Here is a 57,671-nt window from a genome sequence, read left to right on the forward strand (position 1 = left end):
GCACCACCACAGCGGTTTTCAACGTCTGACATAAGAAAAACCAATTCGCGTACAGCTTGTTGTGCCTTTCTAACAATTGCGTCTTTCTTATGACGCGGTAGTCGACGGTCAGATTCAACTTCTAAGATGTGGCGGTTGATTTCACCGATGTCAGCTGTAACGCTCATTGCGCTCAGCGTTAACGGTTTTGAGTCACCAGCCTTTGGCAGGCGAACAGCAACGAGTCCAATTTCTAAAATCGCACTGTTGATAATGTCGTGGTTGTCAGTGGCCTTGGTTATCTTGATTAACTCATTAACCGTTAATTGGTGGGGTTGATTCGGGTTCAATTTATTACGCAGCATCTGGCCACGCATACCACAGTCGTTTGCTATTGACTCTACGTTCTCAATATCAGCAAAACGGATACAAGCCGCGTCATTTACGTTTTGTTTACTATCATTAATTTCAAACATTGAACAAATTTCCCTATTTGAGATGATGGAGTTACGCAGTGGCGACCACGATAAAAAGATAACCGAGAAGAACCAGATGAATGACACTGGGCACAAGTAAATATAATTCTTGTCGGTATTTGTGAATAAAATTGATGAACGGCATGCTTAATGTTCCTGTTCATCAGCTTGTTTAAATAGTGCGACCATGTTGATTAACACTGTCGCGTTTTTAGAACGCTTTGGCATGATTGGGATCTCGCCGCGTGCGATGAAGGTATCGATCACGCGCACTGACATGCCAGTGATATCCGAATAGACTTTTCGTGTGACATACGGTGAGTCTATTTGTAGAACTGTATTAGCCATGTAATTCCCCTTATAAATAGATAAATGTTTAAATAATTACAGTACCTCGATGATTTCACTCATCATTACTGATATTCTTATCGGTTAACTAAATGCGGTTAAATGCAACCATTTAACCGATATCAGCATTATTGATCCGAAATCAGTTTAACACAACCGTTTTCAGTTGGATTAATTAGATGTATACGCCAAACGGTTGATTTAAAAGGCATAGTATGAGTAAATTAAATATTGGTAAGTACACTGATTTCGGGGAACGTCTAAAAGAAGTCATAGGGGCGACTTCGATTAAATCTTTTTCAACAGAGTCAGGATTAGGAACAACAACTCTTCAGAGTTATATGAAGGGAGCTAGTTATCCAACTCTAGATCGATTAAATTTAATTGCTGAAACTGCAAAGGTAAGTATTAATTGGTTACTCACAGGCCAAGACGGTGCAAATACCACGCATCCCAATACGTTGAAGTACACAAGAATCCCACACTTTGATGTTCACGCCTCAGCGGGCACAGGCTCTGAACTGGTCGAAAGCGGCATAAGCAAAAATACAGTTGACATACATCCACAAACCTTATTAGACCAGGGCTTGAATCCAGAAGGCTTATTGTCCATGTATGTTAAGGGCGACTCGATGGAACCGTCTTTGTTTGATGGCGATATGATTTTAGTAAAAAAAATGCTTTCTCCATTTAGCATTCTTGAAGGCGTGTATATTTTTCGCGTGCTTAACGAGATATTCATTAAGCGTATACAATTCAATAAATACAGTGCGAAGCTAAAAGTTGATAGTGACAATCCCTTTTATGATTCATACACCATCACAGGTAATGACCTTAACGATGTTGAAATTATCGGTGAAGTGATCTGTACCATTTTCAGTAAAGTGAGACGAATTACTCGACCAACCGATGAGTCAGTAGCAATAAATTAGGTAAATGTGGGATTTAGTAAGGTTTAATTAGCCACTGAATATTTTAATAATCATGAACTTATAATTCAAATATTGTAAACTCTTAGTTTTACCACCTAGGAGTTATATTATGAAAAAATCTTTAAGTCCCATCTTTAAAATCGTACTTGGTTTTGCGATTTTTACCTTCCCGATCTTATTTGCTTGGGTAACCCTCAAAAAAGGGTTTACGAAAGCTTATAAAACAGTATCTTTTCTTTGGTTGGCAACCTATGTGATTTTTATCGCCTATTCAGCAAATTCAGATCTAAATAACAATCATGCCCCAGAGCAACTAAAAATCCTAAGTGTTAGCAATTATGATTTTACAATGAATGAACAACCTGCTGTATCTATTAGCATCGGCAATGATAATGACAACTATTGTTCGATAACAATCAATAGAAGTGACGTATCAACGAATGGCGCATCATTCAGCTCAGAACAAAAAAATAACAAAAGTGTGTCTGTAGACTGCAACTGGGATAAGTCTCACTATGTTCAATCATCTAAACATCCAACACAGGTGATGGTGACTTTATCGGATACTAATACAAAACTTGGGGCAGGTTCTATAGAGGTTTCATTGAAATTGGTGAATGCCAAAGGGTATGGTGAATACTTTGAGTTAAATGATACTGCTCATTTTTATAATAATGAAATGTTTGATAATTTATATTTTTCAGGTTAGCTATTAACTCCTCTAAGTTAACCTAATCTAGCTCTTTTAGATCAGCACCTATAGTGTTTTAAATCGACTTGAATTAGCCTGTATTAATGACAGGCTTTTTTTGTATCTATCCATGTTTATTCACTCGAAATCAAACATAGCTTACTTCTGTAATAAGCATTATAACTGTATATAAAAACAGTGTTTATGACTTATAATCTCAAACACACCTTTTTACACGTTATAGGAACCCCACCATGTCTGTCCGCAATCTCAAAGACGGCAACAAGAAACCTTGGCTATGCGAATGCTACCCCAACGGGACTGCTGGTCGCCGTATTAGAAAACGCTTTGCAACAAAAAGCGAAGCCACTGCTTTTGAGAATCACACAATAAGAGAAGCCGAAAAGAAACCATGGTTGGGAATAAAAAAAGATAAACGGCACCTACTTGACTTAATAGACCTGTGGTACTCGCTGCACGGTAAGAACTTAAAAAGCGGGGACCAGTCATATAACAGACTGCAAGTCATTTGTGAGCAATTAAATAATCCCGTTGCAGCTGAGTTAACTGCCAATGATTATGTCCATTATCGTGCGACGCGCTTATCGGTCCGTAACAGTGAAGACTCATTAGCAAAATCAACTCATAATTATGAGATCACAATATTGAATACCGTTTTCAATGAGCTGATTAAAATGGATGAGTGGAAACTACCAAACCCATTTATCAAACTAAAGAAGTTTAAACTTGAAGAAAAGCCACCTTCCTTTTTAAATGACAAGCAAATAGATTTCTTGTTAGAAGATATCAATCCAACCACACTTGATCGAGATGTTAATCGTGTGATTAAAATTTGCTTATCAACAGGCAGCCGAGTTATGGAGGCTGTGAATTTAAATGTGACTCAATTATCAAAATACAAGATCACCTTTACCAACACAAAAGGCAAGCGCAACAGAACGGTACCTATATCAAAAGACCTGTACGACGAAATACACACAGATACTGCAGGTCCGTTATTTTCCTGCACTTATAATGACATTAGAGATAGGATAAAAAGTAGTATAGATGAATTGCCAAAAGGACAAGCAACCCACATATTGCGGCATACATTTGCAAGTCATTTTATGATGAATGGGGGTAATATCTTAGTATTACAACAGATTTTAGGCCATACTAATATTAAGCAGACAATGGCATATTCTCATTTTGCACCGTCACATTTAAATGACGCTATATTGCTTAACCCTCTTGATATGAGGAGAAAAAGTGGCGGTCAGCAAATTCAATCGCCACTTAATCGCCACAAAGAAAACAGTTAAATGTAAGTGATTGATTTAAAAGGCATTGATTCGCTAGTAATTCATGGGTAAGATATTACCTATACTTTAGCGGATTAATGGCAATGCATTTAGAAACAAGTAAGTCATTGTTTTTCAATGCTTACTGAATCCATTTTTCTATTCATATAGTTACATTTAATTGCACAATGTCACCTGTCGACCGCTATTTAATCGCCGTGATCCAAGTTAAAACGCATGCAGTCATACTTGAGTGCAGGTGTAGGAAATATTTGATTATAAAGGTGTCTAACGATTAATCATAACATGCGCTATGCGCAGCTTGTTTAGATTGTCATCTAACAATATCTGTAAATTTTTGAATCAGTGATGTTGTATTCTCACTATTCTATATCAAGCCTATTTTCCAACAAGCCTCATTGGAATTAAGTTTAATTATCGAGCTGTGCAATGTTGATTATGATGAATGAAAAAGAACTTCATCGTTTAGGTGTAATTAAAGATATTTGTCATAAACGGATCACTCAAGTAGCGGCTACTACACAGCTAAATTTAACGCGTAGACATATTCATAAGCTAAGGCAAGTTCATCTCAGGATTAAGGAGATGAACAATATGGTACTTTAAATTTGCCTTAACAACTGTAAGTGCATGTAACAGCAGTAAATCAAGTGAGGTTTAGTATTACAACAAAGCCATTGTAGGTAGACCGTTTTTCTGCTATTAATTTATTACGCCACACAAAACCCTAGAGCCACCTCCACCTAATTTTTTAGGGTGGTCAGAGTGATTATCACCACCGAGGTGCACCATTAGCGCTCTGCCTTTTACGTCAGAGAGTTTCACTCGTGGTGCTAATACAGGCTGATTAGCGACTCCATCAATTCCAACGTATAAGGCTGGTAAGTCACCTAGGTGGTTATCACTGGTCCAAGGAAAGCCGTGTTTACCTGTTTCTTTCGGATCATAGTGACCACCTGCCGCCCCTCCCTGTATGGTTTTCCCATTTTTAACACTGCTTTCACATGAAGCATTTGAATGTATGTGAAAGCCGTGTATTCCAGCAGGTAAGTCTTTTAATTTTGGAGTGAAAACAGTGCCATAATCACTTTCAGAAATGGTTACGATACCTCTAGACTTCCCTGAGTCAAGGTTGATAATATCTACCGATATTATTTCAGCCACTACAGAGGTCGAGAGGAACGTTAGTGCTGTAAGTAAAGTGTAATTTTTCATACCGTAAATATCCTGTTCTTAATATATTATGATTGTTGTTCGCGCAAAATTAGTCATAAAATTAATATTCCACCTTAAATTAAAGATAGAACTTAAAATGCTTTAAATATTAAAGAACTTTAACGGTTCTATAATTTTTAGAGAATGTAACAAATATTAATGGAGATTAATATTTGTTACATTCTATTGGTTTAATCGGCTAAGCATATTGGTATGGTGTACTTCACTGAAGTGTTTCCTCTAGAATTCTATTTTCTCAACGCTTTCAAGAATAGTAAGTCGAAAGACACCTAAGTGTTTGATGAACTAAATTTAGTTTGCTGACTTCGAACTAAAGCAAGTTCATCTCGGGATAAGGATATGAACAATCTGACATTTAAACTTGCCTTAATAGCCCTTCACATAAACTCTAATTGAAATGCTTATTTCTAATGTTTTAGTAATATTGGATACAAGTCACGAATAGGGGGGAGAGCGCCTTTATATTGGATTAGCGTGTACTGTTGTGATATGAAAGAATCTAGCGATTATCTCCACTTTCATTAACCACAGCATACGCTAAATTAGCTATACCACTATAATCGTAATTCACATTATATTTTTAGGGTAGTAAAAGTTATCGACCATCATAGGCACGTTTTAACATACTAGGATTAAATACCTTATAACTGGTTTCCTGGTCACGTTTAGCCACGTACATAGCAATGTCCGCAAACTTAATAACTTCATTGCTACTCTTTGAATCATCAGGTGATAGCGCCGCACCAATACTAATTGTGATATCCATCGGTTTTCCTTCGATAATAGCTGGCTTTGCAAAGGCAGAGAGTATTTTCTCTGCAACACAATCGACATCCCTATTATCTTTGATGTCCCTTAAAATAATTAGGAATTCATCACCACCAATACGGAATACCGTATCACTAGAACGCACTGCATTATTAAGGCGATTTGCTGTTTCTTGTAGGATCAAATCGCCAATATCGTGGCCAAACGTATCATTTACTTGTTTGAATAAGTTTAAGTCTAAAAATAGCACCGCAATCTTATCGTTTGTGCTTTCGAGGGCATTTATAGAGGCTTCAACCTCTTTCGAGAGCGTTATTCTATTCTTTAACCCTGTGAGTTCATCATGATGCGCTTTGTAATCTAATGCTTGCTCTCTTTGAAGTACGTTTTCACTCATTACGAAAAATGTTGCAAGTAAGTGTCCCATCTCATCTTTTTCAACAACATCTATGACTTCTAGCTTTTCGCTTGATTCTACCTTTTTCGCACTCTTAAGTAATAATTTTAGCGGGTGGAAAAAGTTGCGTTGTAAAAAGGTAAACGTAATGATAGCCAAACCAATAAAAAATATAATTTCAACTGCGATAAGTGTCATTAATTGTGTTCTACTTTCCCTAAAATCTCCCTTTCTCTGTTCGAGAAGTACAAGCTCTGCATTGATAAACGTACTTAAATTGGTTCGAATATTATCCATATATTTCTTACCTGAGTTCTGCTTTACGATACTAAGAGCTTTATCCGCATTACCACTTTGAACAAGCTCAATTGTTAGCATCAATTCATCAAACTTCAATAGCATGTCCTGTTTAACACTAACCAAAATGGCCTGTTGACTCGGGTTATCAGAAGTCAGTATATTTAATTTCGTTAGATAATCTTTAGCAGCAACGATACCTCTATGATAAGGCTCTAAATATGATGTATCACTGGTAAGTAAATAACCGCGCTGCCCAGTTTCAGAATCTGTTATAGCACTTAGAAATTCTTGCGTTCGATGCAGTACTTCATGTGTATGACTTACCCACCCTAGTTTTTTTTTACTATAAGTTTCTAACTGAAAAGTAAAAATGGTGTTAAAAATAGCAACTAAAAATAATGTAAAAATCAAAATCGATAATTTTAGACGAATGCTCAATGAGAATCTTCCTTCTTCTTTTATGAGACGTAAGCTAGCTTATTAACCCTAAATTTATTAAACAACATTTCACTAATTATCTGTACGATAGCATCGCAATTTCAACAATTAAGTACTCCATGTTCAATATCTTTATTATTGACCTAGTGTAATCATTAAATAGTTACAAAACGTGATTTTTTAACGACTTATCTATGAGATAAGATTTAAATCACACTTTAAATTACCATAACTAATTGTACACACCATAATATGATTAATCGTAATTGAAAAATATCGACATGGATGATAAAAATATCCCTACTTACCACTCTATTTAGCCTCCAAGTTCAATCCTCAGAGTAATAAAATGAATATGTTAATGATGATGTACTAAGAGCTATTTAAATATGAACTTGAATCAAGACACATTTTTCAGACATTATCATTTAAGGTACATATGAAGTTCGTACTTATTATTACCATGTTAATATTACCGACAATAACGGAAAATCAGATATTTTGACTCACGTAAGTAAATTTTAGGATCACTGAGAATGGGGCGAAGCAATTACAAGCAAGCACCGGGGTTGCCTTTATATTGGGTGGTTCTAATGATTATAAATATCAGATAACTGAAGCGTTTCTTGAAAGTGGCCTAAACGTTAATGGTATTAATTATGCTAGTGATAATAAGCTCAGTGCTTTACACTCAGCGGTCTTATTAACTGATAAAGAGAGCGTCTTATTTTTGCTAGAGCATAGCATTTATATCAGCATCAAATCAGAAAACGGTTTAACAGCATTAGACTGGGCGATCAAAATGCAAGAAGCAAATCCGGCCAAAAGTAGAGATGAAATAGTTCAGATATTAGAAGCCGCAATTAACTCATAACAAGAAACCTCAACTTAGTATTTTTAATCGTACTTAACTTTTATTGAATTTATCAACCCCACGCTCCACCTATGGCGCTAATTTTTAATGATTGAGTAATATAGCCTATACTTTAAATGAGGTATCCGGTACTTTAGTTAATGAGTATAATAAATCAGTAAATAAACTAAAGTACATTATTTCAAGATTATAGTACTTCATTTCAACTTAATGAGTTGCAAGGACGCGTATGGATATTAATTCTTTAACTTCACGTTTTGTACTGTCGCCTAGCAGTAAATCGGTGAGTAAATTATCCAAAATGTTTACGCCTGCGGCCGTGCTATTTCCTATTGTCGAACGAGAGCAAGAACTGAATCTAATTCTAACTCGTCGCGCGTCACATCTACGCCACCATAGTGGTCAAATAGCGCTGCCAGGCGGTAAAACAGAAAAAACAGATAGTTCATCCATCGCCACCGCATTACGTGAAACCCATGAAGAAATAGGTATTCCAGCCGATAAAATAACTGTATTAGGAACACTACCCAGTCGAGCAACGATTAGCCGTTATTATGTCACCCCTGTCGTGGCTTTGATCGACAGTGATTACCAATCCAAGATTGATCCCAATGAAGTCGATGAAATCTTTGAAGTACCGTTATCTTTCCTGCTCGATAATGACAATCACATTATAGAAAAAAGTTTATTTAAAGGTAAGTATCGTGAAGTGACCTTTATGCCTTGGGGGAAATATCCAATATGGGGAACAACAGCGGCAATAATTAAAGATTTTTCGAAACACATTCGTTCGAATTAAACGTTAAAACCACGCCATTAAGCGTGGTCCAAAATAAAACTATAGCCAAGTCCGAGGTTCTGAAACAACATCAACTAACGCTTGTTGCGCTTCATTCTGCGGCTCTAGATCATCATAGTGCCAACTGGCAAGCGGAGGCATAGACATCAAAATAGATTTCGTTCTCCCCTTGCTTTGCAGACCAAAAATAGTGCCACGGTCAACAATCAAATTAAATTCCGCATAACGGGTGCGACGGAACAATTGGAACTCGCGTTCTTGTTCTGTATACGGCTGATTTTTGCGTTTAGCAATAATTGGCGTATAAGCTTGCGTATAACCATTAGCAACAGATTCAATAAAGCTTAAACTTTTCTCAATATCCCACTGATTCAGGTCATCATAAATGATGCCGCCAATACCACGATATTCTTCACGGTGTGGCATATAGAAATATTCATCTGCATCTTGTTTGAACAGTGGGTACAGCTCATCACCAAATGGAGCGACAGCATCACGCGCCACTGTATGAAAATGACGAGCGTCATCTGCGTACAAATGAATAGGCGTTAGATCAAAACCACCTCCCAACCACCAGTGCTGTTGACCATCATTATCAGTCACCATAAACATGCGTACATTGGCGTGACTTGTCGGTGCATGCGGGTTACGTGGATGAACCACTACTGACACACCCATCGCTTGATATGACATCCCCGTAAATTGTGGACGTTTAGCCGATGCAGCCGCCGGTAATTTATCGCCACTTACCATCGAAAAGTTTACACCCGCGCTTTCATATACTTCACCGTCACGTAATACACAACTTGTGCCCTGACCGAGATGACTAGTCCAATGATCAGCGATAAACTCGCCGTTGGTTTCTTCAGCCTGAAAAGCCGTGATAATTGATTGTTGGATATTACGAAAAAATGATTCTAGGTCATTAATACTAACTGACATAACTACCTTGCTTATCACTTAAACAGCAAACATTGAGGCCGAATGCTATCTAAAAGATGATTAATAAAAATACACTCACACAGATGAGTGTGAAAAGAAATCAAACCGCTTTAGCCTAAGGTTCATCCCTCAGCTAAAGCAATTGGAAATATTATGCAGAGATCTCAGCGTAGAGATCGCAAAATTGCAGTGTCACTTTATGCTTAGGCGCACAATTGATCAAGGGCTGGGAAATATTATGTGATTCTTTTACTTTCACTGAGCTGTGGATCAGGGTATTTAAAATCGGTAAATTTTCCGACCTTAATTCTGCAACCAGTTTTTTTGGTAAACTAGCTTGCCCTTGGTACTGGTTAACCACAATCCCTTCTACCCGTAATTTATCATTATGATCTTGTCGTGTTTCTTCAATATTGGCTAATAAACTATATAAACCACGACGTGAGAAATCATCACAATCGAAGGGAATCAAACAAGTATCCGCAGCAATCAAGGCCGACAAACTATAAAAGTTAAATGCAGGCGGTGTATCGATATAAATTTCATCGTAATCACGCCTTAATTTCACCATAGCATCACGCAATTTATAGATCTTATGGCGTTGTTCTAATTTAACAATCAATTCACCAAGCAATTCTGACGCTGGCATAATGGCAAGATTAGGAAATGCCGTCTGCGCGATAAAGTCATTATAAGGTCGCCCTTTCATAATAATATTTAATGTCTGCTCAAAAAATTCAGCAGCACTAAAATCAACCTTATAATCATTTCCTAATAAATAGGCACTGCTATTACATTGACTATCTAAATCGATAATAAGCGTACGCTTGCCTTCTGATGCAGCGATAGCAGCCAAATTACTACAGATCGTAGATTTACCTACGCCACCTTTTTGATTAAAAACAACACGGATCACGAGACACTCCCTTATCTAATAATTATTTAATAGTTTAACTCTCTAACGTTGATTTACAGACAATCGACTCAACCTGATGTAACAGCAATAACTTCACAAGTTCTTCTGGCGGTTCGATATCAGTAAATAGTTTATTAACTTGATTCACATTACCAATGTTAACCATAGCATTACGACCGAATTTTGTGTGGTCAACAGGTAAAAATACCTCTTGTGAACATTCAATGATAGCTTGTGTCACACGTACTTCCTGATAATCGAAGTCGAGTAATGAACCATCCATATCTAAACCACTGATAGTCACGATACCGAAATCCATTCTAAATTGCTTAATAAAGTCGACAGTTGCTTCACCAACAACACCAGCGTCTTTATTACGCACTTCACCACCAGCCACAATCACCCTAAAATCAGGTTTCTGCATCAAAATCGTCGCCACATTCAGGTTGTTGGTAACAATTCGTAAATTAGTATGAGTAAGCAATGCGTGCGCTAAGGCTTCCGATGTAGTGCCTATATCAATAAATAACGATGAGCCATCGGGAATTCGCTCCGCCATCGCTTGTGCTATTTTCATTTTACCTTTAGCTGTTTTTTGTTTGCGGTTAACGTATGAATCATTAACCACACTGCTTTCTAATAATGAAGCACCACCATGATGACGGCGAACCAAGTTTTTTTCAGCTAATTCATTTAAATCTCGGCGGATTGTTTGCGGACTGACTGAAAAATGTTCAACTAAGACTTCAGTACTGACAAACCCTTCTTCTTTAACCAGCGAAATTATTTTTTGATGACGTGTATTTTGTCTCACATCTTTCTCCCTGCTACCCCTAATGTAATTATCGAAAGGGAGTTAAAATTTACACTTAGTTTATATCATATTTACACCCGTAAACCTGAAAAATAGCGTCAATAAACAAAGTTTAACCTCATTTTGAGATATACTAATGAAAGAACATCAATAATTTCAAGTTGCCATCAACAAGTTCAACATTGCAAGCAACGTCTATATTCAAGTAACTAAAATACAATGAGACTATAATAAATGGCTTCAGATCCCGATAAATTACTCAACAAGCATCCCGGATTAACCCATTCAGAACTTCAGAAAGTCACTTCTCATGTACAAAGAGAAAAAGACGAATGGTACCTCAATACTGTCATGATAGAAGGCCACAGCGTACCTTTCAAATTTAAACGCAAAAAGGCTTATAGGTCATTAACCGGCGTATACGTCAATCTGACTTACTACCCTGAGGTTGAAAACGTCGCAGGATTCAAGATAGAAATTATGCATGTGGTCAGAATAAAGAAAACATAAGGTGCTTATGTAGTATTGCCATGGATTTTTTATATTGTGATTAGGCTTGTTGCAACCATTTCAGCGAGTTACACTAGAGTAAATATTACTAAACTTAATGTATGATTCGAGGGAACGACCAGATGAGTAAATCTAAAATCATTGCAGGTATTGCTGCTGTCAGTATTATATTTTATGCAACGGCCATTTATTGGAGTTGTGAGCCAGATAACTTCAGTCCAACACAAGTCACGGAAGAGTTAACTAAAAATAATACTGATATTGCAGTAGGTTCTTACACCACTGCCACGCTGATTAAAACACTTCAAACATTAGATGACAAGAATGGTGGTTACCTAAGCAATTCAATATTTCCACCTGCAATTTTGATGGATAACATGCCATCATGGGAATATGGATTATTAGAGCAATCACGTGATCTGATGTTAGTATTACGTCGTGACTTAAGCCGCTCACAAACGCAATCAACTGAAAATAAAGATCTACAAAAAGCCCACGGTTCGTTAAATGTTGAACACACACGTTTGTTCCCAACTAACGCCAATTCTGAATATAAAAAGACAATATCTGAACTTCAAAAATACCTAGATAAATTAAACGATTCACAATCAAAAAATGCACAATTTTATGCCCGTGCAGATAATCTTGCAGAATGGTTTAAACAAGTGGAAAAACGTCTTGGTTCATTATCACAACGTTTAAGTGCGTCTGTTGGTCAATACCGTATCAATACTGATTTATCGGGTGATCTTGGCGCTGAGCAATCCACATTTACAGAGTCTGGTTCTACCGTTAAAACATCATGGTTAGATATCGATAATGTATTCTGGGAAGCACGTGGTTCTTCTTGGGCACTTTATCACTATTTAAAAGCAGCTCGAGTTGACTTTAAAGGTGTATTAGAGAAGAAAAATGCCCTCGCAAGTGTTGACCAAATAATCCTTGAATTGGAAGCATCACTTCAACCGGTAAGCAGCCCTATGATTCTAAACGGTTCTGGTTTTGGTATGTTTGCTAACCACTCACTGGTAATGGCAAACTACCTGTCTCGTGCTAATGCAGCCGTAATTGACCTACGCAGATTACTAGAACAAGGTTAATAACGAACTTTTGAGTATCATTAAGCCAGTAACTAAGCCTGTAACAGTGTTACGGGCTTTTTTGTGTCTGAAATTCATGACAAACTACAGATTCATAAACCATTTATTATGCGTTAAGCACAAAGCAATGTAGAGATATCAACAATGCAAACAGTATTAATTACCGGTGCTTCAACTGGGATAGGTTATCACGCGGCAGTAAGCCTGAAAGCGGCAGGTTATCGCGTTTTTGCCACGGCTAGAAAAACGCAAGACGTGACAAGGTTAATTGATCAAGGTTTTGAAAGTGTGCAACTGGACTTAAGTTCTACAGCCTCTATTACTGCTGCTGTCGCACATATAACCCAACTCACCGATGGCAAGATTGATGTGCTTTTTAATAACGGCGCTTATGGTCAACCGGGTGCAGTCGAAGATTTACCGACAAATGCGTTACGAGCGCAATTTGAGACCAATGTATTTGGCTGGCACGAGCTAACCACACAAATTATTCCATTAATGCACGCCAATGGCCGCGGCCGAATTATTCAAAACAGTTCGGTTCTGGGGTTAGTAACGATGAAATATCGTGGGGCGTACAATGCCAGCAAATTTGCGCTAGAAGGACTAACAGACACATTAAGACTGGAGTTATTAGATTCACCAATCAAGGTATCGCTTATTGAACCAGGCCCTATTGTTAGTCAATTTAGAGCCAATGCACTGTCAGCCCTTAAAGCCAATATTGATATAAAAAACAGTATCCATAATGCCGATTACCAACAGCAAATTAGTCGGTTAGGTAAAAAAGACGTCAGTAGTCAGTTTACGCTTGGCCCAGAGGCAGTAACTAAAGCACTTATTCATGCGATCGAAAGCAAAAATCCGAAAGTCCGTTATTACGTAACCTTTCCAACCTATTTATTTGCCTTGTTAAAACGTATTTTACCCTTTAGAGTATTAGATAAAATATTAGCTAAATCAGGCTGATATTCCCCTATTAACAGTCTCAAACTTGGAGTTAACATGACCACTAGTTCAGCATATGAAGAGTTATCTAAGCACTTTAAAAAAATCCATAACCTAAGCCACCTGTCTTCTATTTGTGGTTGGGATCAAGCAGCTATGATGCCTGCTGGCGGTAATGAAGCACGCTCTGAAGCAATGGCCGAACTAGCTGTCATGATCCACCAGCAAAGTACCGCGCCACAACTTGCCGGCTTAATTAACCAAGCGCAAGCTGAAAACCTGTCAAGTGAGCAACAAGCCAGCTTGGCAGAGATCGACCGTAGCTGGCAGCAAGCCAACGTGGTACCGGAAGAACTTGTCTCGGCAAAATCGTTAGCAGGTTCTAAATGTGAACACGCTTGGCGCACCCAGCGTAAAGAAAATGATTGGGCAGGTTTTGCTAAAAATTTAAAAACAGTCGTTGAACTGTCACGTGAAGAAGCCAGTATTCGCGGCCAAGCAAACAACTGTAGTAACTACGATGCCTTGATGGATTTGTACGAACCGGGCATGACCAGCGCCCAACTAGACCCTATTTTTGATGATGTGAAGTCATGGTTACCAGAATTAACGCTCGCAGCCCAGGAAAAACAACGCAGTGACAATGTCATTATGCCAACAGGACATTTCCCGATTGCATCTCAGCAACAGCTGGGATTAAAAACCATGCAGATCCTCGGCTTTGATTTTAACCATGGCCGCCTTGACGTATCAACGCATCCATTCTGTGGTGGTGTATCTTCAGATGTACGCATAACAACACGATATGAAGAAGATGACTTTACCCAAAGTTTGATGGGCGTTGTCCATGAAACTGGCCACGCTCGTTATGAGCAAGGTCTACCAAAAGCATTAAACCACCTACCTGTAGGTCAAGCGCGTTCGATGGGTATTCATGAAAGCCAAAGCTTGTTATTTGAAATGCAACTAGGCCGTAGTCAGGAGTTTTTAACTTTACTGACACCAGAAATACAGAAGGCTTTTTCAGGTACAGATAAGGCTATTTATAACCCGCTTAATCTAAGTCAGTGCTACACACGAGTGAAGCCAGATTTTATCCGTGTTGATGCAGACGAAGTGACTTACCCTGCGCATGTAATGCTACGTTATGAAATCGAACAAGCACTGATGAATGGCGATATTGAAGTTGATGATATCCCAGAATTATGGGCGCTTAAAATGCAGCAATACCTTGGTGTAGATACCAAGGGTAATTACCGTAATGGTTGTATGCAAGATGTGCATTGGACAGATGGTAGCTTTGGTTACTTCCCATCTTACACATTGGGCGCAATGTACGCCGCACAGTTCATGACGACAATTAAGCAACAGATGGATGTTCCGGCAATCATTACCAGCGGTGATTTATCACCTATCTTTAATTGGCTCAAAACTAACATCTGGAAAAATGCATCACTGTTAAGTACCAATGATTTAGTCACTAAAGCGACAGGTGAAACATTAAACCCTGCGCACTTTAAAACCCATCTACAGGCGCGTTATTTGTAATGCCCATTTAGTTTAAATTAATAAACTATAAAAAGGCCGCAACTTCAAGTTTGTGGCCTTTTTAGTTTTATTTACCATCATCTAATCGTTTCAATGCTTTTCGGTAACTATTTGGGGTCGCGTGCTTATAGGCTTTAAACTGACGATTAAAGTTAGCTTGATTAAAATAGCCCACTTTTTCCATGATTATATTTATTGGTAATTTAGTGTTAACGAGCAGTTCACAGGCAACATTTAACCTAATTTTCATCAAGTGTTGTGAAAAATTTTCTTTATAATGTTTGAAGAAAAACCGTCTAATCGTACTCTCGCTAACATATAAATGGCGCGCTAAGTCCGCTTGATAAATAGGACGCTGAAAATTTTTAAGAAGAAACGTTTCTGCCTTTCTAAGCTTATTTTCAACGTGATTATTCGGATCACCTTGAGCGGTCTTTCCCAATAACAATGGCGTTTGCTGTTCATCATCAATTAAAAGCGAAAAAATACGCATTAAAGTTGCTAATTGCTCAACGGAATTGAGTAATAACACGTCGTCTAGCAACAAAAAAACTTGCTCTGCAGTCGTCAGTGAGAACTGTATGCCTTTTTGCGCTTCGCTTAAAACAGAACGTAATGGCTTGAGTTCACTGCAGCAATAGATTAACTGCTCAATCCATTCTTTTTTAAACCATAACACGTGCGTTTCACAACGCTGCGATATCGGCAGTTTATCAGAGCAAAATGCATGTGGGATACTTGGCGCCAATAATACCATGTGATTATGATTGATATCGCTACAATAGTTTCCAATAAGACTTAACCCATTAAAATTGCGGTGTATGGCGATTTCATATTCTTCATGTTGGTGCCAATCAAATTTTTTTACCTCTTCCAATACTTTCTTATACCGCCAAGACATTCCAATGCGTTGCGGTACCTTCTCAATATATTCTTTCATATACTCGACCTATAGAACAATAATACTGATTAGTACTAATAAGTAATGATAACGCAACTAATGAGCGAATAGTATTGCTATGTGAATGGGGAACACTCATGTGTTATCGCCAACAGAGTAAACTTGAAAGTAAGTGAAAAGACTCAACTGGAGATAATAATATGAATGGTTTGATAAACAGAATTAATCAGCTAATTATCGAAAACCGTAGTGAATGGATTGGATTAATCACCTATGGATACGGTATTGACAGTAATGATGCTATCAAGTACTACGGATACACATCAATAGAAGATTATAGCCAAGACTTGATAAAATACTTTTCTAATAAACAGCACTGATTTAATCGAACAAGCAACAGGGTGATTACTTACCGCCTGTTGCTTTCAATCTTAAATTTTTTAAGAATCGTCTTACACTATTTTGCCACCTGGTGTACGTTAGGTAACAAGCGTAATAGCTTAAACGCTTCGGGCATGTTTGCCTGTGTCACCACAAAACCCATTAACACCTCATCACGATCAAAAGCCTTTGCGGTCATTCCCGAAGTAGTTAATTCTATTTGCCAGCGCGCATCTTCCGCAGTGGTATTCCCACTTAATTGAATAGGATATAGCGGCGTTTTAACTTTGACTAACATCGCAGGAAAAATCACATTCGTCGCAGCATTCGTTAGCGTTTTTGCTAACGCATTAGCACTGAGTATTATTGGCTGTAAGAAAGCCAAATGTTTACCGTCAATCTCAGCACAATCGCCGATTGCAAAAATATGTGGATCATTTGTTCTTAATTGCTTATCAACAACAATACCACGATTGACCGCGAGTCCAACCAAACTCGCTAATGTAGTATTAGGTTTCAAACCAGCAGCACACACCACACTATCAACCTTGGCGCTATATCCACTCTTAAAATGAACCTCGATACCAGTATCCGTTTTTGTCATCTTGCTGAGTTCATTACCCAGCTGCAGCTTAACTCCCTGCCTTCTCATTGCTTGATACAGCTGAGATGATATAAATTCAGGTAGTAAATTAGGCAGTAATGAATCTGACCGGTCGCTTAATATCACATCATAATGAGCGATAGCCAAATCCATCGCAATTTCAGTTCCAACTAAACCAGCACCAACAACTAATACAGATTTAGCATTCGCTAATTGTTCCTGTGACTGCTGATATTCATCCAAACTGTTTAGCGTAATAATCTCTTTGGCAGCATCCCCATCAACAAATGGCACAAACGATTGTGCCCCCGTAGCAAGTACCAAGTTATCGTATGCTATCTCGATGCCGTGACAACTCACTGTTTTTTCCGTGCGATTGATTTTATCAACATGGGTATTTTTCATCAGGGTAATATTATATTCAGCCGCAAAATCTATCCCACTTTGCTTAACCATATCTTGCGCAGTCAGTTTTTTGCTAAATACATGGCTCAGTTCAGGTTTGACATAATCATCACCACTGCCAGTGGTTATCACAATAATTGCTTGTTCCTTACTTAACCGACGAATTGATTTAACTAATTGATAAGCAGCAAACCCACTGCCTATGATAACGACGGGTGAACTCATGCTACATCCTCAGTTTTTATCTCTTCAAACACATCTTTACCTAAACCGCACTCGGGACAAAGGAAATAATCAGGTACGTCTGACCATGCTGTACCCGGTGCAATATCTTGATTTGGTTCACCTTGCGCAGGATCGTATACCCACTGACATACCGTACATAACATCGAGCTCTCAGCATCAAACTGTGCCACTGCACTTTCTGGTATTGACTTTTGAACTGCAACGGTCTGCGGAGATTGTTCTAGTACAGCTTGATTTTTTACAGGTGCAACTACATCTGCAACCGTATGATTTGTTAACGCCCACTCTTTCGCTAGCGTGCGTCCATATTCACGGCATGCTAATATCGCTTTACCATCTGGTTTCCATTTTGTTTTAAGGCTTGGGTAAGCTGCAAAGCCCGCTTCATGCAATCGCTTTTCAATGCGATCAATCGCTCCACCAGTCCAACCATAACTACCAAATGCAGCTGCTTTTTTGTTTTTAAAACGCAGACCGGTGATCTCTTCCAGCATGGCAGCAACTTTAGGCATCATCACATTATTCATCGTTGATGAACCCACTAAAATGCCTTTAGAAATAAAGGCATTCGATAAAATTTCATTTTTATCATGACGTGCCACATTGAATACTTTCACCGCAACATTGCTATCCGCCTCATGAATCCCCTGCGCAATGGCATCCGCCATCATGCGGGTATTATTCGACATAGAATCATAAAAAATAGTAATGCGGTCTTCTTGATATTTATCTGCCCACGCCAGATATTGTTCAATGATTTGAATCGGATTATCACGCCACACAACACCGTGTGCAGTCGCAATCATATCGACGGGTAAATTAAAGCCTAATATTTCTTTAATCTTAGCACTAACTAGCGGGCTAAATGGAGTAAGAATATTGGCATAATAACGTAAACATTGATCCATTAACTCTTTCGTATCTACTTCATCATTGAATAAACGCTCATCACAATAATGCTGACCGAATGCATCATTACTAAACAGCACCGCATCACCGGTCATATACGTCATCATGCTGTCAGGCCAATGTAACATGGGGGTTTCAATAAAGACCAACTGCTTACCATTACCTAAATCTAAGCTATCACCCGTCTTAACCACGTTAAAATTCCACTCAGGGTGGTGGTGGTGACCGGTAATTGAATCAATCGCATTTTCGGTACAATAAATAGGGGTGTTCGGTATTTTATTTAATAATGCAGCTAATGCACCTGCATGATCTTCTTCAGCATGATTAATCACAATGTAATCAATTTTGTTAAGGTCAACTTCCAGTTCTAATTGTTGAATAAATTCGTAGCAGAATTTGTGGTCAACCGTATCAATTAGTACCGTCTTTTCTTCTTGAATAAGATAACTATTATAACTCGTGCCTTTTTCTGTTTTAAATTCAGTACCGTGAAAATCACGCACTTCCCAATCACGCTGTCCAACCCAAGAGATATTATTTTTTACATGAATAGTCATATTGTATTCCAATTAAAGAGTTAACGAATTTATACACGTTCTAATTGCACGTACCATACCAAAACTGCAAATCGTTGATTTAATTGAAATATAGAGACTTAAGCAGTCATAATGACTATCTTTACATATTGTCATTATGACTATACAATGTCGATAAGACAGTATTTAATATGGCAGACGTGATGCAAACTAGTACTAAAGACCTTATCCATATCGCCTTAGATTTAACAACCAATATCTCCAGTCAGGATCGTTTCGAACGCCTACTTACAACAATGCGTAGACTATTCAACTGTGATGCATCTGCGCTATTAGAGTTTAAAGGACTGCATTTCAAACCCTTAGCAATTAATGGCCTTAATGCTGACGTATTGGGCAGGCAATTTAATATCAGTGAACACCCTAGATTAGAAGCCATTGCCAGGGCTGGTGATGTAGTCAGGTTTCCTGCAGACAGTTCTCTGCCCGATCCTTATGACGCCCTGATTACCTCACATGAAGGTAATTTGCATGTACATGCCTGTGTCGGATTACCTTTAATGGCAAATCAACGCCTGATTGGTGCCCTTACCCTCGATAGCTTTGATCCCCATCAGTTTGATAACTTCAGCAATGATGAACTACGTACGGTGAGCGCGCTTGCAGCCGCGACACTTAATATTGCATTATTGATGGATAAACTGGAAAAAGCGGCAGGCGATATGACAGAATCAGATCCCGCCAAACATCAACCCCAAAGTAACACTGAAATTATTGGTCAATCCGCGCAGATCCAAGCCTTAAAAAAAGAAATAAGCGTGGTTGCGAGCACCGATATGACCGCCTTGATCTTGGGAGAAACAGGAGTTGGTAAAGAATTAGTTGCCACCGCAATCCACCAGCAATCTTCTCGAGCCGACAAACCCCTGATATACCTTAACTGCGCAGCTTTACCAGAGTCTATTGCAGAAAGTGAACTATTTGGACATGTAAAAGGCGCATTTACCGGTGCGATAAGTAACCGCAGTGGTAAGTTTGAATTAGCAGATAAAGGCACCCTATTTCTTGATGAAATTGGTGAGTTAACCCTGACTTTACAAGCAAAGCTATTACGGGTATTACAATATGGCGACTTACAACGTATTGGTGATGACCGAAACTTAAAAGTCGATACGCGTATCATAGCGGCAACCAACAAAGATTTAAAAGAAGAAGTACTTGCAGGTCGTTTTAGAGCAGATCTTTATCATCGCCTTAGCGTATTTCCCATTACTGTATCACCGCTGCGCGAACGTGGCGAAGACATTATATTATTAGCTGGTTTTTTCATTGAACGCTGTCGCAGCAAACTGCAATTAAGTCACCTGAGTTTAAGTTCCACCAGCCAAGCTATACTGATGAATTATCCATGGCCAGGTAATATCAGAGAATTGGAGCACAGTATTAACCGCGCTGCGATTCTGGCCAGAGCAGAAGCTAAAGATGAATACGTAGTGCTTCAACCTGCACATTTTAAGCTTGAGCATTTTTCAGTTGGAGTAACAGATACGACTGAGCAACCAATAATGCCCATCACCAGCATACCCGTCGATAATTTACGTGACGCGACCGAGCAATTTCAACGACAGTTAATTAGCAAAGCACTCAAAGAAAACAACAATAACTGGGCTGCAACGGCACGCCACCTTTCTGTCGATGTGGGCAATCTTCATCGATTAGCTAAGCGGATTGAATTGAAACAATAACAATTTAAAGAGTAAAATTGCAAAAGTAAAAAGGCCGCACATTTATATTAATAAAGATGTGCGGCCTTTGTTTTATTCACTTTACCTAACTGATATAGATAACTATTTCATCGGCTGTGATATTTGCTGTAATGACATATCACCCGGTGCAATAGCCAGCGTCATCCTCGCAATTCCACTTTCTGAATTAAACCCACTAAGGTTTAGAACAACATCCAATTTTATCTGTTCTAAATTACTTAACTCAATATTCATACGGCCATCATCTAAAAATGTTAGCGGCCCTTGTAGATGAACATTTTCCAAAGGATAACTGTGCAGGTTATGTGTAACTAAACCACCTAATACACTCATAAATGGATTATCCATATAGATATCTAAATCAATTTTGAAATTAAGTCTGTTCTCTTCTTCATTCCAAATAATATAACCCGTTGGAACTTCTGTTTTACCATTCACAACCGAATACTTAGGACGCATAATCATAGTGCCAGTTGGTACTTCAGATTCAATAAGACCAATGTTAAAGAAACCAAGCATGGCTGCAACGTTTACATTTGAAGATATCAATTGCTCAGCATGGATTTTCACTGGAATTCGATTATTTTCAATATCGTATTCACCTACTTCCGTCGGCATAAAACCACTAATATGAGTTTTAGCATAATCATCACTGCAAGTTTGATCTAACTCACAACCTACAGTAGCTCTAATTAATGCACCACCAGTCTCTAATAGAGATAATTTAGCAAAATTACCACTGACAACTTCTTCCTTTATCTCATCCCAACGGTAATCACGGTTGGTATCGGTTGTTGGCATCATTAATGGGTTAAACACTAAGTTACCAGCAGGCGCAGCGCGAAATGGCATTAACATATCTGGACCGCCAAGATCTTCATGGCTATCAGGCTTTAACAAGGTTGTTTGTAAAGGATAACCTTGCGCACTACACAATACCTCACCCATTGAACAATCAACGCTACCTTTGGTTTCACCTTCCGCAGAAATTAAAGAATAACGATATACGTTGGAACCTTGATCCTGCCAGTTATCGCTTGGCGAGAAAGTTAATATTTTATTCTCATAATTAAGCACTCCAGGTACAGTTTCGATACAGTTACCAGACCCATTAGGTTCAACAATTTCGACACGGAACGAACCGGTATTACATGCTTCACCTAGACGTATACTAGCTTCATCCATCTGCTGACTGAACGCTACAAAAATACCGCGGTCTTCTTGTAGGCTAAATATATTTAACTTTTGATCTGTCGTTAAACCACCAGCACAACGACCCGCAATATCAAGGCCTAAATCAGTATCTTCAAAGGCGCATGAATAACCCGGCACCATACCTTCGACCATGGGTGCTGTATAGCGAGCCGTAACCTCGTCATGTTCTTCAAATTCTGTCCCCTGCTCTTTATTTGGAGTAGAAAAACTTTGCATTACATAGGTACTATTACCCGCCAGATCTTTAATTACACCATTGACGGTATAATCCGTTAAAGGGATTAAATTCTCTGTAGGGTCAATAATAATGGAAGCCCCATCCTGTGAAATAAATGTTTCCACAGCACTACCATTTTCATCTTTAAGAATAAGATTCTGTAATGATGCTAAATCTAGCGGTTCGTTATAGGTAATTGTTACATTATCACCTAAACTAAAATGAGCTGTGTTCACATTAGGGTAAGTGGAATGAAATACCGGAGAGAGAGCATCAAAAGCGGCGGGCGGGGTCTCAACTTCAGTATACGACTCCATATGGAATGAGACTTGTGCATGTGCATTATCAACACCTAAAATTTTCAAATCAATTTCACTGATAGCATCAATGATCATCGTTGGGCCTTCCGTTCTGACGGTCCCCATTAATTCAAGGTGCATAATGTTCTGACTTAAGCCACCGTTAGCTTTACCATTTATTTTTCCATTTTCAAGATAACCATCAGTGGTCATCGCTACATCCATGAACAGGTGCAATTGCTTCGGTGCATATTTATGATCTGAACTGGTATTATTAATTAAATAACCTGTCGCATCAGAAATATTAGTCATGCGAATATTACCGGTATCGAAACCCGTTGGAAATTCCCCCCCCACTTTAACCGTCAGGTTAGAACTATTTAAAATAGAACCTTTGCGGATAACAAGTGGAGCCGAACTATCAAAATTACCCAAGTTAGCGAGTTCGGTAATCAGATCAGAATCCACATAAGTGGTGTCATTAGCACCAATCAATACTGATTTAATGGTTACCGCATTAATGAGTTCTCCAGAATAAGGTGACTCCTGATAACCATTATTCAAGGTCACATTCATTGGTTTAAATGCATGGTCGCCCGAATCTAATACCGTAAATGTTTTTTCTAGACCCGCAAAGCTATTCCCCACCTTATCTTTAACATCACTACTGACGATTAATTCATACGTCGCATCAACATCAAGGTCAACCGTAGGATCGAATGTGATATAATGGCCTTTGGCAATTAAATTACCGGAAACTTGCTCTGTCGAACCGATTTTTTGGAATTTAAATGAGTCACCAGTAATCAAGGTTTTAATATCAATTTCGTTGGTCATACGTAGACGTAATGACGTGAACGTCGTAAACGGCAAGTCATCCGTCGGATAAAAACCATTTGTGTCCAATGTAAAATTAGCTGAATGTTTACCTAATCGAGTCGTGAATGTCAGAGGGTCTTGTGCCGTTCTTTCTGCGATTAACTCTTTATTATCCCCGCCTTCATTAATCAAGCTGATTTCATAAATAACGGTATATTGTTCGCCCGCTTTAAGTGCGCTTGTTGGTTTAAATGCCAAACCATTCGTTTTTGGGTTTTCAGAATCCGTCGCAAAACTCCCCTCGGTAACTTCAACCGACGTCACTTCAACCACATTACCGTCACTGTCTATTAAGCTAAAATCTTGCGCTGAAAAGCTATCTAACGGATGGGAAAATGATAATAATACGGAGGTATTAACCGCAACATCACTTTGACCATTCGATGGGAATGAATAGAATTCATGCGCATCAAATAAACTTTTAGCGCGACGTTTTGCTAATTCATCTCGACTTTCTTCTGCCGTTAAAATTGGCTTTTCCACTTTTTCATTATCTTGTGGTTCAAGCCCACAACCTGCAAGCATGACAGCCGAGGCAACGAGGCTACTCTTAACAAAAGAGCTAAATAAATAATTGAAACGAGAGTTAACTGTTTTCATAAAGCCCCCTTAAAACTTAGTCGCGAATGAAAGTGAAATGGTTGATACAGTGCCTTCTAACTCAACTGAATAATTGTTTGCACTATCATGATGTGAGATCGTGTGGTCTGTTGGATTAAGTACTTGTAGTTGATACGCAAAATCAATCTGCCAAGGATAAGCCGTTAAACCAGTACCTTTATGAAAATAAGAAAAACCAGCACCAACCACTAATTTATCTGCACTTAAATAATTCACATCCAGCGTTGCTTTATCAGCGTCTAATGGCGATTTTTCATAACTTGCACCCGCCATTAATCTAATTGTATCGTTGAAGTTAAGCTCAATACCTGCGCGTGGAATAATAATGTCTTCAAAACCGACACTCGCTTGATCTTTCACTGTGTCGCCTAACATCAAGTCATTCAAATCTGACCATTTTTGTTGTTCTGCACTGAATGCTAAACTCACCATTCCCGCTTTAATACGCACACCTGCAGAAATAATATCTGGCTGGTATGCATCATATGTGAGTAGCTTGATTGGTAAATCGGATACCGTTTGAGTAATTGTTGCAGCCGCTTTAATGTTTGCTTGACCGTAACTTTCACCACGGAAAGCCGCAGCAAATGCAATACCATTACCCGCACAACTTTTATCACTGCCACATGCCATACGCCCTAAATCTAAGGTAACACCAGCGATGGGGGTGATCACTGGCTCCGCAGCAACCGCAACGCGCTCATTACCTGAGGCTGTACCGTCTAATTCACTTTCTAGACTCATATCAGCATCAGCATGCAATGATACTTGTGCACCACCACCGATGGTTAAACCAGGTATAATTTGAATTGAACCCGATGCAGCAACAAATAATGGTTTCTCACCATAATTGGCTAACTGACCTGTACCTGACGTTGCCGAACTAAACGCCATCATTTCGGTACCATAATTTTCGATACCAGCAATCAGACCAAAATAAATAGGGTAAGAAAAATTAAAAAGGTTGGTAACATTAACATTCATACCCGCAAGTATCGGTTGCGTTGCGTCATCAAATGTTTGATCACCAACAGTCATGTCAGGGGTGCCAGATAACAAACCTAAATACATCTCACCTTGATCCGTCGCAGCAAGTGCTGATGGATTGTAATATGCAGCTGATGACTGTGAATTAAATAAAGAAAAAGACTGTGCAGAAGCAATATCAACAGGTGATAAACCAAACGTTGTACCTAAGTTACCTAAACTCGCCTGAGCAGCTCCCGCAGTCAATGCTAATGCCACGGATATAGAAAGTAGAGAAATATTATTAGAAAGTGTCTTCTTAGTCATTGTTGCTAACTCCATTTAGCGAAACTAAAATAAGTATTCTCTAGTGGCTCCAGCCACAACAACGGAATACAATCAAATTGTTGGACATGCCCGAGTGGACACGTTGTCATTTTATGAAAGCAATATACCTTGATTGAGATACAAGATGTCATGCGTATGTCGAGTTATCCCTTCATTCAGAAACTTATGAGCTAGAAGTATTAGCCCCCAGCTCATGCCTTGTTTTAATATCACTGATGCTGACTTAGTTAGGTCAATTAATTTAGTGCCTTAACTCAAATCACGCACTTACTAGTACGCTTGTATCCATGAAAAAGGGACTGGTAATATCAATCTCGCATCATTCACCTTCACCACATTAACCCGCTGAATAAAATCATCGATATTGGTCATCCGCACACCTTCAACTGATTTATTCTGATTATTAAAACTGTTGTTATCAAAGAAGTCTTCCCAGTGCCCTAGCACAATTGTTTTTGGCTGTGTCTGTTGCAAAATAGCTTCGGGATAATCATCAACTTGATGAAATGCAGCAACACATAAAATTGCCATATCGACCGCTTTAGTATCATTGATCACTGGCATTAACCCGTCCGGAGAGTTACTTGCGGCATCTTGATAATGGATACGATAAATCGTTTGTTGTTGATTATCTAAAAAGTCGATGACATAAGCATAAGTTTGCCCTTCCTTCCAACCATAAGCTGTACTGGGTAATTCAGTTAATGCTTCTTGATATGTTCCAGACATCACTTTAATACCCATAAAATGTGGCGCATGATCTGATTTTATTGGCATAAAACGAATGGTGTGATGACGGTTATATATCCACGTCCCCGGTTGCTTACCTTCTGCAGCATAATCCGTAATATCAAATAAACGCTCATCAGCGATAACAGCAGTCACAATATTCGTCATCGTCGTTGAGCCAACAGCGATTGTCGTTGGCATATGCTGTTGCATAATATAAGGCACATCCATCAGATGATCATAATGCGCGTGACCCACTAAAATAAACTCAGCTTGTTTTGCTTCTATAGGTAATAGTTTATCAACCAAGTCGGTATCAGTCTCAATCGGCAATGGCAAAGAAACATTAACCAATCCAGGGTTAGTAAAAGAGGGCGCCGTCATAATGCTATCGTCGCCATATTGAAATAAGTACCCCCCGACGCCGAGATATTGAATATCGAGCTTTTTATCGCTACTGAATAACGATTGTTCATTTATATTTCGAAACGCTAAATTATCATGTAGCAATAAACCATCCACAGACGTCGCACAACCAGATAGCAGCCCAGCCATAACGCTGCTGAAAAATACTTTCAGTGTATAACCTTGCATAACCCCCCCCTTTATTTACCTGAATCCTTAAATATAATCTCATTAAAATAACAAATAACGCGATATCGAAAACAGTTAATGCGCGTTTAATCTCACACCAATATCAAAATAGTACTTTGTATTGACGTTAATCTCATTCTTCTCGCACATGTATAGTTAAAGTGACTTAGGTATAGCCCTTTTCGAACATTGTCACTTTTCGTCATTATTGATACCTAACTTGTCATTTTTTTGGCAGTAAAAAGCCTTTATTGGTTGCTTTAATAGAGTCATAGCTTGTTAAGCAGTCTTAATCAAAAGGAAACTGACCATGAAAAAATCTATCTTCGCAAAAACATTACTTATGACGTCAATGGCATTCATGAGCATCTCAGCAAATGCAGCAGAACAAGAACCACTAACAACATGGGAAAAAGCAGGTGTATTTTCATCAACCATTATCGTTGGGACCATTGCAGGTGGTCCAATTGGATTAGTACTCGGTGTTGCCGCCGGAGATTGGATTAATAATACTTGGGACAAATCAATTGAATCTGATCAGCTTATTTCAGAAAACCAACAGATAACAGAGAATTTATTGGCAAGTGAATTGCAAAATAATCAGCTGCAGCAAGATGTATTAATTTTGGACCAACAGATCCAGCAAATATCAGAGACAGATGAGTTAAACCAACAATTGGTATTAGATGCATTACAGTTAGACCTACTCTTTGCAGTCAATCAAAGCGTGATTGATATAACGAATCAAGCACGGTTAACACAAATAGCTGATTACTTAATAGAAAACCCAACAATAAGCATCGTTCTATCAGGTCATGCGGATCCAAGCGGACAAGAAGAACTGAACATTAATTTAGCACAACAAAGAGCTGTAGCAGTTCATGATAAGCTTATCTCGTTAGGGGTAAACGAAAGTAATATCCAAGTACATTCTTTTGGTGCGGAATTAGCCAGTTCTAAGTTAGGAGATCTTACTCAATATCCACGAGATCGCAAAGTGAGTATCGAATTTATCGATGACCTAAAAAACAATTTACATGATAGCGCTGCAGATGAAATAGTGATGCAATTCTAACAGCCCAATAATAGTCTTATCCTTACAATAAAGGCTAGCGATAATTCGCTAGCCTTTTACTCTTTTCAAAACTTAAATACACTTGTTTTATACTGGAATATTATTGTCCTATACTGAAATGGTCGTCGCAAAATATTTAAGTTATATTTTATGATCTAAGTAACAGTTTGCTAGCCCCAAGTGAGTATATTTAATAGTGTGTTTCACGACTATTTCGTTAGTCACATCTTAACTAGGAGCCTCATCATGACCATTAACAATATTCTTTGCCCAACCGACTTTTCAGATACAGCGAATAAAGCGATAAGCTATGCGGCAGAAATGGCATTAAAATATGATGCTACCTTACACTTAGTCAGTGTGATTAATGAGATCCATGGCTTTGATAGCTTTCAAGTACTTGCAATCACCCCAAATGACATTCACGAACACATGCTAAAAATAACGCAAGAAAAGCTCGATGAATTAACCACTGATATTAAGCCAAGCATACCATTACATACAGCCGTATTAGAGGGACACCCATCAACAGAAATTACGCAAGCAGCGGTTAATTTTGATTGTGATATGATCGTCATAGCAAGTCATGGTCGTACTGGATTGGAACATATCCTAATTGGCAGTGTTGCAGAATCAGTGACTCGCCAGTCTCACTGTCCTGTCTTGATCGTGAAATAAAATAAAGATGAGCCCCATTAACTCAGATAATTTAATGGGGTTTTCTTAACTTAAGATCAATACACTTTAAGGTTAATGCCATTAACGCGGTGTTAATGTCAGATGTAGATTCGTTGGTCGCATCGTAAATGCAAACTCCTCTCCGACTTCTGCCGCCTGTTCTGGTTGGTTTATCGCGTAATACCAACATAAACGCGCAATAACAGCCTTACCTTCCATGATAGCTAAACGTTCACCAGGACAATGCCTTGCCCCTGCACCAAACGGAATATGACTACTTTGCAAATGCGGACAAACCGGTTTTTCGGGTGTTGCTAACCAGCGTTCAGGGTTAAATTGTTCGGGGCATTTAACGACACTTTCATCTAAACCACCGGGACGCGTAAGTATGAAAATAGCCGTCCCTTTCGGTAATTGAATACCATTACTTAATACCGTGTCCTCTGTCGGTTCCGCTGAAATTAGCGGTGCAGTCCCTTTAAGTCGCAAGCCTTCACGTAATATAGCTTCAATAAACTCAAATTGCTCTAATGCCACCAGATCTAGCGTTTCAATATCGCCATTACAAACCTGAGAGACTTCATCAATCACTTGCTGCTGTAAATGTGGATTTTTAGCTAAATAATACAAAGTCCACGCCAGCATATTAGACGTTGTATCTTCACCCGCGAGTAGCAAGGTCAAAATGTTGGCAACAAGTTCATCATCCGTTAACTTATTATCCTCGCTGTCACTGGCGACAATCATGGCTTGTAAAATTGTGTCAGGCTCTTCGGATAACTCACTATTTCCAGCCAAATCAGCTTTAGCTTTGGTGATCATAGTTACCGCTAATTGATAGATTTCTTCGCGGGCTTTATCAATACGACGCGTCTCAGGAGTACGGATATAATGCCACCACGGAAAAGGATATTTACTGCGTTTGTTTAATGCGTGGAATAAGCGATCTATGTTATCTCGTAGATGGGTATCGGTACTGCCTGATAGCATATTGGTTTGATAACCAAATACCAGACTGGTGGTAATATCAATCGTAAAATACTGCAATAACTTATGTACGTTAAATGCAGCTCCCGTCGCTATTTTTTGGTCGATAGTCGTTTGTAAATTGATGGATAATGACTTGAGGTGAGGAACAAAGTTCGCCAATGTTTTGTAAGAAAATGCAGGCATAATCAATCGTCGTTGCCGTTTCCATTTATCACCATTACTGGAAAATACCCCATGAAACCCCAAATCTTCAAACAACCACTCTAGGCGTTCTGTACGATTAAACAATTTCGGTCTTTGCTTTATAATTTCTAAGCCTATTTTAGGATCTGAAATGACTAAGAATTGCTTATTTAATAATTTTATTTGATAAGCAGAACCGTACTCTCTAGCCCAAGATTCTAAATTAGTATGAAATGACTCTGATGATATTTGAGTGAAATTACCGAGAACAGGTGTTTGTTTTGGACCTGGCAGCTCATCGAGAGATATTGTCGATGCATTCATATCCTTAACCATGTTGGCATTCATTTAGCTTTCCCTGTTTTATATAGAATAGTGCTACAAAAGTCGCTACCATTAACAATAGAACACTTTTTTAAGATGGCATTGCAAATGCAATCAGGTCTCAAAAAATAGGTAAGTTAAATATTTGGTGTTACTGTTTTTATCTTTAATACTATTTTTTATCTTTAATACTATTTTTATCTTTCGTAAATTCACTAAACCAAGCGGGTATTCGCTCTTCCAGCCAATATTTTGGCTTTAAAATTGAGCCATATACAAAACCGACATGCCCGCCATAGCGACTTAATTCAAATAATATATTTGCCGACATATCTTTTAGCTCAGGGATCACTTTTTTAGTTAAAAATGGATCATCTTCCGCATGAATAAATAATGTAGGCGTTTGAATCTTATGTAAAAACTGCAAACTACTGCATTGGCGATAATAATCCAGAGCATCTTTAAAACCATGCAGCGGCGCTGTTACACGATCATCGAATTCGACAAACGTATTTAATTTTTTGACTTGCTTAGTAGTCAAATTCAACGCAGTGCGCATATCCAAATGTTCGAATTTACGTACTACACTGGCTTGCAGACGTTTAATCAATCGTCGTTGGTACGCTTTAGAAAAACCTTTTTTAATCCGCTCTGCACTTTCAGCTAACAATAGGGGTGCTGATACAACAGATGCTGCTAATAATTGAGATTGCTTACCTGTTTGTGCCAAATAATGCGTTAACACACTACCTCCTAGCGAATACCCGACAGCAAATAACGGAGCATGAGGGTAGCGCTTAGCAATCAAACCAATCACATAACTTGCATCGCTGGTATCACCAGAATGATAAGCCCGTAATAAACGATTTGATTCTTCACTACAGCCACGAAAGTGCATGACTAAACCAATCCAGCCAGCCGCACTGACCGCACGCATGATCCCTTTGACATAAGGCGACTCCACAGAGCCTTCAAGACCATGAAAAATAATAACAATCGGTTTATTACTTTCTACTGTTGGCAGAGCAGTCCAAGCAAGATCAAGAAAATCACCATCTTCAAGCTCTAGTCGTTCATTGATTGTTGGGAACGTCAGATTTCGGCGGCTAATCGTCGGCAGCATTGTTTGTAAATGCGCATTACGAATCCACCACTGCGGCTGAAATTGACTCGGTTGAAACATCTTTAAGTACCTTAAGTTAACCTATTGGTTATTTAAACAACGTCTGGCATTTTATTGGATATTTTATAATAACACCATCGTTAGTTTAATTGGGCTCCGTCGAGTAATTGATACCGCCAAGGTTAATAATGTTGTAAACTGAAAATAATTTTACTTATAACCAGTGTCATTAATGAATTATATAGAACTTGAGTCTTATTCTCGAAAATGGATATTTAATCATTCGTCGTTACCAGTTAACGCAGAAGATTTAGCTAATATCAAGCCCTTTAGCAAAGCAAGAGCTGGTCAATTATGGAGCCAACTTATTAGCTCGCAATGCAACTTTACCGATCAATTCAGTAAAGGCGACTGGCCACATGACCAAAATACTTGGTTACAAGAAGCTGACTGGCAGCAAGCTTGGGATAATGATGATAGCAATGAATTACCTGAAGAAGTACTCGCACATTTAACCTGGGATGATAACAGTAAAGTTTATATTTGTTACGAACGCTTCAATATGATTGAAACGAATTGGGGCACATTTAAACGTAACTGGAAAAACTTTTTGTTCTATGATGACGGTGCATTATTAATCTCAGCGAAACGTAAAGAAGCCCTTTCATTTAAAGAGAGCGGTACCGTATTAATTGGTACTCGCGCACCTGTTCAACAAGCGAAATAAAGCGCCATTATGCATACTTCTTGTAGCTGTGGTTTAGCAATGCCCTTTAAAGATTGCTGCGGTAAATACATTTATGGTACGGCGATACCAGCAACCGCAGAGCAACTGATGCGTTCACGCTACAGTGCTTATGTAAACAATGTCCCCGTTTATTTAATGGCAACACATCACCCCGACTTTGTTGCCGATTTAAATGAAGATTTGATTGCAGAAACAGCCAAACATACCCAGTGGTTACGGTTAGAAATAATCATGAGCCAAGGTGATGAAGAAAGCGCAACAGGCATTGTCGAATTCAAGGCGTGGTTTCAAGAAGCTGAAGAAGAGGTTTGCTTGCACGAACGCTCTAACTTCGTGTTTCAAGACCAGCAGTGGTTTTATACCAATGGTGAATTAAATCCAGCGCCCCTAAAACAAGGACGTAATGATCCTTGCTTATGTGGCAGTGGTAAAAAATATAAGAAGTGCTGTGGCTAGCATCATTGCTAAGCACAGAAAATATGGCTAACCGCTTACTAGAAATAAGTATTTCATTTAGTTATATAATATTAAACATCAAACAAAGTAGTAGATATTATGGAAAAGAAAATATTACTGGCCGATTGTCCCGATCAAAAAGGACTAATCTCGAAGATCACCAACATTTGTTATAAGCACCAACTCAATATTGTAAATAATACTGAGTTTGTCGATAACACCCACAATCGATTTTTTATGCGTACCGAGCTCGAAGGTATATTCAACGATGAAACCTTACTTGCCGACCTCGATAGCGCACTACCTGCAGAGTCACACCGTAAGCTCGTTTCTGCAGGTCGTAAACGCATCGTTATTTTAGTCACCAAAGAAGCACATTGCCTTGGCGACATTTTAATGAAAAATTATTACGGCGGTTTGGATGTTGAAATTGCTGCAGTAGTAGGTAATTACGATAACCTTGCTGAATTAACAGAAAAATTTAACGTGCCTTACCATACGGTTTCTCATGTTGATATCAGCCGTGAAGAACATGAACAGCGTATTATTGACACAGTATCAAAGTATCAACCTGATTATGTTATTTTAGCTAAATACATGCGTATTCTAACGCCGAATTTTGTTGCTGCATTTGAAAACAAAATTATCAATATCCATCATTCATTTTTACCCGCTTTTATTGGCGCTCAGCCATACAAACAAGCGTTCGAACGTGGTGTTAAAATTATTGGTGCAACAGCGCATTATGTAACAAACAACTTAGATGAAGGGCCGATTATTTTACAAGACGTCATTCATGTAGATCATAAATACAGCGCCGAAGACATGGCGCGTTCTGGTAAAGATGTAGAAAAATCAGTGCTCAGTAAAGCATTACGTCTGGTACTTGAAGAACGTGTATTTATTTATGAAAACAGAACGGTGGTGTTTTAGCTTCCTTTCGATTTCATAAACCATGGAGGATCCATAAATCATTTTGGATCCATCCCTGTTTCCTTTCAGATATACCTTTACAGCAATCACTAAATTGTTAGTATTAATAGCTTATTCATCATTTAATGGCTCATTATGTTAACAATTATCTTTACGGCCTTACTCAGTAGTATCTTTACTGCACTTGCTTTTTTATATGTATTCAATCACGTAATTAAACCTTATTTAGCCACACAAATCGCCTTAATAAAAACAGAAGCAGAAACCACGATCAGTCAAGCATCTCCTCAAATAAGTAAAGATATTGCGGACGCTATCGAAGCCAAAATAGCAGAAATACAACCTGAATTAGAAGCGCACGTGAAACAAGAGTTAGATCAAATTATTGATGAATTCTTACCCGAGCTCAGTAAAGAAGTTGAAGACGGTGTCGATAATGCCTTTAAAAAGTTTATTCCGACCATAATGGGATCAGCTGCAGCGATGCCAGCAGAAACGATCCTAAAAACGAGCTCAACGTTACTCAATACCGGTATTGGCATCTTACGAAGTGTCACTCCTGATATTAAAAAGTAGTCATTTCCACGGTCATAATTGAATAGTGTGATCGGTCATGTATTAAGTCAAGAATCCCATCACGTGATCCAGCTTGCATTTTAAAACGTCATACTTGCAACTGGATCGACCTGCCTATAAACAAAAGTAATGTAGACTGGATTTTTCATTTTCGTAGTTTAATTAAATATGTTTCTAAACGAATTCTATTCTCAAAAAGACAGCTATTTTCGCTTTACTCAACAACAAGCTAGTCGATTCGCGAAAACTGTAGCGAACGATTATAACAAGATCCATGATGTGGATAATAAACGTTTTTGTGTACCAGGTGATTTACTTTTTGCTGTTTCTTTGGCTAAGTTCGGCTTATCAGAAACGATGAAAATTGATTTTACCGGTATGGTGAAAAATGATGTAGAACTGCAATTTTTACCACTATTAGACCGTAAAACAGCGATAGTGAATGCTGATGAACAAGCATTTATGAAATTAGAGCTCGGCGGAAATACATCTCATAATGAAGAAATTATTAGTAAGATCATTAAAGAGTATGTGCAATTTTCAGGAAAGAATTTCCCTGACGTAATGGTGCCACTCATGCGCAGCGAAAACCTCATGTTTAACCCTGCACGTGCGTTAATCATGTATAAATGTATGCAAATAAACTTAACACGTGTCGATGTTAAAAGTATTGCACTAAAGTTTGATGAAGCAATTATTAACGTAGAGGGTAAGCGTGCAACCGTCAGCTTTAAATTTGATTTCTACGAAGGTGATGAAAAAGTAGGTACTGGCCAAAAAGAGATGTTATTAAGCGGTTTGATCCCATATGAAGAATCTGTAATGGATGGTGTCATTGCCGATTATCAAGCTGCAAAAACCAAGTACCTTTCTGCAGCAAGCTAGTCACCTACTTAATGTGGTCGAGCGGTAATACCGTTCGACTTAAAACATTACGTAACATAAAGCTCGATCTCACGCCAGTTACTCCTTTAATCCCCGTTAGTTTTCCTAACAGTAGCTCTTGGTAATGTTCCATATCTGGCACAATAACCTTTAATTGAAAATCAGCATCACTACCAGTAATAATACAGCACTCCATCACATCTGGAATAGCGGCGATCTCAGTTTCAAAATTATCAAAACGTTCAGGTGTATGTCTATCCATACTAATATGGATATAAGCCGTCAGCTTTAAACCAAGTTTAGCTTGGTTAAGCAAGGTGACATGTTTATCAATTAAACCTAACTCTTCTAAATGCTTCACACGTCGGGAGCAAGGCGACGCTGACAAGCCAATTTTATCCGCTAATTCTAAATTACTGATCCGGCCATTTTCTTGTATTAAATTAAGAATTAACTTATCTGTTCTGTCTAATTTCATGTTCATCACCCCTATTTCATCTTTTTACTTGTTTCGTATTACCTCTAAATTAAAAATAGAGACTACAAATAGCGCACGATAATACAGCTAGGGTTAATTATTGCTAATTATCGTCATGACTGCAAATATAATTGCTAAAAACATCACTATCATTTCAAACATCGCAACCACATCCCCCATCAACCTCGCTATACTAAACCCAGTTAAAGATAACGCCACAGCTGATTAGCAGACACCTTAACCTAGGTCAATGCGGTGATAGAAGTACCCTTCTTGCGACCAATCAGGCACAACTCCTTATCCAGGATAATCTTCACTACAAGTGATCGGCAATATTAACGCAAAGATAGGCATCCTAAACGATGCCTTTTTTGTACCTAATTTTTACCACTGCCAACCTTCAATAACAATTTAGCTACCACTTTCAAAGGCTAGCCTCTATAATTGACAAAATAATTTCAATTTCAATCACTGTCATTTCGCTATACGGCGTATAATAAAGTACTTAATCACTTCGTATTACGTACATTTCGTGACTCCGTCTGTATTAGCCAGTCACAAAACACAGGTAAATTTCAATGCATTATGCAAACATCACCGGTTGGGGTAAATGCCTGCCACCCGCGACATTAACAAACGATGACCTAAGCACTTTTCTTGATACTAATGACGAGTGGATCCAATCTCGAACGGGTATGCAAGAACGTCGTATATCCCATGTAAGTACATCAGAATTAGCCTATGTTGCGGCGTGCCAAGCTATTGCAGCAGCAGGCATTGATGCATCAGAACTTGACGGTATTTTCTTTGCAACTTGTACTGCCGATTGCACACTGCCAAGTGCAGCATCAAAAGTACAAGCAAAATTAGGCGCAACCAACGCGGCTGTATTTGATATGAATGCAGCGTGTACTGGTTTTATTTATGGCCTAAGTACGGCAAATGCGTTCATCCAAAGCGGTCAAATGAACAAGGTTTTAGTGATTGGTGCTGAACGTATCAGTTATTTCCTTGACTGGACAGAACGTAGCACCGCAGTACTGTTCGGTGACGGTGCTGGTGCCGTTATCCTAGAATCAAGCACTGAGAAGCAGGGTATCTTAAGTAATAAAATTGGCTGTGATGGCGATGCTGGCCATATCCTTTCAGTCCCTAACTTTGGTACAGACAGAGCCCGTTTCAAGAATGTTGATGGTCTATTTGACTTCAATTTCGAGGGTAAAGAAATCTTTAAACGCGCCGTAACACGCATGGGCGAAGCATCTGCAATTGCACTTGAAAAAGCACAAATGACACCAGAGGACGTTGATTTTATTATTCCTCACCAAGCTAACTTACGTATCATTGATTTCTTAGCGAAACGTATGGCCGCAAGTAAAGAAAAAGTCATGGTCAACGTGCACAAGTACGGTAATACCTCGTCAGCAACGGTACCGATTGCACTTTGTGAGGCATTAGAAGAAGGCCGCATTAAGGCTGGTGATAATGTGCTACTTGCTGCATTTGGTGGTGGTCTAACTTGGGGGGCTACGATGATAAAATGGGGTGAACGAATCACGCCTATCGCAACATCAGCAGCGGCTCTACCTGAGTATAACGGGACAGCTTTGGATCTAATCCAAGATGCAATTAAAGGCTGCCAGGATGCTAAATTAGCGCGTGAATCACAAGCGGACTAATACAATAGCTAACGCGTTGATGAATTAACTTGTTAAAAGTGCAATAAAGCCAAGTGGATGAAACTCATACACTTGGCTTTTTTTGTATTGATGATATAAAGCCAAACGACTTACATTCATATCACGAGATTCGAGCTACTTACACTCACCTTCTGAATAGCCACTAACACTAGCATCCGCACATGCACCACACCCATTACCGAATGTTTTCAATTCACCCGACGTCGTAGTTCCGCACACTGGACGGTAATCCATCGTACACATTTGTGGACGTTCATCGGGGCAACTATGACTGTAACTTGGTAATATGGGTAATGGTTTTGCTGTTTCAGCCGTGGTTTCAGTATTACTACACGCAGCTAAACCAAATACCATTAACGCTAACAAAATAGTTTTTTTCATCTTAATACCTGCTAATCATTTATTATTGCTGCTTATTTATATCTACAATAGTGGATTAAATAAATAAAATAGGCTTTCCAAAAACCGTTGTACTCGACTTCGTTGTCGCCATTCGGTTAAACAAACTTTATGTGAGTGTGCTATATAGGATAGCTGTAATTGATAAAGTTCGGCAATAAAAGGGGATTGGTCTATAAGTAATGTGACTTCAAAATTAAGCCAAAAACTACGCTTATCTAAGTTAACCGTCCCCACCAAACATAATTCATTATCCACAAGAATACTTTTGGTATGCAGCAGGCCATCCTGATATTGGTATATTTCAACACCGCAAGCTAACAATTCATCAAAAAATCCTTTGCATGCATAATCGACCATACGTGAGTCATTTTTTGCGGGCAGAATAATTTGTACCTTAACACCGCGCGCACTGGCCGTTTTAAGCGCCGCCTGTAGCGCTTCATCAGGCACAAAGTAAGGCGTTGTTAGAATTAATGATTTTTGTGCTAAATAAATTGCTGAAACCAACACTTGATGAATATTATCATCATCAAAATAAGGACCAGATGGTATCACTTGTACTTGGCTGTTCTCTTCAAAGACCACGCTTTCCTTGTACTGAGAAATAGTGGTATGAACTAAACTTTCTCCGGTTTCCATTTCCCAGTCCCATTCAAGTAATGAACCAGTGATAGGAATAATCGGCCCTTGCATGCGGATCATAATATCAACCCACTCACCCACACCTGCATTTTGTTTAAATACTTGGGGATCGATCAAGTTCATACTCCCGGTGTAGCCAACATGACTATCAATAGCAATGAGCTTACGGTGCATACGTAAATCTTGACGATGAAAGAATATCCGCATTGGTCCTACAGGTAACACCTCGACAAGGTGGATACCAGCTTGCTTAAAGCATTTTGGCCAATGGCTTTTGAAGAACTCTGAGCTACCAACAGAGTCGAGCATTACCCGACAATCAACACCTCGTTTTGCGGCATTAATCAAAGCTAACGCCACCAGATCAGCTTTACCACCAACCGCCCATATATAAAACTCTAGATACACGGCGTTAACGGCACTATTAATGTCTGTCGTTATCTGCTCAAGAATACAGTGAGGACTCGTTAATAACGTCAACTGATTGCCGGTTACACTCGGCATTTGAAAACGACTATAAATTAGTTCACGCAACGGAGTAACCAAGACGCTGGTATTACTGCCATTTTTAACTCTATAGGGTGCTGCGCACTGGTTAATTCGTTGCGTAAAAGGCCCTAACATCGCCTCAGCTCTTTGTACTCTTTTTTTACCTAAATACAACTCACCAAAAATAACATACACAATAACGCCTGCAAACGGTAACGTGTAAATCACAGCTAACCACGCCAACGAGATACTCGCAGAACGTCGTTTAGTAATAACCCGAAATGACACTAATATAATGATGACTGCATGCAAAAAAACCAGCAACAAGGTAATAAAATTGGTGAATGAATCCCAGCTATACATTTTGATTTTCAATCCAGTTTTTCAAACGTTTAACATCATGCAGGTATTCGGTATTGATTTGCTCAACCCAATCATCGATATTCTCCCACCATGTAGGCTGCTCTGGTGATTGCGCCAATTGTGATACCTGCTGTATACGTACTAATCCAATCGAACCAGCTGCGCCTTTGATCTTATGCGCTTCATCAACAATCGCATCTTGGTCTTTGGCGGTTAAATTCGTGTTCAATATTGCTAAATAATTAGGCATTGTTTGTTCAAACAAACAGACGCTTTGTAATAACAGTTCCTTACCTAATGTCTCAAGATATTGCTGTAATAATTCAATATCAAGATATTCTTCGAGCATTTCTCGATCATCAGCGAGAGCGGCAGCCGTATAGTTAACCTTCCGTTTTTTACCTTGATCAACACTCTGCAATAAACGCGTTATAACGCCAGTCACCGCATTAATCGATAGCGGTTTACTTATCGCGTCGTCCATACCTTTTTCAATGTATTCTTGGCGGTTATTAATCACGTTAGCAGTGAGAGCGACAACCGGAGGTAACTCCAGCGCAGAATTTTCCCGTAATATTTTAATAATTTCAAATCCAGAAATATCAGGTAAATTAATATCGAGGAAAATTAAATCATAGTCATTTTTTTCCGCCATTTGGATCGCACTACGACCATCGACAGCAACTTCAACAGTATGGCCTAATTTATTTAATATAGCCGTACATACTGTGACATTCAGCTCGATATCTTCGACAAGTAATATCTGCAGTTTAGTTTGCTCACTTTCAACAACCGAGCTATTTTGTAAACTATCCACCCCATCGACATCAAATTCAATCGTAAAACAGGCTCCTTGACCTAGCTCACTGCTCACCCAAATATCGCCGCCCATCGCCGTCATGAGACTTTTTGCGACAGACAATCCAATACCCGTTCCGGTTGCCCGTTTACTTCCTTGTTCCTGATAATACATCGCAAATATTTTATCTTGGCCCTCTGCCGAGATACCAATACCGGTATCCTCAACTTCGAATGTCAAACCAATTTTATTACCTGCTTCCGCACTGGTAAACACCCGAATGCTCACCTCACCTGAATCGGTAAATTTCACCGCATTAGACACCAAGTTCCACAATACTTGACGCAATCGGGTGCCGTCAGCATTAATAAAATCAGGGATTTCACCAAATACATCAAACTCTAAAACCAACCCTTTTTGTTCGGCTTGAAGCAGCGCTAAGGTTTTTATATCATTAAGAAAACTTCTAAATTCAATCGGTTGATTTACGATTTCAAATTTGCGACGATCAAACTTGTCCAAATCAATAATATCATTAAAGATATTACCCATTGTTTGGGCGCTAACATAGATCGTATTTAAATGCTGACGTTGTTTATCGTTAAGTGGACCATCAAGTAAGATTCGACTTAAACCAACAACACCGTTTAAGGGAGTTCGTAATTCATGGCTAATGGTCGAAATAAACGTGGTTTTATCTCGGCTGGCTTTCTCTAGGGCATCTTGGTACTTCTTACGTTCGGTAATGTCACGGCCATAACCCAGCACTCCAATATATTCATTTCGTTGCCCAAAAAATGGCACTTTCCGTAATTCAAAACAGGCCTTGTGACCATCTGGATATGTTAACCATTGTTCATAAGTTTCTGGTAATTGAGTGCTCAATACAGCTTTATCTGTTGCCGCGAATTTAGCCGCAATCTCAGTATCAAAAGCATCAAACGGCGTCAAACCAATAAGCTCTTTTTCAACTTTACCTGTTAACGCCTCCATCGATAAATTACAGCCCGAAAACTGACCACATTCATTACTGTAATAAACGAGATCGGGAGAACTATCAATGAATGACCGCACTAATGCCGAACGTTCTTCGACAACTAATTGTGCTTGTTCACGCTGAAAGACTTCATTCTCTAAGTCTTTGAAGGCTTGGTTTCTATCTGCTTCTGCTTTTTTACGTTCTTCAAATTCATCATTAAGTTCAATTAGATTAACTTGTAATTCTTGCTGAAGCTGCAAGTCTCGGGCCCGTACTTCTTGCAGTTTGTACACCATTTTAGTCAGGCGTTTGCGCGAGTCTTCGAGTTGTTGCACAACAATCGAAAGGAAGAATACCACCCAAGGTGTCACGACACTCGCAAATAAAATCGCGGCATATAAATCGTCAAGTTTAACCTCTCCACGTAGGATATAATTAATACTTGCTTGAATCGTAATAGAAAAGAAAATAACCGTGGCAGCAGACAAAATACTAAAGCGAATAACACCTAGCTTAGTGAGCATATCAACATAGTATTGAGCCCAAGCTCTGATTTTAATCATGATCGATCCATATAAAATTATCTAGACCATCCATAATATACGATAGGTTATACGCAAACCACAGGAAAATTAAGGTTTTAATAAATCAAAGTCTAATTCCAGTATCGTATTATCATTACTTGGCTCTTGATACATAGAATACTGATTTCGTCCATTTTCCTTCGCGATATATAATGCTTTATCCGCATTTTCAAGTAATTGCACTTCCGAACTTTCTGATTCTGGACACATAGTTGCAATACCGATACTCAATGTGACATCTTTTGCCGCTTTAGAATAAGCATGCTCAATACCTAAACCTTCAACAGCAGTAATGATCTTGCTGGCAAGGCGAATTGCCCCCTCTTCGTCGGTGCTAGGCAAAATAACTGCAAATTCTTCGCCACCATAACGCGCGACTAAATCAGCACCACGATGAACTTGGTCATTCATCACTTGCGCTATTTTAGCCAGTACAACATCCCCCATTGGATGACCATAATTATCATTGTACAACTTGAAACAATCAACATCACAGAACAGTAAAGACATTTTTTTTACTTCATTATGATGAGTCAACCAATAATGCGTTAATTTATTATCAAAGGTACGTCGATTTGCCACTTTAGTCAGTGCATCCGTTGAACTCAGTTCATCAAATTTTTCAATTGCTTGCTCAAGATCATGCTCAATACGCTTACGTTCAGTTAAGTCTCGATAAATAATTAAAATACCACTTTCACCATTCATATTATTTATATAGCGCTGCTTACATATTTCATACCAACGTGAATCTTGATCTGATAGATGCAACAACTCTTCATAGCGAACAGATTTACCATCCAGTAATAATTGATTTTCTTGCTCTAGCAACCAGGTTTTCTTATCGATACTAATCAAATTTTTTCTATCCATACCAATCAAATCGGCATGTTTAACACCAACAACTTCACAATACCCTTCGTTCGCCCCCACAAATTTTCCATTTTCATTCATAAAAGCAACAGGATCTGGCGTCGCATTAATGACTGAGTTTAATAAACTATTATTACGGCTAAGTTCTGCTTCTATACGTAAGTGTTCACCGTTCTCATTAAGTAATCGCTCATTCAGTTCCATCACTTCTGTGAGATCATGAGATACAGTTAAGATAGCAACAACTTTTTCGTGCTCGTCATATAAAGGATATTTAATGGTTTGTAATAACATATTATCATCATCGGCAGTCCTCCACTCTTCATATTCTTGAACCTCTCCCGTGAGGACAGTTTTTTCATAAGTGTGAATTTGTTTCAGCTTGGAGGCGCTATAAAAATCATGTTCAAAATGGCCATTTACTTGCTCTACCGATTGCTCGAATTGAGCTGCCCATGATGGGGAACAATTAAGAATTAATCCATCTAAGGTTTTAATATGAATAAAAGCCGAATTGGATAGAAACAAGCTATTAATGATTTGCCCATCCATATCCCAAGGCGAAATAGCGGAAGAGTTCGTACCAATATGCTCAATCTGACACAACCAAGCCCGGCGACGTTGATAATTAATTTGTACTGCGCTAAAGCGTAACGTCTTTTTTAGCTGCTTAATATGGAAAACATCATTAGTGACCGTAGTCTCATCAACTCGATGGGATAAACGCTCGAAGCAACATTGTGCAATAATATTACTGGTATTATTCTCTTGATCGAAGATAGTCGCGATTGCAGAATTAGAATAAAGTATCGTGCCTTTTTTAATATCAAGAACAAGTGTTGGCGTTGCCGAAAAGGTCAATAATGATTGGTAAGTCGTGAGTTTTCGTAATAATGTTAAAATAACAAGGATAGTTATCAATAAGGCTGTGACAACCAACCAAAACATCATTCCGACTGACGTACTTGTTGAAAGTCCAGTAATATCCTGCCACCAACTGAATATTTCAGTTATAAAAAATTGATAATTTAAATCCATATTTCACCTAAGATCCATCTCACGCTGATGAACCATACAACACCAAAATCAGATCACTGTAAAGCAGTTCTAATTAAAATTACCACTATCGCCCACTTTTGTTTTTCATACTTTAGTACGAGGTAGCATAAACCTAATAAATCAGTGTATTACGTTTAAATATGACGACGAATACTCAGCAACAAGATTAACAACTATGAAAACAGAGATAAAAAATCACACAATGTCATATTGTCAAAATAAAAAACCATTTTTTAAATAATCATCAGTATTTTGGCCAGTTTATTATCCAATATCAAAACAAATGGACCATTTACATGAAAAGGTGATAAGTAGCTCAGAATACATTTTTAGATTGACCTAAGTATTAATTCTGGTAAATTTGGCAGGTTAGCCAATTTTCGGCTTTTGGAAACTTTAACGATTTATCTATTTTTTTATGTATTTTGTACTCATGAGTAGAAGCTCAATTGGGTGTACATAGTTTAGAATTTAGTGAATTGAATGCAAGGGAGAAGTGCAATGTCAGTCTATGACCCGTCGCTGGAAAAAGACAACTGTGGTTTTGGTTTAATTGCCCATCAAGAAGGTGAAGCTAGTCACAAGTTAGTTCGCGTCGCTATATCATCATTAGACCGTATGCAACATAGGGGCGGTATCGCGGCAGATGGAAAAACAGGAGATGGCTGTGGTTTGCTAATGCAAAAGCCTGACGGTTTTTTCCGTGCTATCGCGGTAGAAAATGATTGGAATCTAGGAAGTAACTACGCCGTTGGTATGATGTTCTTAAATCAAGATACGGATAAATCAGCAGCAGCAAAACAAATCATTAAAGAAGAGCTCGAACGCGAAACTCTGAATGTTGTTGGCTGGCGTGAAGTTCCTCTTGATACGAGCGTACTCGGTGAAATTGCAATGTCATCATTGCCACAAATTCAACAAATTTTTATCAATGCTCCTGCTGGTTGGGCGCCTAAAGATATCGAGCGTCGTTTATATTTAACTAAACGTCGTATCGAAAAACGCATTACAGATGATAGCGATTTCTATATTGCCAGCTTGTCAAACCTCGTCACGATCTACAAAGGTCTGTGTATGGCGGGGGATCTGCCGAAGTTCTTTTTAGACCTTGCCGATCTTCGTATGCAATCTGCAATTTGCTTATTCCACCAACGATTCTCAACAAATACATCGCCAAAATGGCCGTTAGCACAACCATTCCGCTTTATGGCGCATAATGGTGAAATTAACACGATCGAAGGTAACCGAGAATGGGCTCGCGCACGTAGTTATAAATTTAGCTCACCATTACTCCCTGATATGCACGACGCTGCTCCGTTTGTTAATACCAAAGGTTCAGACTCATCGTCAATGGATAACATGTTAGAACTCTTTTTAGCCGGTGGTATGGATATTTTCCGCGCTTTCCGTCTATTAGTGCCGCCAGCATGGCAGAATCATCCCAATATGGATGATGATCTACGTGCATTCTATGACTTCAACTCGATGCATATGGAACCTTGGGATGGCCCAGCAGGTATTGTACTAAGTGATGGTCGTTATGCTGCTTGTGGTCTCGACCGTAATGGCTTACGACCTGCACGTTATGTACGTACCACAGACGGGTTTATCACTGTCGCTTCTGAAGTCGGCATTTGGGATTACAGTGCAGATGAAGTAATCGAAAAAGGCCGTGTAGGTCCAGGCGAATTATTAGTTATCGATACTGAAACAGGTAAATTATGGACATCTTGGGACATTGACCAAGAATTAAAAGGCCGTAATCCTTATCGTGAATGGTTAACGAACAATTCAACGAAACTAACACCGTTTGAAGCATTACCAAAAGAAGCTATTGGGATGCGTACTTTTAATGACGAACAATTAACAACGTATCAAAAACAATTTGATTACAGTAGAGAAGAACTCGATCAAATTATTCGTGTGTTAGGTGAAAATGCGCAAGAAGCAACAGGCTCTATGGGGGATGATACCCCGATGGCAGTCCTTTCAACTAAAACGCGTTCGCTGTATGATTACTTCCGTCAAAAATTCGCGCAAGTAACCAACCCTCCAATCGACCCATTACGTGAAAACCATGTAATGTCATTGGCAACTTGCATCGGGCGTGAGCACAATGTATTTAATGAAACAGATGGTCATGCGCACCGCGTACTATTTGATTCTCCAGTACTACTATTCTCAGACTTTAAGCAAGTCACTGAATTAAGCGGCGAGCACTATAAAACCGCAAAAATTAACCTTTGCTTTAACGGTCAAGATGAAACTCTAGCACGTGCCGTAGCACGTGTTACTGCAGAAGCAATTGAACTTGCTGCTTCTGGTGCTGTGTTATTAGTACTAACTGACCGCACGTTAGCGAAAAATAATTTACCCATCCCTGCAGCAATGGCAGTTGGTGCCGTACAAACAGCATTAGTTGACGCTAATTTACGTTGTGATACCAATATTGTTGTAGAAACGGCAAGTGCCCGAGATCCACATCACTTCGCCGTATTACTTGGTTTTGGTGCGACTGCGGTTTACCCTTATCTTGCTTATGAATCACTACGTAAACTTGTTGAAATAGAAACAATTCAGCAAGATATTGCTAAGACATTATTAAACTACCGTAATGGTATTAATAAAGGTCTGTACAAGATCATGTCGAAAATGGGTATCTCTACCATTGCCAGTTATCGTTGCTCACAACTGTTTGAAGCCGTAGGTTTAGCCGACGAAGTTATTGAGTTATGCTTTAAAGGCACAAGCAGCCGAATCAAAGGTGCGGACTTTAGCGATTTCCATATCGACCAGCAAAAACTAAGTAAATTAGCATGGACAAAACGTAAACCGACCTCACAAGGTGGTCTACTTAAATATGTTCATGGTGGTGAATACCATGCTTATAACCCTGATGTTGTCAGTACATTACAAACAGCAGTACAAAGCGGTAAATACGAAGACTACCTGCAGTATTCAACAGAAGTAAATGAGCGCCCTATTGCAACTTTGCGTGATATGTTACAGCTGAAAAAATCAGATAATCCGGTTGCACTGGATGCTGTAGAGCATGAAGATAACTTGTTCAAACGTTTTGATACCGCGGCAATGTCAATCGGCGCATTAAGCCCTGAAGCACATGAAGCACTGGCGATTGCGATGAACACCTTAGGTGGTAACTCCAACTCGGGTGAAGGCGGTGAAGATCCACGTCGTTTTGGTACTTTAAAAGTATCTAAAATTAAACAAATCGCGTCAGGCCGCTTTGGCGTAACACCGCATTACTTAATGAATGCAGAAATCATTCAAATTAAAGTAGCGCAAGGTGCAAAACCAGGTGAAGGAGGCCAATTACCGGGACATAAAGTAACAACTGAAATTGCCAAACTACGTAATTCAGTCCCCGGTGTAACCCTTATTTCACCACCACCGCATCATGATATTTATTCAATTGAAGATTTATCACAGCTGATTTTTGATATTAAACAGATCAACCCATCTGCGTTAGTATCCGTTAAATTAGTATCTGAACCTGGAGTTGGCACGATTGCGACAGGTGTTGCAAAAGCATATGCCGACTTAATCACCATTTCAGGTTATGACGGCGGTACAGCTGCAAGTCCGATTACCTCAGTTAAATATGCCGGTAGTCCTTGGGAACTTGGTTTAGCAGAAACACAACAAGCATTAGTTGAAAATGGCTTACGTCATCGTATCCGCTTACAAGTCGATGGTGGCCTAAAAACCGGTCTCGATGTTGTTAAAGGTGCGATTCTTGGTGCTGAAAGCTTTGGTTTTGGTACTGGACCAATGGTGGCCTTAGGTTGTAAATTCCTACGAATTTGTCACCTGAACAACTGTGCGACAGGTGTTGCAACACAAGACGACAAATTACGTCAGGATCACTTCCATGGTCTACCGGAAATGGTCATGAACTACTTCAAGTTTATTGCCCAAGAAACCCGTGAAATCATGGCATCACTTGGCGTAACCCAGTTAACGGATTTAATTGGTCGAACAGATTTATTAGTGCAACTAGACGGTCTCACTGATAAACAGCGTAAAATTGACTTATCTGGTATTACGTATAAACCACAGCCAAAAGAAGGTTTAGGTATATATTGCCAAGCAACCAACGAACCGTATGATAAAGCAGAACTTAACGAAGCTTTAATTGCGCATTACTTAGAATCAATCACTGAGAAATCAGGGTTATCAAGTAGCTTCCCGATTAAAAATACCGATCGTTCTGTTGGTGCCCGCCTGTCTGGTGAAATTGCGAAACAGCATGGTAACCAAGGTATGGCATCAGATCCAATCACAGTTAACTTTACAGGTACTGCTGGTCAAAGTTTTGGTGTATGGAACGCTGGCGGCTTAAATCTTAATCTGATAGGCGATGCCAACGATTATGTAGGTAAAGGCATGACAGGTGGCCGCATTGTTATCCGCCCAGAACCCGGTTCAGCGTTTAAAACACACGAAGCAGTTATAGCAGGTAATACTTGTCTATATGGTGCATCGGGTGGCGAATTATACGCAGCTGGCTTAGCTGGTGAACGTTTCGCTGTGCGTAACTCTGGTGCAAATGCCGTAATCGAAGGTATTGGTGACAACGGTTGTGAATACATGACAGGTGGTATTGTTACAGTCCTCGGTGATACAGGTGTTAACTTTGGTGCTGGTATGACAGGTGGTTTTGCTTATATTTATGACCTAAGTGGTCAATTAGCAAGTAAACTTAACAATGAACTAGTGGAACAACATGCAGTAACGGATTACCCAATGCACGTTGAACACCTTCGCGGTATTATCATTGAACACCTTGCACAGACATGCAGTCAGCATGCGCAAGATCTGCTTAATGAATTCGATACAGTGATGAACAAATTTTTTATTATCAAGCCTAAATCAGCTGATATGAACGCATTACTTGGCCACAAATCACGCTCTGCCGCAGAGCTACGTGTCCAGGCTCAATAGGAGGGATCATGAGTAATAATGTATTTCAATTTGTCGATGTACAACGCATTGATCCAGATAAAAAAGCGTTAAAGATCCGTAAAGTGGACTTTATCGAAATTTACAAACCGTTTACGGCTAACCAAGCGAAAATGCAAGCAGGTCGTTGCTTAGAATGTGGTAATCCGTACTGTGAGTGGAAATGCCCAGTACATAACTACATTCCAAACTGGCTAAAACTGGTTGAAGAAGGCCGTATTATTGAAGCGGCTGAGCTTTGTCATGAAACCAACAGCTTACCTGAAGTTTGTGGTCGAGTTTGCCCACAAGATCGTTTATGCGAAGGTTCTTGTACGCTAAATACAGATTTTGGTGCGGTTACTATTGGTAATGTTGAAAAATACATTACCGACGAAGCCTTTAAAATGGGCTGGCGTCCAGACATGTCTAAGGTGGTTCGCAATGATAAAAAAGTGGCGATTATCGGTGCCGGTCCAGCAGGTCTTGCTACTGCTGATATCTTAGTGCGTAATGGTGTAACCCCTGTCGTTTATGACCGTAACCCAGAAATCGGTGGTCTATTAACGTTTGGTATTCCAGCCTTTAAGCTTGATAAAAGCGTAATGACTCACCGCCGTGAAGTTTTCACAGAAATGGGGATCGAATTTTGCCTTAATACTGAAATTGGTAAAGATATTCAATTCAGTGAATTAGTGGCAGAGTACGATGCTGTATTTGTTGGTGTTGGTACGTATAAATACATCAATGGTGGTTTTGACAACGGAACTGCACAAGGTGTTTATGACGCCCTACCTTACCTGATTGCCAACACGAATAATGAACTCGGTTTTGAAAAAAGTGCTGATGAATTTATCAATTTAAAAGGCAAAACGGTCGTTGTTCTAGGTGGTGGTGATACTGCGATGGACTGCGTACGTACTGCGGTTCGTCAAGGTGCTAAAGACGTTTATTGTGCTTATCGTCGAGACGAAATAAGCATGCCAGGTTCTAAGCGCGAAGTTAAAAATGCCAAAGAAGAAGGTGTTAAATTCTTATGGAATTTACAACCACTTGATATTGAAGTGGCAGGTGATAAAGCCATAGGCGTTAAAATGGTGAAAACTCGCTTAGGTAATCCAGATGAGAAAGGTCGTCGTCGTGCCGAACAAGTGATTGGTTCTGAGCACGTACTGAAAGCCGATGCGGTTATTCAAGCATTTGGTTTCCAGCCAGACCCGGCACAATGGTTATTGGATGAAGGTGTTACAACGAATAGCTGGAACGGCATTATTGCACCAGCAGAAAGTGACTTCCCATTCCAAACAGCAAATCCTAAAATCTTTGCTGGCGGTGATGCTGTTCGAGGCTCTGACCTTGTGGTAACCGCAATTGATGAAGGCCGACGTGCAGCCGAGGCAATACTCGACTACCTAGAGGTCTAAAGATTAAAAGGTTTAGACGTTTAAGCCGCTCATCGTTAAAATTACACATCTAATTAAAAACGCTAGCATTAATAATGCTAGCGTTTTTTTATTCTTTATTTTAAGCTAAAAAAAACGATAATATATTTAATTATCAACTGATTTTTTGTATTATATCCGTCAATTTAAAGGCATCAATGGCTTAATACTTGGTAATAATGAATTCGCTTAACCCCCTCACAACAACGAAACTAAAGTGGATTACACTCAGAATCACTTTCTCTTTTTTAAGTATGCTAATTAGCGTACCAAGTTTTGCTGCGCAAGAGATAATCTTAGGCGATTATATTAAAACCGAATTACCGACCCCAGCTACCGAGCCTACAAGCACTGATACCAATATCGCCATAAATACAGATGCAGTTACCACCACAGAAAACAGTCAAGAAATCATCCTCGCGGATAGCTTAGGTATAGATGAAGACTGGGTCTGGTTAAAATCGGGAGAATTTTTAATTGGAAAGATCGAAGATCTCTATGATGAAAAACTGGCTTTTGATAGCGATGACCTCGGTGATTTAAAAATTAAATGGAAAGACATTAGCCGTATTAATAGCCGCCAATTATTTACCATTCTAACCGTTAATGGGAAGGTTATCACAGGTACGATTGCACTTGAAAATGGTATAATGACGGTCAGTAACAACCGCCAGCATAAAGTTAATCAAAAAGATCTTATGACCCTGATCGCCGGCCCCGAAACGGGTACCAATATCTGGAAAGGCAAGGTAACCTTTGGAGCAAACCTAAGCTCGGGTAATACCAATAAACTCGAATATAATACCAATGCTGAACTTTCTCGTCACACCACAACATCACGAATTAAAACCTCATATACCGCAATTATTGGCGAGACTAATAACGTGCAAACCGATGAGAACCATCGTTTCGTCATGACCTACGATGTTTATAGTGATAAAGATCTGTTTTTCCGACCAATTGATTTAAACTTATATCGCGATCCGCTACAAAATGTAAACAATCGGATCAATCTCGGTATGGGTATTGGTTATCAATTTATTGACGACGGTGACCAAGAGTTGGAAATGCACTTAGGTCCCTCTTATTTATATACGAAATATGAATATACTGACGCAGAACTCAATAAAAGTGATTCCAGTCTCGCTGTATCCTTCAGTCTCGATTATGAACGTGAAATACATGACAAGATTGATTTTGAATTAAGTTATAAATTGACGGCTACAGAATCTGATCTTGGTGGATACCTACAATATACGAAATTAAACTTTGATATTGAGCTCACAGATATACTGGATTTCGAAATTACATTTTTCTGGGACCGTATCAATAATCCCCTACCCGATATTGATAGTTCTCCATTAGAAAAAAATGACTTTCGACTTGCGTTTGGCTTAGGTGTTTCTTTTAATTAATACCTTGACGACCAATTCATACAACAACGAAACTGTGCTAGCATGACATTTTTTGAGATAGATTAGAGACAACGATGAAAATTGGTATTATTGGTGCAATGGAACAGGAAGTTGAGATCCTGCGCGAGCAACTAGAGAACGTAACAACATTTACTCAAGCTGGCTGTGAATACTACAGCGGGTCACTTGCAGGTCATGATGTAATTTTAAGTAAATCAGGTATTGGTAAAGTTGCTGCAGCCGTAGCGACGACACTACTACTTGAGCATTACAAACCTGATTACATCATCAATACTGGTTCAGCTGGCGGTTACGATAAAGCGCTTAAAGTTGGCGATGTTGTGATTTCAAGTGAAGTTCGTCACCACGATGTTGACTTAACTGTTTTTGGCTACGAAATGGGTCAATGTGCACAAAAACCTGCTGCCTATATCCCAGATCCTCGTCTTGTTGAAGCCGCTAAAAAAGCGATTTCAGTAGACAGTGAAATTAAAACTATCGAAGGTTTAATTTGTACTGGCGATAGCTTCATGGCTGATCCGAAAAAAGTAGAAGAGGCACGTAATAACTTCCCTACAATGGCGGCAGTAGAAATGGAAGCAGCAGCAATTGCACAAACATGTCACCAGTTTGACGTACCTTTTGTTGTGATTCGTTCATTATCAGATATCGCGGGTAAAGAATCACCAACATCATTTGAAGAATACCTGGTTGTTGCCGCGAAGAACTCATCAGCAATGGTAGTAAACATGTTAAACGAGTTAAAATAACATGAATTTGGCCATGGATTGGACCAGCATGCAGTCAGTATTTATATTGCTGACTGCAGTCGTCATCGCACGCTTACCGCTCTGCCCACCTCACTTTCACCCTACGCAACTTTTAAACCTATTCTTTAGCGCCGTTGCGGGTAAAGTAAATAATGCACAACGCAGCCACCAGCAACAATATATTGCAGGTAACCTTGCGCTCATCATCATGCTTGGGTTTATCTTAATTATCGCCGCCGTCATTCAATTTATTATGATTGAGCCCATCTTATTTGAATTCGTATTATTACTGTGTTTATTGCAATGGGAAAAAATAAACTTACCTGAAGTTAATTTAGGTAACCTCGAAAAGCAAACTATCATAAGCCAAATACAACCTCGGACATTACGCGATTTAGACCAGTTATCCTTACTCGGTTTACATAAAGCGAGTATTGAAAATCTATGTCTACGTAATAGCTATCAGTGGTTTGCCGTTATATTTTGGTATGTCAGTGTTGGTATTTGGGCCGCGATTATTTATCGTGTAATTCAGCTAATGGCATATAACTGGAATAGTAAACTAACCGTTAATCGTCATTTTGGTCGCCCTGCAGCATCTTTACAGCTCTTATTAACCGCCCCCACCCATATCATACTCGGATGCACATTACGCAGCTTACAACGCGCGACAAGTCCGTTAGCAAATTTAAACAAACAGGCAAAGAAATGGCATCACTTTAGCAGCGGTTTTTTATTATCAAGTTTTGCCTATAGTCTCGCCATTCAATTAGGCGGACCACGAAAATACCAAGGGTCGATGCACCGCTTTAGTCAACTTGGCCATGCTCAGCCTGCACAACGCGATGATATCAATCGAGCACAACAAAAACTGACGTTGGCCTTATTAGTCTGGTTATCTTTTATTACCGCCATCTCCCTGCTTATTTCGATTAGATAGACTGACAATATTCACTTTTCAACATCATGAGTACTTATGTTTTTTTATGCACGCTTCCTTACATTCGTTATCATCCCACTTTTCACATTTGCATTACCGGTTCAAGCATTACCTTTACCAGTACAAGAAAAGTACCCACAGCGTATCGTATCGCTCTCACCGCATATCACAGAACTGATTTTTGCTGCTGGTGCTGGTGAACGACTAATCGGAGTCAGTGCTTACTCAGATTATCCTGAACAAGCAAAAACATTACCGATTGTCGCCAGTTCACAACAAATAAATATCGAAACGATACTCGCGCTTGATCCCGATCTGATTATTTACTGGCAACAAGGTAATTCGACGGCCGATATCAACCAGCTCAAAAAATTTGGTATCCCTGTTTATGCGTCAAAGACAGGTGGATTAGCCGATGTCGCAATACAAATACAAAAACTTGGCGAAATCTTTGGTACACAAGCGATTGCTAATCCAGCCAGTGATAAATACCGTAAAGCCTTAGCGCGGCTACGTGAAAATTATAAAAACAATCCCAAACAAAATCTGTTTTATCAAGTGTGGGCAACGCCATTAATGACCGTCGCCAGAGATCCTTGGTTACAAGAACAATTCGCCCTATGTGGATTTAATAATGTATTCAGTGACAGTCCCGTTCCCTACCCAGTGATTAACGTTGAGCAAGTACTCGTGAAGCAACCAGCAGTAATCATCGCAGGTACAGTCAACGACAGTGAATTACAGCAGTGGCAAACTTGGCAAAGTATCCCTGCGGTTAAAAATGGTAATATATTTAAAATTAACCCTGACGTATCTCACCGTTTTTCTCCTCGCGTACTAACAGGAATAAAAACACTCTGTGATATAGCCCTTAAAGCGAAAAAACACACCAAATCAATGTGATTTATTTTATGTTCAGATAACAAGTACAAATATTGCCATAATTCAAACAGCTAACTACAGTTAACAATACCTACTTTGGTATTGTTACTATTTTAGTTTTATTGATGGCAATCACTTATGGCACTGTTTACAACATTATTAATCGCACCATATCGCCTAATCACAAGCAACAGTAACTGATGAATGCGTGGGCCTGGTTATATCGTTGCTATGATATTCTCTGGCGTAAACGTATTTATTTGCTGATTCCCGTATTAACGATGCCGCTGATTGGCTATCAAGTTGGCCGCAGTATTCCAGAAAGCTATCACTCTCATACCACGATTCTACTGCAAGAACGCAACCTACTAAATCCATTCTTAGCCGAATTATCTTTGCCCCTTAATATTCAGTCTCGCTTTAAAACCATTAATATTCTCGCTAAACGTAACCCCGTATTATTAGAGGTTGCAAAACAAGTTGGGTTAATTCAATCAAGTCATTCAAAGGAGCAACGACAAAACATAGTTGAGCAAATAAAATCTTCATTAACACTATCGCTCACGGGGACAGACTTAGTTACCATTGAAATGGTATGGCCAGATCCGAAACAATTAAGCATAATACTCGATGCGGTCAGTAATCAATTTATTTTACGATTAACTAAGCCCAACCAAGATGTCGCATTAAACAGTAAAATTTTTCTTGCTGAGCAACTAGAGCAACAACATGTTGTATTATTACAAGCTGAAAAAGCCCTTTTTGGCTATAAATTTAAACATGCAGGCATCATTCCTGAGTTATATGAAGCCAGAGAATCGACACAGATTAACATCACAAACCGTATAAAAGATAAAGAGCAAGCATTAGCCTTGCTGCAATCTAAATTAACGCTATTAACAAAGAAATTAATTCTAACAAACCCTGCAGCTCAGTTTATTGATAATAAAATTAGGCAGCTCGAAACATTAAAAATCCACCAGTTAGGGTATTACACAGAACAACACTCGCAAGTTAAGTCAACAAGCCTACAAATATCTCGCTTACAAGAGCAAAGACAAGAGTTACAATCAAAAATACAAAACCAGCAAGCGTTGAACTTACTGTTAAACCGTATTACACGACTTACACGTCAAGCCTTAACAACCCAAGTAACACCGTTATTGCTGAATGAACTCGATGATTATGAGCACTATAGAAACGCAATCATAAAAATACAATTAGAATTGAATACATTAAAAAAGCAGCATGAGTATTTCCAAAAAAATCAAAATAAATATTCGATGGTTGAGCAAGAGTTACTACAATTACAACGTCATTTCACGACAACAAACACGCTTTATCAGAATCTACTCACACGCTATGAAATGGTATCAATTAGTTATGATCTCAGCGAGTTCGAGTCAACGAATACAGTTAAAATAATTACCCCCCCTTTCATTCCCGAAAAAACGATAAATTTATCTCTACTCACTTATATATTACTGGGATTATTGCTCGGGATAATACAAGGGGTAGCAATTAGCTTAACCCTGTCAGCAACACAAGATACCTTATGGCATGAAAGTCAAATTACTCACGCGACGGGTTTAAAAATTATTGCACGTCTCCCTTTAATTTCACCATCATCGGGTCGATAAGTGATCTAAAAAATCGTTTTCCCTTATCTTGCAGTTATTCCAACCATGTTCAAATTAGAGAAAAAATCCATTTCAACTCTCAACTTGTCACCTTGTTAATTGATTTAATTGAACCTAAATTTAAACTAATCGTAACGATCAAGGTCACTATATTAACAATCATTAAAAATAAACAACTAAAAATGCATTATCAATAGTTGCATGTTGAGATTAATACGCTATATTAAAATTAGAAACCGAAACAGCCGACCACTTTATTGGTCAAACCGGTGTGATTCATCGTATTTGGCTTTTCAATGCCGGCGTGCTTGGTTATCTCACTCTAACTTAGGGTTAGCGCTTTAGAAAAATAGCATTCGAATAACAAAAAAGCTCACTACTAGTAGTGAGCTTTTTTGTGTTTGTAGAATAATACCAATAGCGATCATCTTTATCGCTATCGTAAACCGTTTAGTTAAAACACATCGCTGCTGATAACAATGCTTGCGTATAAGCTTGCTGCGGTTGATTGAAAATCGATTCCGTTTCACCTTCTTCAACAATCTTCCCCGCTTTCAATACTAATATACGATGACTTACAGCCCGTACCACACTTAAGTCATGGGTGATAAATATATAACTTAATTGATGCTGTCGCTGTAATTGACACAATAAATCTAAGATCTGTTTTTGCACAGTCCGATCTAATGCAGATGTAGGCTCATCTAAAATTAATATTTTTGGCTTAAGAACTAAGGCGCGTGCGATTGCAATACGTTGACGTTGTCCACCCGAAAATTGATGCGGGTAACGTGCTAAGGCGTCCAAAGGTAGCGCAACATCAATCAAGGCTTGTTTAACCGCTATTTCGATTTCAGCATCACTGTGTTTGCCCTGCACCTCTAAACCCTCACTGATAATCTGACGTACCGACATGCGTGGGCTTAAACTGCCAAACGGATCTTGAAAGACAATTTGTAATGACTGACGATAATCACGCATAGCAGTCAGGTTTAATCCTTGCAGATTAGTCCCATTAAAATAAATATCGCCTTCACTCTTAATCAACCTCAATAGACCACGTACCAAGGTGCTTTTCCCCGAGCCACTCTCCCCCACAATACCAAGCGTTTCGCCTTCATTTAGCTGCAACGACACACCGTCAACGGCTTTAACATGATCATAAGTTCGCTGCCAAAGCCCTTTTTTCAATGGAAACCAAACTTTAAAATATTTTATCTGTAATAACGGTTTTGTAGATATTAACGTAGGCATGTCACGCTGTGGTTCAGCATCCAACAAAGTTTTGGTATAAGTGTGCTGAGGGGCTGAAAAAATACGTTCAACAGCCCCCATCTCCACAATTCTCCCCTGTTTCATCACCGCCACATCATCGGCCAAATGTTTAACGATATTCAGATCATGGGTGATCATTAATATCGCCATTCCCAATTTAGCTTGTAATGATTTTAACAATTCCAAAATTTGTAATTGCACAGTAACATCGAGTGCGGTTGTTGGCTCATCTGCAATCAGTAAATCCGGTTCATTGGCTAACGCCATGGCAATCATCACACGTTGACGTTGGCCACCTGATAATTCATGGGGATAAGAGCCTAATCGTTTTTTGGGTTCAGGTATCGCGACTAAATCAAGCAATTCAAGACAACGTAACTGCGCAGCTTTTTTATTGAATCCTTGATGCAAGAAGAGTATTTCTGATATCTGTTTTTCAATGGTATGCAGAGGATTAAGCGAAGTCATCGGTTCCTGGAAGATCATACTGGCCATATTACCACGTAGCGATTGCATCACAGCCCGGTCTTTACCTATGACTTCTTTACCCATCAACTTAATACTGCCCGCGGGATAGCTCACCGCAGGAAACGGTAATAACTGCAGAATAGATAATGCAGTCACAGATTTACCTGAACCACTTTCACCCACCAGCGCAAATGTTTTACCTTTCTCAATATTAAACGAGACGTGCTCAACGACTTGTTGTTGACCAAAACTAATCGATAAATCGTTGACTTCAAGTACCAGCGGTTTCGCTTCAGCGTTATTCATCACGCCCCCTTACGAGGATCAAACGCATCACGCGCCGCCTCTCCAATAAAGACTAATAACACCAAAATTACCGACATAGACACAAATGCAGTGATCCCCAACCAAGGTGCTTGTAAATTATTTTTACCTTGCTTAATTAACTCTCCTAACGAAGGAGACCCTACTTCTAAACCAAAACCAAGAAAATCTAACGAGGTTAATGTGGTTAATGCACCTGTGAAGATAAACGGCATAAAAGTCATCGTGGCCACCATGGCATTAGGCAGAATATGTTT

Annotated in this window: 47 protein-coding genes (1 of these 47 running past the window's edge); 25 read left to right on the forward strand and 22 right to left on the reverse strand. The window is 39.1% G+C overall.

The window, feature by feature from the left end:
- Positions 1 to 455, reverse strand: a 455-nt coding sequence (locus BT797_RS09055) for a phage regulatory CII family protein (protein ID WP_075471866.1), incomplete at its 3' end; no start/stop codon positions are given.
- A 147-nt stretch (positions 456 to 602) separates the two neighbouring features.
- Positions 603 to 803 carry a Rha family transcriptional regulator gene (locus BT797_RS09060; RefSeq protein ID WP_075471747.1) on the reverse strand — a complete coding sequence of 67 codons (201 nt, stop codon included), beginning with the start codon at positions 801 to 803 and terminating at the stop codon, positions 603 to 605.
- Between the two features lie 215 nt (positions 804 to 1,018).
- Between BT797_RS09060 and BT797_RS09065 the strand changes: the two genes are divergently transcribed.
- From BT797_RS09065 to BT797_RS09075, 3 genes are all read left to right on the forward strand, one after another.
- Positions 1,019 to 1,735, forward strand: coding sequence for an XRE family transcriptional regulator (locus tag BT797_RS09065; RefSeq protein WP_075471749.1), 717 nt, complete (start codon positions 1,019 to 1,021; stop codon positions 1,733 to 1,735).
- Positions 1,736 to 1,844: 109 nt separating this feature from the next.
- Positions 1,845 to 2,444 (forward strand): hypothetical protein, encoded by a 600-nt coding sequence (locus tag BT797_RS09070; protein WP_075471751.1) that lies wholly within the window; start codon positions 1,845 to 1,847, stop codon positions 2,442 to 2,444.
- 236 nt (positions 2,445 to 2,680) lie between these two features.
- Entirely contained in the window at positions 2,681 to 3,748 is a 1,068-nt protein-coding gene (locus BT797_RS09075; RefSeq protein ID WP_075471753.1) for a phage integrase, read from the forward strand.
- Between the two features lie 702 nt (positions 3,749 to 4,450).
- Here BT797_RS09075 and sodC read toward each other — a convergent pair.
- Together sodC and BT797_RS09090 are read right to left on the reverse strand one after the other, a co-directional pair.
- Entirely contained in the window at positions 4,451 to 4,963 is a 513-nt protein-coding gene (gene sodC, locus BT797_RS09085; protein ID WP_075471755.1) for a superoxide dismutase family protein, read from the reverse strand.
- Between the two features lie 616 nt (positions 4,964 to 5,579).
- Positions 5,580 to 6,887, reverse strand: a complete 1,308-nt coding sequence (locus BT797_RS09090) for a diguanylate cyclase domain-containing protein (RefSeq protein ID WP_045111485.1) — start codon at positions 6,885 to 6,887, stop codon at positions 5,580 to 5,582.
- 580 nt (positions 6,888 to 7,467) lie between these two features.
- Here BT797_RS09090 and BT797_RS09095 point away from each other — a divergent pair.
- Positions 7,468 to 7,761: an ankyrin repeat domain-containing protein gene (locus BT797_RS09095; protein WP_045111486.1), complete on the forward strand. Its 294-nt coding sequence runs from the start codon at positions 7,468 to 7,470 to the stop codon at positions 7,759 to 7,761.
- 229 nt (positions 7,762 to 7,990) lie between these two features.
- Positions 7,991 to 8,560, forward strand: a complete 570-nt coding sequence (locus tag BT797_RS09100; protein WP_045111487.1) for a CoA pyrophosphatase — start codon at positions 7,991 to 7,993, stop codon at positions 8,558 to 8,560.
- 39 nt (positions 8,561 to 8,599) lie between these two features.
- Here the strand turns inward: BT797_RS09100 and hemF are convergent, their stop codons facing one another.
- The 3 genes from hemF to BT797_RS09115 form a co-directional block, all read right to left on the reverse strand.
- Positions 8,600 to 9,502, reverse strand: a complete 903-nt coding sequence (gene hemF / locus BT797_RS09105; RefSeq protein WP_075471757.1) for an oxygen-dependent coproporphyrinogen oxidase — start codon at positions 9,500 to 9,502, stop codon at positions 8,600 to 8,602.
- Positions 9,503 to 9,653: 151 nt separating this feature from the next.
- Positions 9,654 to 10,418, reverse strand: coding sequence for a ParA family protein (locus BT797_RS09110; protein WP_075471759.1), 765 nt, complete (start codon positions 10,416 to 10,418; stop codon positions 9,654 to 9,656).
- A 34-nt stretch (positions 10,419 to 10,452) separates the two neighbouring features.
- Complete coding sequence (locus BT797_RS09115; protein WP_075471761.1) at positions 10,453 to 11,232, reverse strand: DeoR/GlpR family transcriptional regulator; 780 nt, start codon at positions 11,230 to 11,232, stop codon at positions 10,453 to 10,455.
- Positions 11,233 to 11,466: 234 nt separating this feature from the next.
- On the opposite strand from BT797_RS09115, the gene BT797_RS09120 reads away from it, so the two are divergent.
- The 4 genes from BT797_RS09120 (at position 11,467) to BT797_RS09135 (ending at position 15,338) form a co-directional block, all read left to right on the forward strand.
- On the forward strand, positions 11,467 to 11,742 hold the full coding sequence (locus BT797_RS09120; protein WP_045111491.1) for a hypothetical protein: 276 nt from the start codon (positions 11,467 to 11,469) through the stop codon (positions 11,740 to 11,742).
- Positions 11,743 to 11,864: 122 nt separating this feature from the next.
- A complete protein-coding gene (locus BT797_RS09125) occupies positions 11,865 to 12,842 on the forward strand; it encodes a DUF2333 family protein (protein WP_045111492.1) in 978 nt (325 codons plus the stop codon).
- 144 nt (positions 12,843 to 12,986) lie between these two features.
- Positions 12,987 to 13,811, forward strand: coding sequence for an SDR family oxidoreductase (locus BT797_RS09130; RefSeq protein ID WP_045111493.1), 825 nt, complete (start codon positions 12,987 to 12,989; stop codon positions 13,809 to 13,811).
- Positions 13,812 to 13,847: 36 nt separating this feature from the next.
- Complete coding sequence (locus tag BT797_RS09135) at positions 13,848 to 15,338, forward strand: carboxypeptidase M32 (protein WP_045111494.1); 1,491 nt, start codon at positions 13,848 to 13,850, stop codon at positions 15,336 to 15,338.
- Between the two features lie 67 nt (positions 15,339 to 15,405).
- Here the strand turns inward: BT797_RS09135 and BT797_RS09140 are convergent, their stop codons facing one another.
- The 3 genes from BT797_RS09140 to norV all read right to left on the reverse strand — a co-directional run bounded on the left by BT797_RS09140 (position 15,406) and on the right by norV (position 19,344).
- Positions 15,406 to 16,278, reverse strand: coding sequence for a helix-turn-helix domain-containing protein (locus BT797_RS09140; RefSeq protein WP_075471762.1), 873 nt, complete (start codon positions 16,276 to 16,278; stop codon positions 15,406 to 15,408).
- Positions 16,279 to 16,696: 418 nt separating this feature from the next.
- Entirely contained in the window at positions 16,697 to 17,854 is a 1,158-nt protein-coding gene (norW, locus tag BT797_RS09150; RefSeq protein ID WP_075471766.1) for an NADH:flavorubredoxin reductase NorW, read from the reverse strand.
- Positions 17,851 to 19,344 (reverse strand): anaerobic nitric oxide reductase flavorubredoxin, encoded by a 1,494-nt coding sequence (gene norV, locus BT797_RS09155; RefSeq protein ID WP_075471768.1) that lies wholly within the window; start codon positions 19,342 to 19,344, stop codon positions 17,851 to 17,853. Before norV ends, norW begins: the two co-directional genes overlap by 4 nt.
- 182 nt (positions 19,345 to 19,526) lie before the next feature.
- On the opposite strand from norV, the gene norR reads away from it, so the two are divergent.
- Entirely contained in the window at positions 19,527 to 21,068 is a 1,542-nt protein-coding gene (norR, locus tag BT797_RS09160; RefSeq protein WP_139291658.1) for a nitric oxide reductase transcriptional regulator NorR, read from the forward strand.
- 102 nt (positions 21,069 to 21,170) lie between these two features.
- Here the strand turns inward: norR and BT797_RS09165 are convergent, their stop codons facing one another.
- The 3 genes from BT797_RS09165 to BT797_RS09175 form a co-directional block, all read right to left on the reverse strand.
- Positions 21,171 to 24,299 carry an Ig-like domain-containing domain gene (locus tag BT797_RS09165; RefSeq protein ID WP_075471770.1) on the reverse strand — a complete coding sequence of 1,043 codons (3,129 nt, stop codon included), beginning with the start codon at positions 24,297 to 24,299 and terminating at the stop codon, positions 21,171 to 21,173.
- 9 nt (positions 24,300 to 24,308) lie between these two features.
- Positions 24,309 to 25,613 (reverse strand): OmpP1/FadL family transporter, encoded by a 1,305-nt coding sequence (locus BT797_RS09170; RefSeq protein ID WP_075471772.1) that lies wholly within the window; start codon positions 25,611 to 25,613, stop codon positions 24,309 to 24,311.
- A 291-nt stretch (positions 25,614 to 25,904) separates the two neighbouring features.
- Positions 25,905 to 26,957, reverse strand: coding sequence for an MBL fold metallo-hydrolase (locus BT797_RS09175; RefSeq protein WP_045111502.1), 1,053 nt, complete (start codon positions 26,955 to 26,957; stop codon positions 25,905 to 25,907).
- Between the two features lie 310 nt (positions 26,958 to 27,267).
- Here BT797_RS09175 and BT797_RS09180 point away from each other — a divergent pair, with 310 nt between their 5' ends.
- Entirely contained in the window at positions 27,268 to 28,032 is a 765-nt protein-coding gene (locus BT797_RS09180; RefSeq protein ID WP_045111503.1) for an OmpA family protein, read from the forward strand.
- A gap of 246 nt (positions 28,033 to 28,278) precedes the next feature.
- Positions 28,279 to 28,710 carry a universal stress protein gene (locus BT797_RS09185; RefSeq protein ID WP_045111504.1) on the forward strand — a complete coding sequence of 144 codons (432 nt, stop codon included), beginning with the start codon at positions 28,279 to 28,281 and terminating at the stop codon, positions 28,708 to 28,710.
- Between the two features lie 81 nt (positions 28,711 to 28,791).
- On the opposite strand, the gene BT797_RS09190 is transcribed toward BT797_RS09185, so the two are convergent.
- Together BT797_RS09190 and BT797_RS09195 are read right to left on the reverse strand one after the other, a co-directional pair.
- Complete coding sequence (locus BT797_RS09190) at positions 28,792 to 30,231, reverse strand: cytochrome P450 (RefSeq protein WP_075471774.1); 1,440 nt, start codon at positions 30,229 to 30,231, stop codon at positions 28,792 to 28,794.
- Between the two features lie 148 nt (positions 30,232 to 30,379).
- Positions 30,380 to 31,390: a hydrolase gene (locus BT797_RS09195; RefSeq protein WP_075471776.1), complete on the reverse strand. Its 1,011-nt coding sequence runs from the start codon at positions 31,388 to 31,390 to the stop codon at positions 30,380 to 30,382.
- Between the two features lie 172 nt (positions 31,391 to 31,562).
- Here BT797_RS09195 and BT797_RS09200 point away from each other — a divergent pair, with 172 nt between their 5' ends.
- From BT797_RS09200 to BT797_RS09220, 5 genes are all read left to right on the forward strand, one after another.
- Entirely contained in the window at positions 31,563 to 32,057 is a 495-nt protein-coding gene (locus BT797_RS09200; RefSeq protein WP_045111507.1) for a DUF2947 domain-containing protein, read from the forward strand.
- Between the two features lie 9 nt (positions 32,058 to 32,066).
- A complete protein-coding gene (locus tag BT797_RS09205) occupies positions 32,067 to 32,534 on the forward strand; it encodes a YchJ family protein (protein WP_075471778.1) in 468 nt (155 codons plus the stop codon).
- Between the two features lie 99 nt (positions 32,535 to 32,633).
- Positions 32,634 to 33,467 (forward strand): formyltetrahydrofolate deformylase, encoded by an 834-nt coding sequence (gene purU, locus BT797_RS09210; RefSeq protein WP_075471780.1) that lies wholly within the window; start codon positions 32,634 to 32,636, stop codon positions 33,465 to 33,467.
- A 135-nt stretch (positions 33,468 to 33,602) separates the two neighbouring features.
- On the forward strand, positions 33,603 to 34,043 hold the full coding sequence (locus BT797_RS09215) for a hypothetical protein (protein WP_045111510.1): 441 nt from the start codon (positions 33,603 to 33,605) through the stop codon (positions 34,041 to 34,043).
- Positions 34,044 to 34,211: 168 nt separating this feature from the next.
- Positions 34,212 to 34,928 (forward strand): DUF3581 family protein, encoded by a 717-nt coding sequence (locus BT797_RS09220; protein WP_075471782.1) that lies wholly within the window; start codon positions 34,212 to 34,214, stop codon positions 34,926 to 34,928.
- A 4-nt stretch (positions 34,929 to 34,932) separates the two neighbouring features.
- On the opposite strand, the gene BT797_RS09225 is transcribed toward BT797_RS09220, so the two are convergent.
- A complete protein-coding gene (locus tag BT797_RS09225) occupies positions 34,933 to 35,406 on the reverse strand; it encodes an Lrp/AsnC family transcriptional regulator (protein ID WP_045111512.1) in 474 nt (157 codons plus the stop codon).
- Between the two features lie 578 nt (positions 35,407 to 35,984).
- Here BT797_RS09225 and BT797_RS09230 point away from each other — a divergent pair.
- Positions 35,985 to 37,085, forward strand: a complete 1,101-nt coding sequence (locus BT797_RS09230; RefSeq protein ID WP_075471784.1) for a ketoacyl-ACP synthase III — start codon at positions 35,985 to 35,987, stop codon at positions 37,083 to 37,085.
- Between the two features lie 135 nt (positions 37,086 to 37,220).
- Here BT797_RS09230 and BT797_RS09235 read toward each other — a convergent pair whose 3' ends face one another.
- From BT797_RS09235 to BT797_RS09250, 4 genes are all read right to left on the reverse strand, one after another.
- A complete protein-coding gene (locus tag BT797_RS09235; protein ID WP_075471786.1) occupies positions 37,221 to 37,487 on the reverse strand; it encodes a Kazal-type serine protease inhibitor family protein in 267 nt (88 codons plus the stop codon).
- 42 nt (positions 37,488 to 37,529) lie between these two features.
- Positions 37,530 to 39,002 (reverse strand): cardiolipin synthase, encoded by a 1,473-nt coding sequence (cls, locus tag BT797_RS09240; RefSeq protein WP_075471788.1) that lies wholly within the window; start codon positions 39,000 to 39,002, stop codon positions 37,530 to 37,532.
- Positions 38,995 to 41,343 (reverse strand): aerobic respiration two-component sensor histidine kinase ArcB, encoded by a 2,349-nt coding sequence (gene arcB, locus BT797_RS09245; RefSeq protein WP_075471790.1) that lies wholly within the window; start codon positions 41,341 to 41,343, stop codon positions 38,995 to 38,997. Before arcB ends, cls begins: the two co-directional genes overlap by 8 nt.
- A gap of 69 nt (positions 41,344 to 41,412) precedes the next feature.
- On the reverse strand, positions 41,413 to 43,275 hold the full coding sequence (locus BT797_RS09250; RefSeq protein ID WP_075471792.1) for a GGDEF domain-containing protein: 1,863 nt from the start codon (positions 43,273 to 43,275) through the stop codon (positions 41,413 to 41,415).
- A gap of 522 nt (positions 43,276 to 43,797) precedes the next feature.
- On the opposite strand from BT797_RS09250, the gene gltB reads away from it, so the two are divergent.
- The 7 genes from gltB (at position 43,798) to BT797_RS09285 (ending at position 55,347) form a co-directional block, all read left to right on the forward strand.
- Complete coding sequence (gltB, locus tag BT797_RS09255) at positions 43,798 to 48,261, forward strand: glutamate synthase large subunit (RefSeq protein WP_045111518.1); 4,464 nt, start codon at positions 43,798 to 43,800, stop codon at positions 48,259 to 48,261.
- 8 nt (positions 48,262 to 48,269) lie between these two features.
- Positions 48,270 to 49,682, forward strand: coding sequence for an FAD-dependent oxidoreductase (locus BT797_RS09260; RefSeq protein WP_045111519.1), 1,413 nt, complete (start codon positions 48,270 to 48,272; stop codon positions 49,680 to 49,682).
- Between the two features lie 197 nt (positions 49,683 to 49,879).
- The gene (locus BT797_RS09265; RefSeq protein ID WP_075471794.1) at positions 49,880 to 51,115 is read left to right on the forward strand and encodes a DUF481 domain-containing protein; all 1,236 of its coding nucleotides are present in this window, start codon (positions 49,880 to 49,882) and stop codon (positions 51,113 to 51,115) included.
- Positions 51,116 to 51,189: 74 nt separating this feature from the next.
- Positions 51,190 to 51,885, forward strand: coding sequence for a 5'-methylthioadenosine/S-adenosylhomocysteine nucleosidase (gene mtnN / locus BT797_RS09270; protein WP_045111521.1), 696 nt, complete (start codon positions 51,190 to 51,192; stop codon positions 51,883 to 51,885).
- A gap of 28 nt (positions 51,886 to 51,913) precedes the next feature.
- Entirely contained in the window at positions 51,914 to 52,825 is a 912-nt protein-coding gene (locus BT797_RS09275) for a cobalamin biosynthesis protein CobD/CbiB (RefSeq protein WP_244534157.1), read from the forward strand.
- Positions 52,826 to 52,861: 36 nt separating this feature from the next.
- The gene (locus tag BT797_RS09280) at positions 52,862 to 53,728 is read left to right on the forward strand and encodes a cobalamin-binding protein (protein WP_045111523.1); all 867 of its coding nucleotides are present in this window, start codon (positions 52,862 to 52,864) and stop codon (positions 53,726 to 53,728) included.
- 179 nt (positions 53,729 to 53,907) lie between these two features.
- Complete coding sequence (locus BT797_RS09285; protein WP_075471796.1) at positions 53,908 to 55,347, forward strand: GumC family protein; 1,440 nt, start codon at positions 53,908 to 53,910, stop codon at positions 55,345 to 55,347.
- A gap of 450 nt (positions 55,348 to 55,797) precedes the next feature.
- Here BT797_RS09285 and BT797_RS09290 read toward each other — a convergent pair whose 3' ends face one another.
- Both BT797_RS09290 and BT797_RS09295 read right to left on the reverse strand, forming a co-directional pair.
- On the reverse strand, positions 55,798 to 57,396 hold the full coding sequence (locus tag BT797_RS09290; RefSeq protein ID WP_075471798.1) for an ABC transporter ATP-binding protein: 1,599 nt from the start codon (positions 57,394 to 57,396) through the stop codon (positions 55,798 to 55,800).
- A protein-coding gene (locus BT797_RS09295) for an ABC transporter permease (protein WP_045111526.1) crosses the window boundary here: on the reverse strand, positions 57,396 to 57,671 show its end. The gene runs 774 nt beyond the window's last position; only the last 276 of its 1,050 coding nucleotides appear in the window; its start codon lies beyond the right edge, outside the window; it ends in the stop codon at positions 57,396 to 57,398. The genes BT797_RS09290 and BT797_RS09295 overlap by 1 nt, the downstream gene beginning before the upstream one ends.

Origin of the sequence: Moritella viscosa, from assembly GCF_900120065.1 — a bacterium.
GTDB lineage: Bacteria > Pseudomonadota > Gammaproteobacteria > Enterobacterales > Moritellaceae > Moritella > Moritella viscosa.

Excerpts from the sequence above, each read along its gene's own strand:
- BT797_RS09060 (WP_075471747.1), bottom strand. The coding sequence starts at position 803 with ATGGCTAATACAGTTCTACAAATAGACTCACCGTATGTCACACGAAAA.
- BT797_RS09065 (WP_075471749.1), top strand. The coding sequence starts at position 1,019 with ATGAGTAAATTAAATATTGGTAAGTACACTGATTTCGGGGAACGTCTA.
- BT797_RS09070 (WP_075471751.1), top strand. The coding sequence starts at position 1,845 with ATGAAAAAATCTTTAAGTCCCATCTTTAAAATCGTACTTGGTTTTGCG.
- BT797_RS09075 (WP_075471753.1), top strand. The coding sequence starts at position 2,681 with ATGTCTGTCCGCAATCTCAAAGACGGCAACAAGAAACCTTGGCTATGC.
- sodC (WP_075471755.1), bottom strand. The coding sequence starts at position 4,963 with ATGAAAAATTACACTTTACTTACAGCACTAACGTTCCTCTCGACCTCT.
- BT797_RS09100 (WP_045111487.1), top strand. The coding sequence starts at position 7,991 with ATGGATATTAATTCTTTAACTTCACGTTTTGTACTGTCGCCTAGCAGT.
- hemF (WP_075471757.1), bottom strand. The coding sequence starts at position 9,502 with ATGTCAGTTAGTATTAATGACCTAGAATCATTTTTTCGTAATATCCAA.
- BT797_RS09120 (WP_045111491.1), top strand. The coding sequence starts at position 11,467 with ATGGCTTCAGATCCCGATAAATTACTCAACAAGCATCCCGGATTAACC.
- BT797_RS09125 (WP_045111492.1), top strand. The coding sequence starts at position 11,865 with ATGAGTAAATCTAAAATCATTGCAGGTATTGCTGCTGTCAGTATTATA.
- BT797_RS09130 (WP_045111493.1), top strand. The coding sequence starts at position 12,987 with ATGCAAACAGTATTAATTACCGGTGCTTCAACTGGGATAGGTTATCAC.
- BT797_RS09135 (WP_045111494.1), top strand. The coding sequence starts at position 13,848 with ATGACCACTAGTTCAGCATATGAAGAGTTATCTAAGCACTTTAAAAAA.
- BT797_RS09140 (WP_075471762.1), bottom strand. The coding sequence starts at position 16,278 with ATGAAAGAATATATTGAGAAGGTACCGCAACGCATTGGAATGTCTTGG.
- norW (WP_075471766.1), bottom strand. The coding sequence starts at position 17,854 with ATGAGTTCACCCGTCGTTATCATAGGCAGTGGGTTTGCTGCTTATCAA.
- norV (WP_075471768.1), bottom strand. The coding sequence starts at position 19,344 with ATGACTATTCATGTAAAAAATAATATCTCTTGGGTTGGACAGCGTGAT.
- norR (WP_139291658.1), top strand. The coding sequence starts at position 19,527 with ATGCAAACTAGTACTAAAGACCTTATCCATATCGCCTTAGATTTAACA.
- BT797_RS09165 (WP_075471770.1), bottom strand. The coding sequence starts at position 24,299 with ATGAAAACAGTTAACTCTCGTTTCAATTATTTATTTAGCTCTTTTGTT.
- BT797_RS09170 (WP_075471772.1), bottom strand. The coding sequence starts at position 25,613 with ATGACTAAGAAGACACTTTCTAATAATATTTCTCTACTTTCTATATCC.
- BT797_RS09175 (WP_045111502.1), bottom strand. The coding sequence starts at position 26,957 with ATGCAAGGTTATACACTGAAAGTATTTTTCAGCAGCGTTATGGCTGGG.
- BT797_RS09180 (WP_045111503.1), top strand. The coding sequence starts at position 27,268 with ATGAAAAAATCTATCTTCGCAAAAACATTACTTATGACGTCAATGGCA.
- BT797_RS09185 (WP_045111504.1), top strand. The coding sequence starts at position 28,279 with ATGACCATTAACAATATTCTTTGCCCAACCGACTTTTCAGATACAGCG.
- BT797_RS09190 (WP_075471774.1), bottom strand. The coding sequence starts at position 30,231 with ATGAATGCCAACATGGTTAAGGATATGAATGCATCGACAATATCTCTC.
- BT797_RS09195 (WP_075471776.1), bottom strand. The coding sequence starts at position 31,390 with ATGTTTCAACCGAGTCAATTTCAGCCGCAGTGGTGGATTCGTAATGCG.
- BT797_RS09200 (WP_045111507.1), top strand. The coding sequence starts at position 31,563 with ATGAATTATATAGAACTTGAGTCTTATTCTCGAAAATGGATATTTAAT.
- BT797_RS09205 (WP_075471778.1), top strand. The coding sequence starts at position 32,067 with ATGCATACTTCTTGTAGCTGTGGTTTAGCAATGCCCTTTAAAGATTGC.
- purU (WP_075471780.1), top strand. The coding sequence starts at position 32,634 with ATGGAAAAGAAAATATTACTGGCCGATTGTCCCGATCAAAAAGGACTA.
- BT797_RS09215 (WP_045111510.1), top strand. The coding sequence starts at position 33,603 with ATGTTAACAATTATCTTTACGGCCTTACTCAGTAGTATCTTTACTGCA.
- BT797_RS09220 (WP_075471782.1), top strand. The coding sequence starts at position 34,212 with ATGTTTCTAAACGAATTCTATTCTCAAAAAGACAGCTATTTTCGCTTT.
- BT797_RS09225 (WP_045111512.1), bottom strand. The coding sequence starts at position 35,406 with ATGAAATTAGACAGAACAGATAAGTTAATTCTTAATTTAATACAAGAA.
- BT797_RS09230 (WP_075471784.1), top strand. The coding sequence starts at position 35,985 with ATGCATTATGCAAACATCACCGGTTGGGGTAAATGCCTGCCACCCGCG.
- BT797_RS09235 (WP_075471786.1), bottom strand. The coding sequence starts at position 37,487 with ATGAAAAAAACTATTTTGTTAGCGTTAATGGTATTTGGTTTAGCTGCG.
- cls (WP_075471788.1), bottom strand. The coding sequence starts at position 39,002 with ATGTATAGCTGGGATTCATTCACCAATTTTATTACCTTGTTGCTGGTT.
- arcB (WP_075471790.1), bottom strand. The coding sequence starts at position 41,343 with ATGATTAAAATCAGAGCTTGGGCTCAATACTATGTTGATATGCTCACT.
- BT797_RS09250 (WP_075471792.1), bottom strand. The coding sequence starts at position 43,275 with ATGGATTTAAATTATCAATTTTTTATAACTGAAATATTCAGTTGGTGG.
- gltB (WP_045111518.1), top strand. The coding sequence starts at position 43,798 with ATGTCAGTCTATGACCCGTCGCTGGAAAAAGACAACTGTGGTTTTGGT.
- BT797_RS09260 (WP_045111519.1), top strand. The coding sequence starts at position 48,270 with ATGAGTAATAATGTATTTCAATTTGTCGATGTACAACGCATTGATCCA.
- BT797_RS09265 (WP_075471794.1), top strand. The coding sequence starts at position 49,880 with ATGAATTCGCTTAACCCCCTCACAACAACGAAACTAAAGTGGATTACA.
- mtnN (WP_045111521.1), top strand. The coding sequence starts at position 51,190 with ATGAAAATTGGTATTATTGGTGCAATGGAACAGGAAGTTGAGATCCTG.
- BT797_RS09275 (WP_244534157.1), top strand. The coding sequence starts at position 51,914 with ATGCAGTCAGTATTTATATTGCTGACTGCAGTCGTCATCGCACGCTTA.
- BT797_RS09280 (WP_045111523.1), top strand. The coding sequence starts at position 52,862 with ATGTTTTTTTATGCACGCTTCCTTACATTCGTTATCATCCCACTTTTC.
- BT797_RS09285 (WP_075471796.1), top strand. The coding sequence starts at position 53,908 with ATGAATGCGTGGGCCTGGTTATATCGTTGCTATGATATTCTCTGGCGT.
- BT797_RS09290 (WP_075471798.1), bottom strand. The coding sequence starts at position 57,396 with ATGAATAACGCTGAAGCGAAACCGCTGGTACTTGAAGTCAACGATTTA.